Origin of the sequence: Geodermatophilus sp. CPCC 205506, assembly GCF_051383635.1 — a bacterium.
In the GTDB taxonomy this organism is placed as follows: Bacteria; Actinomycetota; Actinomycetes; order Mycobacteriales; family Geodermatophilaceae; genus Geodermatophilus.
In genome coordinates, this window is sequence record NZ_JALPKP010000035.1 from 1 (window position 1) to 57,394 (window position 57,394).

Sequence of the window (57,394 nt, forward strand, 5' to 3'; positions counted from 1 at the left end):
CGCAGCCACCACCGGCTCAAGACCCACGCCCGCGGCTGGCGGTTCGTCATGGACGCCGACGGCACCCTGCACGTCACCACACCGTCGGGAGTGACCCGGACGACCCGACCACCCGGATTGCACACACCGGCACCCGAGCCTGAGGCGCCGGCCGACCATCCGCCGCACTCACCAGTGCCGGCAGACGATCCGCCACCGTTCTGAGGAATGCGTGGGACCTGACGACAGGTCCACATGTCGACTGGCCGATCACTACCGCGCCGCGCCGTCCCCTTTTCGATCAACTGGCGTCTTCACCGGCGGCCTCGATCAGGTCACCAGACCCCTTCGAGGGCGGAGGGCCGCTCAGCGGCGCGTGGCCTGCGACCGCAGCTCGTGCGCGGACTCCAGCGTCGGGGCGGCGGCGAGCACCTGGGCGAAGGCGCGTTCCTCGCGCAGCCGGGCGCGGATCCGGCGGCGCTCGGCGAGGCGGGTGCGCAGACGGGACATGGCGGGTTCCTTCCGGAGGTCAGGCGCCGGCCGGTGCCGGCACCCGGGGGAGCGGGCTCACGACGGCGTAGACGCCGTCCTCGGGCGTGAGGGAGGAGTCGGGGAGCAGCCGCCGGACGAGACCGACGACGCGGTCGTTGTCGGCTTGGACCGACGCGGTGAGAGTGCGCACGCCGCGCCGTCCGGCCAGCTCGACGAGCTCCCGGAGCAGCTGACGGCCCACGCCGAAGCCCTGCCAGCCGTCCTCCACGAGGACGGCTACCTCGGCGGTGGACGGGTCGCCGGGCGGACGGTCGTAGCGCGCCACGCCGACCACCTCGCCGCCGACGACGGCGACCAGCGCCTCGCGGGCGTCGTGGTCGACGTCGACCAGGTGGGGAAGCGCACCGGCCGGCGGCGCGTGCAGGGGCGCGTGGAACCGGCGGTAGACGGTGTCCCGGGAGAGCCGGGTCCGCAGCCGGCAGAAGAGTGGCCCGTCGTCGGCCCGGACGGGCCTGGTGGCGACTCCGATGTCCATCCCGACCTCCTGGGTTCGTCAAACGAACTCTCCTCCGGCCGAGTGAGTTCGTCAAGTGAACTCAGCGGGTTATGCTGACCGCGTGAGCGAAGCCCTGTGGGACCGGTCGCGGTGCTCGGTCGCCGGCACGCTGGCCGTCGTCGGGGAGAAGTGGAGCCTGCTGGTCCTGCGGGAGGCGTTCCTGGGCGTCCGCCGGTTCGCCGACTTCCAGCGGGTGCTCGGCGCACCCAAGGCGGTGCTGACCGACCGGCTGAACACGCTCGTCGACCAGGGCATCCTGCGGCGGGTGCCCTACCAGGCGGCCGGGGAGCGGCAGCGGCACGAGTACCGCCTGACGCAGAAGGGGATCGACCTCTATCCGACCCTGGTGGCCCTCATGCAGTGGGGGGACCGCTACCTGGCCGACGACGGCGACGTGCCGCTGGAGCTCAGGCACCGCGACTGCGGCGAGCCGGTCCACCTGGCCCTGGTCTGCGAGGCCGGGCACGAGCTCGGCGGCGCCCGCGACGTCCGCCCGGTCCCGCGCGTCCCCGCCGGCTGATCACCGGCTGAACGGCGGTTCCCGCCGACAGACCACCGGTCCGCCGACAGACCACCGGTTCCCGCCGGCGGAAGCCCGCGTGCCCGGCGTCCCTGCCGGCGGACAGACTGGCCGGCATGCCGGTGCCCGGGGCCTCGAGCCGCCTGTCCGCCCTCTCGCTGCCGAACACGACCGTCGACTCGGTCGTCGACGACCCGGGTGATGACACCACCCCGGCCTCCTGCCGGGTGCAGCTGACCGTCACCCACCCACCGGCCGGCGACCGGGTCACCGTCTGGGTGTACCTGCCGGCCGACGGGTGGAACGGCCGGTTCCAGGGCCGCGGCGGCGGGGGCTTCCTGGGCGGCTCGCCGGAGTTCCTCCTGGAGCCACTGCGCGCCGGCTACGCCTGCGCCGCGACCGACGCCGGGCACCCCGGGGGCGCCGCGACCTTCGCGCTCGACGCCCGCGGCCGGCTGGACTGGCAGGCGATCCGGGACTTCGGGCACGTCGGCATCCACGACATGACCGTCGCGGCCAAGGCCGTGGTGACCGCGTACTACGGCGAGCCGCCGGTCCGCTCCTACTTCCACGGCTGCTCGACCGGCGGCCGGCAGGGCCTGATGGCGGCCCAGCGCTACCCGGAGGACTACGACGGCGTCCTGTCCGGAGCGCCGGCGATCAACTGGCCGAGGATGCAGGTCGGCCAGATCTGGGGCCAGCTGGTGATGCTGGAGCGCGGCAACCCCGTCTCGGCGGCCAAGTTCGAGGCGGCGCTGGCCGCGATCGTCGACGCCTCCGACACCGTGGGCGACGGCGTCCGCGACCGCGTGATCGGCGACCCGCTGGCAGTGCGGCCCGACCCGGGGGCGCTGGTCGGGCTGCCGACGCCGGACGGCGAGCTGACCGAGGCCGACGTGGAGGTCATCCGCCTGATCGGGGAGGGCCCGCGCCGGCGCGACGGCAGCTTCCTCTGGTACGGCCTGGCACCCGGGGCGCCGTTCGCCGGCCTGCACGACACCGCGGTGGTCGACGGCGAGCTCGTCGGGCAGCCGTTCGCCTTCGACGTGTGGTGGATCGGCCTGTTCCTCGAGCAGGACCCGGACTGGGACTGGCGGACGCTGACCCACGAGGCGTTCGAGGCGTACTTCGACCGGTCGGTGGAGATGTACTCCGCCGTCCTGGCCGCCGACGACCCCGACCTGTCGGCCTTCGCCGACCGCGGCGGGAAGGCCCTGCTGTGGCACGGGGCGGCCGACTTCGGCATCCCGTTCCAGGGCACCGTCGACTACTACGAGCGGGTGCGGGCCCGGCTGGGCGCCGAGCGCACCGACGCGTTCCTGCGGCTGTTCCTCGCCCCCGGGGTCGGGCACTGCGGCGGCGGGGTGGGTCCGCAGCCGACCGGGCAGTTCGAGGCGCTCGTCGCGTGGGTGGAGGAGGGGGCGGCACCGGAGGAGATCCCCGCCGTCCGGACGGGAGAGGACGGGGCCGTCCTGCAGACCCGGCCGGTCTACGCCTATCCCGGCGTGGCCCGCTGGACCGGCGAGGGCGACCCGGACGACGCCGCGAGCTTCACCCGCGCCGAGGGCACCCGGCTGGTCCTGCCCCCCGGCCGCTGAGGCCCGCTCTCAGTCGACACCGAGGGCCCGCAGCCCGGCGGTCACGACCGCCGCGGCGAGGACGGCCACCAGCACGTGCGCCCGGCGCCACAGCAGCAGGCCGGCGGCCGCGACGCCGGCGGTGTCGGCACCGACGTGCAGCTCGGGGCCGTCGGCCAGCGCCGCGGTGACGACCAGCGCGGCCAGCAGCGCCGGGGAGAGCAGCACGACGACCCGCACCGCCGCCGGTGGGAGCTCCCGGTCGCCGGTCGCGGCCGGACCCACCCCGCGGGTGAGCGCGGTGGCGACCGTGCACAGGCCCACCAGGAGCCACCAGGTCCCCGCGCTCACCGGGGCGCCCGCAGGCCGACGAGCGCCGCCGCGGCCGCCACCAGCACCGGCAGGCCCGGCGGGGCCACCGGCACCAGGGCCAGCGCCACGGCGGCCCCGGCCAGCGCGACGCCCAGCCTCAGCCGGTCGCGCAGCTCGGCGGCGAGGATGGCCAGGAAGAACGCCGGGAAGACCGCGTCCAGGCCGAGAGCCCGGGTGTCGAGGGCCGGCGCGAACACGCCGACCACCGTGCCCAGCACCCAGAGCACGTACTGGATCCCGGAGTGCCCGAAGAGGTACTCCCGGTCGAAGCGGCCGTCGCCCCGGGCGGCCATCGCCCACGACGCGTCGACGGTGGCCTGCCCCTCGACGGCCCGCCGCAGCCGGCTGCCGCGCAGCGACGGGCCCAGCGCGAACCCCATGGGCACGAACCGGGAGCTGACCAGCGCCGAGGCGCCGACGGCGGCGCCGATCCCGCCGCCCGCGGTGACGATGCCGAGCGCGGCGAGCTGGCCGGACGCGGAGTACACGACGGCCGACATCACGACCGCGGCCACCGCCGGCATCCCGGCGTCGGTGGCGACCACGCCGAACGACACGGCGAGCACGAACACCGCCCCGCCGAAGGGAGCGCCGTCCCGCACGCCGTCCCGCCAGCCCCTGCTCCGCCCCGCCGCGTCGTCCACACGCCCTCCCGCGATCCGGCCGCCCGCCCGCCGAGCCTTGCCCGGACGACGGCGGTGGGTCGACCCTGCCAGGAGGCACCGACGACAGGGGGTCCGGGATGGCGGACGAGACGGTGACCTGCTGCATCGCCGGCGGCGGGCCGGCCGGGATGGTGCTCGGCCTGCTCCTGGCCCGTCAGGGGATCGACGTCCTGGTGCTGGAGAAGCACGGGGACTTCCTCCGCGACTTCCGCGGGGACACGGTGCACGCCTCGACGCTGCGCCTGCTCGACGAGCTCGGGCTGGCCGAGGCGTTCCTGCGGCTGCCGCACCAGGCGGTGACCCGGCTCGGGGTCACCACCGACGACGGCACCTTCGTCCTCGCCGACTTCGGCCGGCTGCCCGGCCGCTTCCCGTTCCTGGCCCTCGTGCCGCAGTGGGACCTGCTGGACTTCCTCGCCGACCGGGCCCGTGAGCAGCCGACCTTCCGGCTCCGCATGGACGCCGAGGTGGTCGGCCTGCTCAGCGAGGACGGTGCGGTGCGTGGCGTGCGGTACCGGCCCCCGGACGGCGGGGAGTCGCAGGTGCGGGCGACGCTGACCGTCGCCGCCGACGGCCGGCACTCCCGCGTGCGCGCGGCGGCGGGACTGCGGCTGCGCGAGTTCGGCGCGCCCATGGACGTGCTGTGGTTCCGGCTGCCGAAGTCGGCCGGCGACGGCGGGCCGGCCTTCGGCGGGGCCGGCCGGGTCACCCGCGGCCGCCTGCTCGTCCTGCTCGACCGCGGCGACTACTGGCAGTCGGCGTACCTCGTGCCCAAGGGCGGCTCCGCGGACCTGCGGGCGGCGGGTCTGGACGCCTTCCGGGCCGACCTTGCCGCACTGCTGCCGGCCATGCCCGCGGCGATCGGGGCGCTGCGCAGCTGGGACGACGTCCGGGTGCTCACCGTCCGGGTGGACCGGCTGCGCCGCTGGCACCGGCCGGGGCTGCTGCTGATCGGGGACGCCGCGCACGCCATGTCGCCGATCGGCGGGGTGGGCGTCAACCTCGCCGTCCAGGACGCTGCCGCGGCCGCGCGCCTGCTCGCCGGCCCGCTCGCGCGCGGTGCGGTGCGCTCCCGCGACCTCGCCCGCGTCCGCCTCCGCCGGCTGCTGCCCACCGTCGTCACCCAGGCCGTGCAGCGGCAGATCCAGACCCGCTTCCTCAGCCGGGTCCTGGCCGGCGACCGGCCGGTCGGCACGCCCGGCGTGCTGCGGCTGCTGGCCCGCTTCCCCGTGCTGCAGGGCCTGCCCGCCCGGTTGATCGGGATCGGCGTCCTGCCCGAGCACGCCCCGCCCCCCATCCCCTCGAGGAGGACACCATGCGGCGCACGGTCGACGGGCTGCTGATCTGGTTCGCGTTCTTCGGGCTGGCCGTCGGGGCCTGGCAGGCGCTCGCGCCCGCGTCGTTCTTCCACGACTTCCCCGGCTTCGGCCGGCACTGGGTCGACGTGGACGGCCCCTACAACGAGCACCTGCTGCTCGACGTCGGGCACGGCAACCTGGCCCTCGGGGTGGTGGCCCTCGTCGCCCTGCTGACCCGCGGGGTGTGGCTGGCCCGGGCGACCGGCCTCGCCGCCGTCGTGGCGAACCTGCCCCACCACCTGTACCACCAGCGGCACGTGCACGTGCTGGAGACGACCAGCGACGAGGTGCTGCAGACGGTGACCCTCAGCCTCGTCTCGGTGGCCGCCGTCCTGCTGGCGGTGCTGGCCTTCCGGCTCCCGGTGCACCCGGCCGGGACCACGGGCGGGGCTCCGGAGGCGCCGGCGCGCCAGGCGGCGGGTCGCCGGGTCCCCTAGCGTCCCCGGCGTGGGCACACGGGTGGTCGTGGTGGGCGGGGACGCCGCGGGCGCGAGCGCGGCGTCGCAGGCGCGCAAGCGGCAGCCGGACCTCGACGTCGTCATGTTCGAGCGGGGCCGGGCGACCTCGTACTCGGCGTGCGGCATCCCGTACTGGATCAGCGACGCGGTCGACAACGAGGCGGCGCTGATCGCCCGGACGCCGGAGCAGCACCGCGCCGCGGGCATCGACGTCCGGATGCGCACCGAGGTCGTCGGCATCGACCTCGACCGCCGGGTCGTGCACTGGCACGACCTCGAGGGCGGCAGCACCGGCATCGAGCCGTTCGACGAGCTGGTCTACGCGACCGGCAGCGTGCCGATGCGCCCGCCGGTGCCCGGGATCGACGCCGCCGGGGTCCACGGCGTCCAGGTGCTGGACGACGGCGAGGCGCTGCGGGCCGAGCTCGACAGCGGGCGGGTGCAGCGGGTGGTGGTGGTCGGCGGCGGCTACATCGGGCTGGAGATCGCGGAGGCCTGCCGGGTGCGTGGGCTGACGGTCACCGTCGTCGACCGCTCGGCGACCCCGGTGGGCACGTTCGACCCCGACATCGGGCAGTACATCGCCGACGCGGTGCGCCGGGAGGGCATCGAACTGGTGCTGTCGGACCCGGTGGCCGCCATCGACGTCGGGCCGGACGGGCGGGCCCGCGCCGTGGTGACCGCCGCCGGCCGGGAGCTGCCCGCGGACCTCGTCGTCCTCGGCCTCGGCGTGCGTCCCGACGTCCGCCTCGCCCAGGAGGCGGGCATCCCGCTGGGGATCTCCGGCGGGGTCGCCGTCGACGCGCGGATGCACACCCACGCCGAGGGCGTGTGGGCCGCCGGGGACTGCGTCGAGTCGCGGCACCGGCTCTCGGGCCAGCGGGTGGTCGTCGCGCTGGGCACGCACGCCAACAAGCAGGGGCGGGTGGTCGGCATCAACATCGGCGGCGGCTACGCGACCTTCCCCGGCGTCATCGGCACGGCCATCACCAAGATCTGCGAGGTGGAGGCCGCCCGCACCGGCCTCTCGACCGCCGAGGCCGAGGCCGCCGGGTACTCCTTCGTCACCGCGGCGGTCGACTCGACGACGAAGGCCGGCTACTTCCCCGGCGCCGAGCCCATCCGGATCAAGATGATCGCCGAGCGCCGCAACGGACGGCTGCTCGGCGCCCAGATCGTCGGCCGGCACCAGTCCGCGAAGCGGATCGACGCCCTGGCGATCTGCATCTGGAACGAGATGGGCGTCGACGAGATCCTCTCCCTCGACCTCTCCTACGCCCCGCCGTTCTCCCCGGTGTGGGACCCGGTGCTGATCGCCGCCCGCAAGGCCTTCGAGGCCGTGGAGGCCGACGTCCGCGAGCTGTGACGCCGGCCTCCACCCGCCCTGCCGGTCAGATCGGGTCGACGGCGTCGGCCTGCAGGCCGCGCTGACCCTGGCTGGCCTCGTACTCCACCCGCTGCCCCTCGTCGAGCGTGCGGAAGCCGCCCCGGTCGGGGATCGCGGAGAAGTGCACGAAGACGTCGGGGCCGCCGTCGTCGGGCTCGATGAACCCGAAGCCCTTGTCGGCGCTGAACCACTTCACCGTCCCGGTGGCGCGGTCGCCGCCACCGGAGCGGCGCGGCGCGGAGCGGTCGCCGCCCCGGTCGCCGCGCTCGGGCCGGTCGCCGCGCGGCCGCGACTCGCGGCCCTGGGGCGCCCCGCCCCGGCCGCGCTCCAGCGGCTGCACGAAGTCCGCCTGCAGGCCGCGCTGACCCTGGCTGGCCTCGTACTCGACCGGCTGGCCCTCCTCCAGGCTGCGGTAGCCGCCCTGGTCGGCGATCGCGGAGAAGTGCACGAAGACGTCGTCGCCGCCGTCGTCCGGCGCGATGAAGCCGAAGCCCTTCTCGGCGTTGAACCAGGAGACGGTGCCGGTGGCGCGCTGACCGCCGCCGGACCCCGACCGGCCGCCGTTGCGGCCTCCGCGGGACTCCTCCCGACCCCGGCCGTAGCCGGCGTCGTCGCGACCCCGGCCGTAGCCGGCGTCCTCCCGACCGCGGCCGTAGCCGGACTCCTCGCGCCGCGGCCGGCCGCCGCCGCCTCCGCCGGTCGGTCGCACCGTGTCGGCCTGCAGGCCGCGCTGACCCTGGCTGGCCTCGTACTCCACCCGCTGCCCCTCGTCCAGGCTGCGGAAGCCGCCCTGGTCGGGGATCGCGGAGAAGTGGACGAAGACGTCAGACCCTCCGTCGTCGGGCTCGATGAACCCGAACCCCTTCTCCGCGTCGAACCACTTGACCGTGCCCTGCGGCATCGTGTTGCTCCTGCACTCCTCGGCGTCGGCGGGTCCGTCCCGCCGGCCGTCGCCGCCGGTCCGGACCGGCGGCGCACCGCCTCCAGAGTGCCCTACGGGGACGACGGCGGTGCGCGCGCCGGTCACACCTCCACGAGCACCTCCGTCCCCGAGCCGCCGCGGCGGCACCCCCGCGCCGGTCAGGACTGGCCGGCGCCGGCCGGCTGCTGGCCGGCCTTCTCCTGCGCGTACCGGTCGGACGCCGCCTGGATCGCGGCGCCGTTCTTGGCGTCCAACTCGCTGTGCTTGCTGCGCGCCCACGCCTCGGCGGCGAGCAGCCGCTTCTGGGACGGCTGGAACGCCGGCATGACGTGGCGGGCGAAGAGCTCGAAGCTGCGCTGGGTGGCCTGCCAGTTCGCCCAGTCGTGCTGGAGCAGGATGTAGCAGCCGAACCCGCCGTCGGACTGGTCGACCAGCCGCTGGATCTGCTGGATCGCGTCGTCGGGCGTGCCCACGACGCCCCAGCCGCTGTCGTCGAGCCAGGCCAGCCGCTCGTCGAAGGTGTCGCCCGGGATGCGGACGGGCGGGAGCGCCAGTGTCTTCTGGGTGTACTCGACGAACGCGTCGAAGCCGTAGCGGATGTCCTCGACCGCCTGATCCCGCGTCTCGGCGAGGTGCATGGGGCCCATCAGCCGCCAGCGGGACCGGTCGGTGGGCCGGCCGGCGGCGGCCGCCTCGGCCTCGAGCACGTTCCAGTGGTGGGCGAGGACGTCGAAGCCCTCCTTGGTGGTCGCGCCGACCGAGAGCATGCCCAGCCCGTACTTGCCGGCCAGGGTGGGCCCGGTGGGGGAGGCGGTGGCGGCGACGGCGACCTCGAAGCACGGGTCCTGGTACGGGGCGAGCTGGCAGCGGGCGTCGACGAGCGTGTAGCGGTCGGTCGTCACCGACACCGGCTCGTCGGACAGCAGCAGGCGCAGCAGCACGTCGAGGTCCTCGTGCAGCGCCGGGCGCAGCTGGGCCGGCTCCAGGCCGATCATCGCGGCGTCCGTGGGGAGCGAGCCCGGACCGACGCCGAGCATGAGGCGGCCGCGCAGCAGGTGGTCGACGAGGATCGCGCGGTCGGCCACCCAGAGGGGGTTGTGGTACGGGATGGAGACCACGCCGGTTCCGAGCCGGATGGTGTGCGTGAGCGCTCCGACGTGGGCGATGAAGGTCAGCGGGTCGGCGATGATCTCCGTGGCGGCCGAGTGGTGCTCGCCGATCCACGCCTCGTCGTACCCCAGCCGGTCCAGCAACTGGATCGTCTCGACGTCGCGCTGCAGCGAGGTCGTCGGGTTCTGGGTGGGCGGGCTGTTGAACGGCGGCATGAAGATGCCGAAGCGCATCTTGTTCACGGGGCGGGCTCCTTCTGGTTCGACGGTGGACCAGGGCGCAGCCGGGCCGGCTGCGGGTCGGGGGCTGCGCGGTGGGCGAGCGGGAGCGCCGCGAGCTGCTGGAACAGCGGCGCCGGCTGCGACCCCGGCGAGTATGTCCCACGTCACACCGGGTCGGAGTGTGCGGTTCGCGGACACCCGGCGGAGTCGCGGCCGGTCAGCCCAGCGGCGGCAGGGGAGCGGAGCCGTCGACGATGGCGCGGGCCCGGGCCAGGATGGCCGGCTCGCGCCGGGTGTCGGTGAGCACGTAGAACCGCTGCGACCGGATGGCGTCGACGACCAGCCCGGCCACCTCTGCGGGCGGCCGGCCGGCGTCCACCAGCCCGGCCATGTGCTCGACCGACGCCTGCTCGGCCGGGCCGGACCCGGCCGACGGGCCCGCGGTGGCCGGCCGGTTGCGATCGGAGGTGGCGATGTTGGTGCGCACGGCGCTCGGGCACAGCACCGTCACTCCGACCGGGGCCCCGGCCTCCCGCAGCTGGGAGTGCAGGGCCTCCGACAGCGCGACGACGGTGTGCTTGGACGGGCCGTAGATGCCCAGGGTGCCCGCGAACAGCCCGAAGATCGACGCGGTGTTCACGACGTGCCCGGCGTCCTGCTCGAGCAGCACCGGAACGAACGCGCGGATGCCGTGCAGGACGCCCCACACGTTGACGCCCATCACCCACTCGAGGTCGCCGCGCGACGCCGTCCACACCGGCCCGTGCGGCCCGCCGACGCCGGCGTTGTTGCACAGCACGTGCACCGCGCCGTAGGTGGTGAGCGCGGCGTCCCGCAGCGCCTCGACCGACGCCTCGTCGGCGACGTCGGTGACCACGGGCAGGACGTCGGCCCCGTGCTGCCGGAGCGCGTCGGCCGCCGCGGCGAGCGCGGGCTCCTCGACGTCGGCCATGACCACGCGCATGCCCTCGGCGGCGAACCGCTCGCTCAGCGCCAGCCCGATGCCGCTGGCGGCGCCAGTCACGACGGCGACCCGGCCCGGGGCGACGACGTCGGTCACGACGGGTCCGCGGTCAGCTGGGCGTGCAGGCCGTGCAGGTCGGCGACCGCCCAGTGCTCGGTGATCCGGCCCTCGACGACGGTGACGATGTCGATGACCGGCCAGCTGACCCGGCGTCCGGTCGCGGGGACGCCCAGGTACTCGCCGCGGTGGGTGCCGGAGAAGGTCTGCCGGGTGACCACCTTGTCGCCGTCGGCGAGCATGTCGTCGACGGTCACCGCCAGGTCGGGGAAGGCGGTGCGCCGCGCCCGGAACAGCGCCGGCCCACCCTCCGGTCCGCGCGGCGCCCCGGGCGGCGCGGAGTGGTTGACGAAGTCCGGCGACCGCAGCTGCGCGGCGACCGCCTCGTCCCCGCTGTTCTTGAACTCCTCGACGAACCGCCGGACGACGGCCTTGTTCTCCTCGGTGGTCACGCGCGCTCCTCGTGCGGTCGGGCGGGGGGGGGGGGCGACCAGCCCCTCCCGGGCCGGCGGTGGCCCCGGCGAGGCCGCTTCCAGCCCCCGGGAAGGCCGGCGGAGGAGGCAACGCCGTGTGACGGTTGACACACCGGCCGTCCGGCAGTTGGGATCGGGGCCACAGCGGACAGTTGTCCGCGTTCCCGCCACCCCGAGACGAGGCCTCCATGACTGCTGCCGCGACGACACCCCGCCCCGCGGAAGGGCCGGCCGTCGCGGTCGACGTCCTCGTGGTCGGCTCCGGGCCGGCCGGCGCCTCCGCGGCGCTGTTCCTGGCCACGTACGGCACCGACACCCTGCTGGTCACCAAGTACGGCCGGCTCTCCGACACCCCGCGGGCGCACATCACCAACCAGCGCACGATGGAGACGCTGCGCGACGCGGGCATCGAGGACCGGCTGATGCGTGAGGCGACGCCCTGGCAGTACATGGGCAACACGACCTTCTGCACCAGCCTGGCCGGCGAGGAGCTGGGCCGGATCCCGTCGTGGGGCACCGACACCGTCCGGCACGCCGACTACGAGCTCGCCAGCCCGTGCGCGATGGTCGACGCCCCGCAGACGATCACCGAGCCGATCCTCGTCCAGGCCGCGCAGGAGCGCGGCGCGCGGATCCGCTTCGACACCGAGTACGTCTCCTCCGTGCAGGACGCCGACGGCGTGACGACGACGCTCCGGGACCGGCTGAGCGGCGCCGAGTACACCGTCCGTTCGCGGTACCTCGTCGGGGCCGACGGTGCGCGCAGCAAGGTCGCGGCCGACCTGGACCTGCCCTTCGAGGGCCCCGGGGCCGTCGCCGGCGCGCTGAGCATCGTGTTCGAGGCCGACCTCTCCCACCTGGTCGCGCACCGGCCGTCGGTCCTCTACTGGATGCTGCAGCCGGGGGCCGAGCGGGAGGGCGTCGGTCTGGGCGTGCTGCGCATGATCAAGCCCTGGCACGAGTGGATGCTCATGTGGGGCTACGAGGTCGCCGCGGGGCCGCCCGACCTCAGCGACGAGATGGTGCGGGAGCTCGCGGTCGCGCTCGTCGGTACCGACGACTTCGAGATGCACGTGACGTCCCGGTCGCCGTGGACGGTGAACCACCACTTCGCGACGACGATCGCCCGTGGCCGGGTCTTCTGCGCCGGCGACGCGGTCCACCGGCACCCGCCGACCAACGGGCTGGGCTCCAACACCTCCATCCAGGACTCCTACAACCTGGCGTGGAAGCTCGCGCACGTCGTCGCCGGGACGGCGGACCCGTCGCTGCTCGACAGCTACGACGCCGAGCGCGCGCCGATCGCGCGGCAGATCGTCGAGCGGGCCAACCAGAGCATCGCCGACACCGGGAAGATCCTCACCGCCCTCGACCTGGAGCACACCCAGGCCGACCACCTCGAGGAACAGCTGGCCCTGTGGAAGTCGCCCGGTCCGGCGGGGGAGAAGATCCGGACGGCGTTGCGCGAGGCGATCGCCTACAAGGCCTACGAGTTCGACGCCCACGGGGTCGAGCACAACCAGCGGTACGCCTCGTCGGCGGTCGTCCCCGACGGGACGCCGATGCCCGAGTACCGCCGGGACCCGGTGCTGTACGCCCAGGCCACCACCTGGCCCGGCGCCAAGATCCCGCACACCTGGGTCACCGTCGGCGGCCGACGGACGTCGACCCTCGACCTGGTGGGGCGCGGCCGGTTCGGCGTGGTCACCGGGATCGGTGGCGAGGCCTGGCTGGAGGCCGCCGCGGAGCTGGGCGCCGAGCTCGGGCTGACCTTCACCCCGGTCTCCATCGGCCCCGGCCGGCCGGTCGAGGACCCGTACGGCACCTGGGCCGACCTCCGCGAGATCGAGGACGCCGGCGTCCTCCTGGTGCGCCCGGACCTCTACGTCGCGGCCCGGCACCTCGGCGCACCGGCCTCGGCCGCCGAGGCCCGGGACTGGCTGGGCGGGGCGCTGCGCCGCGTCCTGGGACGCGGCTGACCCGGCCGCCCGGTACGGCCTCGCGTCAGCGGCCGTACCGGGCGGCGAACTCCCCGGGGCGCATCCCGGTCACCCGCACGAAGTCGCGGGTGAGGTGCGGCTGGTCGGCGTACCTGAGCAGCGCGGCGACCTCGCCCACCGTCGTGTCGCCGTCCCGCAGCCGCCCGGCCGCCTCCTGCAGCCGGCGCCGCTGGATCAGCCACTTCGGGGTCAGGCCGAGCCGCCGGTGCACCAGCCGCTGCAGCGCCCGCTCCGAGAGCCCGAACTCCGCGCACACCTGGGCCACCCGGACGACGTCCTGGTCGGACTCCACGAACGCCACCACCCGGTTGACCAGCTCGCCCTCGGCGTCGACGGGCAGCAGTGGGCGCAGGGCGTCGGCGAAGGCGGACACCGCGGCCCGGTGGGCGCCGGGGGAGTGCGGGTCGCCGGCCATCGCCGGGCGCACCCGCTCGACCAGGCGGTCGCCGTCGGACCCCAGCACGTCGGCCAGCTCCGCGTGCCGGTCGGTGTAGGCGGCCATGGAACCGCGCGCGACCAGGGAGCCGGCCGCCGGGGCGCACAGGACGCCGACCGCCCACCCGTCCCCGGTCAGGACGGTCGTGGACAGCCCGGAGGCGACCCCGTAGAAGCGGGCGTAGCCGGAGGCCACGACGAGCAGGGCCACCGGGTACTGCAGCACCTTCTGCGGAGCCTCCCGGCCGGGCGGCACCGACCACACCGGGATCCAGAACCGCTGCACCAGCCCCTCGAAGCCGGGGTCGGGGTCGTACCGGTGGATGACGTGCGAGGCGTCGTCCGGGTCCCTGAGGTGGGCCCGCTCGATCCGGTCGCTGTCGGCTTTCATCAAGACCCATCCTGACCCGGCTGCCTACGGTGCGGGCATGACCACCACCGCCGCCCTGTACGAGTCCGTGAACCGACCGCTGAGCGCCGTCCTCGACGCCGTACCGCAGGACGCGTGGGGGGAGGACTCGCCGTGCGCCGGCTGGACGGCGCGCGACGTCGTCCGCCACCTGGTCACCACCCAGCGCGAGTTCCTCGCCCGGCACGGCGTCGACCTGGGGGAGGAGCCGGACGTCGACAGAGACCCGGCCGCCGCCTGGCGGGAGCACGCCCGGCGGGTGCTCGCGGCGGTGTCCGACGAGGCCGTCGCCGGGCGCGGGTTCGACGGGTTCTTCGGCCCGACGACGGTGGGTGCGGCGCTCGAGCAGTTCTACGTGTGGGACATGGTGGTGCACCGCTGGGACGTGGCGCGGGCGACCGGCGGGGACACCGGCCTCTCCGAGGCCGAGCTCGACCGGGTGGAGCGCGGGGCCGACGCCTTCGGCGAGGCCCTCTACTCGGAGGGCGTCTGCCGGCCGGCGGTCGAGGCACCCGCCGGGGCGGACCGGGCGGTGCGCACGCTCGCCCGGCTCGGGCGGGGCTGAGGGGCTGCTCAGCGCAGGTGCGTGGCCAGCCGCACGGTGACGCCGCAGGCGTCCTGGGTGATGTCGACGTGGTCGCACAGCTGGCGGGCCAGCCAGAGGCCCATGCCCCCGCGGGAGAGGTCCTCGCCGTGTGCGGGGCCGTAGCCGGCGAAGGGGTCGTCGAAGCCGGGCCCGCGGTCGCGGATGCGGCAGACCACGGTGCCCTCCGACGCCCACAGGCTCAGGTCCACCGGCGGGCCGCCGTGCCGCGCCGCGTTGGAGAGCATCTCGTCGGTCGCCAGGAGGAAGTCGTCGACCAGGTCGCGGTGGCCGCGCACCGTGGCCAGCTCGGCGGCGACGGCGTGCCGCAGCGCGATGAAGTCGGCGACGTCGCGCACGTCCAGCCGCGGGGGCGTCTCCTCCAGCGGCTCCGGCAGCACGGGGAGCTCCCGCAGGTACCGCGCGGGCTCGACGAAGTCCGGGTTGGGTGCGTAGCCCGTGGCGGTCGCGAGCACCGGGTGGGTGGCCAGGGCGGCGGCCAGCACCGGGTCGGGCAGCTGCTGGGTGTCGAAGACGCAGGTCCCCGAGATCGGCCAGGGGGACAACGCCTCGTTGAGGACCGCCTCGTAGCGCTGCCACTCCAACCGGTCCCGCTCGGTGCGCCCGAAGTCGATCTCGCCCACGACGCGGATCCGGGCCGCCCCCTCGGCCACGAAGCGGTCGGCGAGCCGGCGGAACGCGGTGATCGCCGTCGCGGTGCGCCGGTCGTAGGTGTCGGCCCGCGGGACCAGGTGCACGCCGGGGGCCGCGTCCACCGCCTCGAGGAGGGCGTCGGCGGTACGGGTCCCGGTGGCGAGGACGACCGGCTCACCGGCGGCCAGGCCGGCCCGGACGAACGGCGCGGCGGCCGTGACCAGCTCGTCCAGCGAGTCGTAGAGGAGGGCGGCGTGCGTGTAGGCGTCGGCCGGGCCGTCCCCCGTGCGCGCCGCGGTGTCCACTGCCGCCCCTCTCCGAGCCTCGACCGTCCGGTATCCGCCCACGGTAGCCAGGGTCGCGGCTGCCCCGCCCGGTGACACCGGGCGACGCCGGACACCCCCGGGGCGATTGCCGGGGGACGGCGGCCCCCTCATGCTGCGGGGAGCGGCTCGGGAGCGGAGATCGGGATGGACCCCTCGCTGGTGCTCGCCGACGCGGCGGAGAACCTGTACCCGGCGCGGATGCAGATGGCGGTGTCGCTCGGCTGGCACATCGTCTTCGCCTGCTTCGGCATCGCCTTCCCGCTGCTCACCGTGGTCACCGAGTGGCGTGGGCACCGGCGGGGCGACGCGGACCTCCTCGGCCTGGCGCGCACCTGGGCCCGGGCGATGGGCGTGCTGTTCGCCGCCGGCGCGGTGTCGGGGACGCTGCTGTCGTTCGAGATGGGCATCCTCTGGCCGGTCCTCATGGACCGCTTCGGCGAGGTCTACGGCTTCCCGTTCGTGCTGGAGGGTTTCGCCTTCTTCATCGAGGCGATCTTCGTGGGCGTCTACCTGTTCGGCTGGGACCGGCTCTCGCCGCGGGCGCACGTGCTGAGCGCGGTGCCGATGATCGTCTCCGGCATGGCCGGCGCCTTCTTCGTCGTGGCCGCGAACGCGTGGATGAACAACCCCACCGGGTTCCGGCTGGACGAGGAGGGGCAGGTGGTCGACGCCCGGCCGTGGGCGGCGATGTTCGGGCCGTCGACCTGGCCGCAGGTCACGCACATGCTGCTGGCCGCCTACATGGTCACCGGCTTCACCGTCGCCTCGGTCTACGCCGTCGGGATGCTGCGCGGCCGCCGCGAGCGCCGGCACCGCATGGGTCTGCTGATCCCGCTCGCCGTCGCCGCGGTCCTCACGCCGGTCCAGATCGGGGTCGGGGACTGGATCGCCAACGTCGTCGCCGACAACCAGCCGGCCAAGCTGGCGGCGATGGAGGCCCAGTTCGAGACGAGGGCCGGCGCCCCGCTCTCGGTCGGCGGTCTCTACGTCGACGGCGAGCTGCGCTGGGCACTGGAGATCCCGAACGGGCTGTCGCTGCTGGTGCACCACGACCCCGACGGCGTCGTCCTCGGGCTGGAGGAGTTCCCGGCGGACGAGCGGCCGCCGGTGAACGTGGTGCACCTGGCCTTCGACGTCATGGTGTCCCTCGGCTTCGCGCTGCTGCTCGTGGCGGCCTGGTCCGGCTGGAGCTGGCGGCGGCGCCGGCGCCTGCCGGAGACCCCGTGGTTCCTGCGGGCGGTCGCGGTGTCCGGAGCGGCCGCCGTCGTGGCCATGGAGGCCGGCTGGATCGTCACCGAGGTGGGCCGCCAGCCCTGGATCGTGTACGGCGTGCTGCGCACCGCCGACGCGGTCAGCCCGGCGCCCGGCCTGTTCGCGGGGTTCTACGCCGTGGTGGCGGTCTACCTGGTGCTCACCGTGCTGACCGCCGTCGTGCTCCGGCGGCTGGCGCACCGCGCCGACACCCCCGCGCCGCAGGAGGCCGACGCCCGGCCACCGGATCCGCACAGCGGTGAGGTGGCCCTGCGATGACGATCGCGGAGGCGGTGCTCAGCACCATGTTCGTCGGCCTGGTCGCCTACGGCCTCTTCGGCGGGGCGGACTTCGGCGCCGGCATCTGGGACCTGCTGGCCGGGGGCACCCGGCGCGGCGCCCCTCAGCGGGACCTCATCGAGCGGTCCATAGCGCCGATCTGGGAGGCCAACCACGTCTGGCTGGTCTTCGTGCTCGTCGTCCTGTGGACGGCGTTCTCCGGGGCGTTCGCCGCCGTGGTGAGCACCCTCTACATCCCGCTGACCCTGGCCGCGTTCGGGATGATCGCCCGCGGGTCGGCGTTCGCCTTCCGCAAGAGCGTCACCACGCTCGGCCTGCGCCGGGCCCTGGGCGCCGGGTTCGCGTTCTCCTCCCTGGTGACCCCGTACTTCCTGGGCGCCGTGGTCGGTGGGGTGGCCTCGGGGCGGGTGCCGGCCGGCATCGCGGCCGGGGACGTGGTGACCAGCTGGGTGAACCCGACCTCGGTGCTGGGCGGCGTCCTCGCGGTGCTGGTCTGTGCCTACCTGGCCGCGGTGTTCCTCTGCGCGGACGCCCGTCGCGAGGGGGCCGACGACCTGGCCGCCGCGTTCCGGCTGCGCGCGCTGGGGACGGCGGCGCTGACCGGCCTGACCGGCATCGCCGGGATGTTCGTGCTCCGGGCGGACGCGCCCGTGCTGTTCGAGGGCCTCACCGGCCGGGCGCTCCCCGTCGTCGTCGTGTCGGTGCTGGCCGGGCTGGCCGCGCTCGGGCTGCTGGCGACGCGGCGCTACGTGCCCGCGCGGGCCGCCTCGGCCCTGGCCGTCACGGCGATCCTCGTCGGCTGGGCGGTCGCCCAGTACCCGTACGTGCTGCTGCCGGAGCTGACGATCGAGGAGGCCGCGCGCGGCCGGGCGACGCTCGTGGCGGTGCTCGTCGCGCTGCTCGGAGGGGCGCTGGTCCTGCTGCCGGCGCTGGCCTACCTCTACGTGCTGTTCCAGCGGCCCGCCCGCCAGGATTAGCCGGCGCCCGGACGGGACAGGAAGGGCCGGGCTGTCCGGACCGGCTGCGAGGTCGCAACCCGCCGGTCCCGCCCCCGTGGCGGGCCGACCTGGTGCACCAGCCGCTCGACCGCGGCGGCCCGGCCCCGGCGATGAGTTCGGCGCCGCCCGGCCGTCTGCCCGGTGTGACCCGCCCCGGAGCCTCCGCCGTCGCCCGCCGTCGTCCCCGCGTCGCCCACCTCGACGACGTCCGGGACGAGCGGCTGTCCCTCGCCGACCTGCTCGACACCCTCTCCGCCGAGGAGTGGGCCACGCCGTCGCTGTGCGCGGGGTGGACGGTGCACGACGTCGTCGCGCACCTCACCCTGTCGCCGCAGCAGCGGATCTGGCCGACGCTGGTGCGCGTGGCCCGGACCCGGGGCGACTTCGACCGGGCGGAGGCGGAGTGGGCGCGCGAGCGCGCCGCCCGTTACCGGCCCGCCGAGCTCGTCGGGCAGCTGCGCGCGACCGCCGGGGTGGACTCCCGGCTGCGGCTGAGCGGTCCGCTGGACCCGCTGGTCGACATCCTGGTGCACGGCCAGGACGTCGCCCGGCCGCTGTGCCGGCCCCGCGAGGTGCCGGCCCGGCGGGCGCTGCCCGCGCTGCGGCACGTGTGGTCCAGCGCCTTCTACCGCCGGCCCGACCGGCGCTTCCGCGGCCTCCGGCTGGTCGCCACGGACGCGGACTGGTCGGCGGGGGAGGGCTCTCGGGAGGTCCGCGGTCCGGTCGGGGACCTGTTGCTGCTGGCCACCAACCGCCCGGCCGCGCTGCCGGGGCTCACCGGCCCGGGCGTGGCGGAGGCCGCCGCCCGGCTGGCGTGAGTCTCAGCGCGCCGGCGTCGCGGCGGCCGCGGGCGCGAGCACCCGGCCGACGACCACCACGCCGACCCCGGCGAGGACGACGGTCAGCAGGGCCACCCGCAGGCTGCTGGCGTCGGCCAGCACGCCGACCAGCGGCGGGGAGAGCAGGAAGCCGATCCGCAGCAGCCAGTTGATCACCGTCAGCCCCAGGCCGGCGGGCAGCCCGGGGAGCTCGTCGGCGGCGGCGTACACGGCCGGCACCAGCGTCGCCACCCCCAGGCCGGCCAGGGCGAACCCGACCAGCGCGGTCGGGAGGGACGGGAACGCCAGCGCCCCGCCCATCCCGGCGGCGATGAGCGCCCCACCCAGCCGCGCCACCCGGCGCTGCCCGAACCGGTCGACGACGCGGTCGCCGGTGAGCCGCCCGACGGTCATCGCCACGGAGAGGGCCACGAACCCGAGACCGGCCGCGGCCGCGCCGGCCCCCAGCTCGCCGCGCAGGTAGAGCGCGCTCCAGGACGAGCCCGCGTCCTCGACGAAGGCGCCGCACGCCGCCAGCACGCCCAGCGCCGCGAGGGCCGGGAGGGCGTCGCGGCGGCGGAGGCGCCGGCCGTCCACGTGGGTGGCCGGCGGCGTCCGGTCGTCGTCGTCCGGGCCCGGCAGCAGCGCCCGGTACCCGAGCAGCGCCAGGGCGGCCGACACCACCGCCGACCCGGCGAGGTGCACGCCCAGGGGGATGCCCAGCCCGGCCGCGGCCGAGCCGAGCAGGCCGCCCGCGACCGCGCCGATGCTCCAGACGCCGTGGAAGGCGTTGAGGATCGACCGGTCGTAGCGGCGCTGCACCCGCAGACCGTGGGCGTTCTGCGCCACGTCGACGACGGCGTCCAGCGCGCCGGCGACGAGCAGCACGGCGGCCAGCGCCGGCCAGGAGGGAGCGACGGCGGTCCCGGCGACGGCGGCGGCGAGCAGCACCAGCCCGCCGGACGCCACCCGGCCGGAGCCGAGCCGGCGGATCAGCCACGCCGAGGAGAGCGCGGCCAGCAGGGCGCCGAGCGGCAGCGCCGCCAGCGCCGCGCCCAGGGAGCCGTTGGAGAGCCCGAGCCGCTCCTTGACCTCGGGCAACCGCGGCACGAGGTTGGCGTAGAGGACGGCGTTGAGGAAGAAGCACAGGCCGACGGCCAGGCGCGCCCGGCGCAGCGCCGGATCGGCCGACTCCGGGCGGCGCACGCCGAGCCCGCTCACCGCCCGAGGTGCGCGCGGATCGCCGCGACGACCATGCGGTGGTCGTCGAGCTGGGGCAGCCCGGAGACGACGACGGCGCCGACCGGGCCCACCGACCGGACGAGGACGGGGAAGGCGCCGCCGTGCGCGGCGTACCGCGAGGGGTCGAGGCCGAACTCCTCCTCGAACGTGGTGCCGCGTTCGATCGAGGCCTGCCGCACGTAGAGGCTGCTGTGGCCGAAGCGGTGCACCACCCGCGTCTTGCGCTCGATCCACTCGTCGTTGTCGGGGGTCGCGCCGGGAAGGGCCGCGGAGAACAGCCGGTGGCCGTTGCGGACGACCGCGACCGCGACCGGTGCGTCGACCCGGCGGGCGGCCGCGACGAGGGCCGAGCCGAGGTCCCAGGCGTCGTCGTTGGTGAAGCTGGTGAACCGCAGGTCCTGCTCCTCGGCGGCGAGCTCGGCGAGCGGGGGGAAGACGTCGGCCATGCGCCCTTCCTACCCGGGCGGTCCGACCGACTGTCGGCGCGCCCAACGGGTAGGGCTGGGAGCACGGAGCGGGCAGGGGTGGGCCATGGGCATGACCGAACGGCTGGACCGGTACCAGCGGCGCCACCCGGGCGCCGGCTTCCCCATCGCGGTGCTCTACAAGTTCCTCGACGACGACGGCCACTTCCTCGCCGCCCTCATCACCTACTACGGCTTCCTCGCGCTGTTCCCGGTGCTGCTCCTGCTGGCCACCGTCCTCGGCCTGGTGCTGGCCGGGAACCCGGAGCTCCAGGCACAGCTGCTGGACTCCGCGCTGGCCGAGTTCCCCGTCATCGGCGAGCAGCTGGGCACGCCCGAGCGGCTCGGCGGCGGCTTCACCGGCGTGGTGGTCGGCGGTCTCGTCGCGCTCTACGGCGCGCTGGGGCTGGGGCAGGCGATGCAGCACACCATGAACACCGTCTGGTCCGTGCCCCGGCACAGCCGCCCCGACCCGCTCACCTCCCGGGGACGCAGCCTGCTGCTGCTGTGCACCCTCGGCGTGCTGGTGCTGGCCAGCACGGTGCTCTCCGCGGTGGGCAGCGGCGCGGCCGCCTACGGCGGTGGCTTCAGCGGGCTCCTGCACGTGCTGATCACCGTCGTCTCGGTGCTGGTGAACGCCGCGGTCTTCGTGCTCGGCTTCCGGATCACCACCGCCCGCCGGCTCACCGCCCGGCAGGTGCTCCCGGGCGCGCTGGGCGCGGCCGTGCTGTGGCAGCTGCTCCAGTCCTTCGGCGGGGTCTACGTCGCCCGGGTGGTGGCCAACGCCAGCGCCGTCGACGCGGTGTTCGCCCTGGTGCTGGGTCTGATCGCCTTCATCTACCTGGCCTCGACCGCGCTCGTGCTCTGCGCCGAGGTGAACGTCGTCCGCGTCGACCGGCTGCACCCGCGGGCGCTGCTCACCCCGTTCGTCGACCACGACGACCTCACCGAGGGTGACGAGCGGGTCTACTCCGGGGCGGCCCGCGCCCAGCGGGCGGTGCGGCACCAGCGGGTCGACGTCTCGTTCGAGGGGAGGACGGGCGACGCGGACGAGCCGGCCGGCGAGGGGCCCGCGGACGAGGGTGCCGGCGCCGTCGACGAGTCCGGGCCGCGGCGGTGAGCCCGCCCTGGCTCAGACGAAGGTCACGCCGCCGTCGACGACGACCGTCTGCCCGGTGATGAAGCCGCTGTCGCGGGAGCACAGGAACGAGACGGCCGGGCAGAGGTCGCCCGGGACCATGCCGCGCGGCACCGCCCGTCCCTGCGCGGCGGTGGCCACGTAGGACGGGTCGTTGAGGGTGAACGTCGCCTCGGTCTCCACCAGCCCCGGCGCGATCGCGTTCACCGTGATCCCGTCGCGGCCCACCTCGCGGGCCACGCTGCGGGTCAGGGCGATGACCGCGCCCTTGGAGGCGGTGTAGTGCGCGAACCAGGGCACGCCCATGTGCACCGTCGCGGAGGCGATGTTGACGATCCGGCCGTGGCCCTGCGCCTTCATCGCGGGGTGGACCGCGCGCATGCCCAGCCACACCCCGCGGGCGTTGACGGCCAGGACCCGGTCCCACTCGGTGACGGAGATCTCGGTGAACGGGACCTTGGCACCCAGCCCCTGGTAGACCGCCGCGTTGTTGACCAGCGCGTCGACCCGGCCGTGCTGCTCGAGGACGGCGGCGACCAGGCGGGTCCAGGTGGCCTCGTCGCTCACGTCGGTCGGCACGGCGCTCACCGCCCGGCCCTCGGCGGTCAGCTCCTCGACCAGCGGCGCCGCGTCGACGACGTCGGCCACGACGACGGCCGCCCCCTGCCGCGCGAGGGAGCGGGACAGCTCGGCGCCGATGCCGCGGGCGCCGCCGGTGACCACGACCACCGTGCCCGGCTCGACGGTGTTCACCGGTGCCATTCCGCGCGCTGCCCCGCGGCCGCGCCGTCCCGCGCCAGGGCCGCCCGGACCGAGGGGACCACCTCGTCGCGGAACAGCCGCACCGAGTCGAGGACCGGCGCCAGCTCCAGCGACCCCCAGGCGAAGGCGCCGGCGAGGTGGTTGATCTCGCCGATCGACACCGCCTCGGTCACCTGGGCGGCGACCGTCTCCGGCGACCCGACGAACAGCTTGCGCTCGGCGACGAGCCGGTCGAAGTCCACCGGCCCGGTGAAGCGCTCGTCGCCGGCCTTGCGCCACAGGTGCGTGAAGCTCGCGTGGTGGTCGGCGAACGCCGGCCGTGCGAGCGCCAGCGCCTCGTCGTCCGTCGGGGCGACCAGCACGTGGCGCAGCATGCCGAACCGCGGCGTCCGGCCCGGCAGCGCGTACCGGACCCCGCCCCGGGCGGCCGACTCGCGGTACCGCGCGGCGAACACCCGGCTCTGCTCGCGGACGACCTCCAGCGGCGGCGAGGTGAAGGCGAACCCGAACAGGACGTTGTAGCCCTCGTCCCCGAGCCGCGGGATCGAGGCGGCGTTCGACGTCGGGTACCACAGCGGCGGGTGCGGCCGCTGGACGACCGGCACCTGCAGCTCCACCGGCTCCGCCGCCGACCCGCTCGACGACGGCCGGCGGAACACCCCGGTCTCCAGCGCCGCCACCACCGCGGGGAAGAACTCCTCGAACCGCTGCGCGGTGTCCTCCCTCGTCAGCCCGTACATGGCCGCCTCGATCGGCGAGGAGCCCTTGCCGACGCCGACGTCGAGCCGGCCGTGGCTGAGCTGGTCGAGCATGCAGATCTCCTGCACCAGCCGCAGCGGGTCGTAGAGCGGGACGATGAACGTCGTCGGCGCGAGCCGGATCCGCTCGGTGACCCGCGCCGCGGCCGCGAGGAACACCGCCGGCGAGGGGGAGAGCCCCAGCGGCGTGCCGTGGTGCTCGGCCAGGTGGTAGGTGCTGAAGCCGCCGCCGCGGTCGGCCTCGGCGAGCACCCGCAGCCGGTCGTCGTAGACCTCCGCCACCGACCGTCCCGGGCGGGCGTCCACCCAGTCGAAGAGCCCGAACTCCAGGTCCACCCCGTCGCTCACGACCGCTCCTCCGCTCCTGGGGCGGCGTGCTGCGGGGTCGGTCGGTGCATGCGGTCCTCCTCGTCGGGGCCGGCGGGCGGCCCGCCCAGTCAGCCGCAGCCGCCGCCGTCCGGCAACCGCGCCGGGGGAGCTCGCCGCCCTGGCCGCCGGCACCGGCACGAACCGCGGATGTGACCTGGGTCTCCGTTTGACGGCGCCGGACGACGGCGGGAGGCTGCGGTCGTACCGAAGCCGGAGACCACGGTCACATCCAGGGACCGCCTCCGACCTGGCACGATTCGGCGGGACGCCCGTCGCTGGAGGAGGCTCCGTGACAGCCACACAACCCCGCCCGACGCGGGCAGGGGACAAGCTGGAGGGCCGGGTCGCGTTCGTGACCGGCGGCACCCGGGGGATCGGCGCGGCGATCTGCCGCAGCTTCGCGGGGCAGGGCGCGGCGATCGCGGCCGGCTACAGCGGCAACCAGCAGGCCGCCGAGCAGTTCTGCAAGGACATCGGCTCCAGCCACCCGGACAGCCGCACGACGGTCCACCGGGGCGACATCGGGTCGGCCGAGGACTGCCGGCGCACCATCGCCGAGGTGATCGAGCAGCACGGCCGGCTCGACATCCTGGTCAACAACGCCGGCATCACCGCCGACAAGACCGTCCTCAAGATGACCGACGACGACTGGCGCCGGGTCATCGACGTCAACCTGTCCGGGGCCTTCTACCTCTCGCAGGCGGCGCTGGAGCACATGCTCGACCGCGGCACCGGGCGGATCGTCATGGTCTCCTCGGTCATCGGCGAGACCGGCGGCATCGGTCAGGCCAACTACTCGTCGGCCAAGGCCGGCCTGTTCGGGCTGACGAAGACCCTCGCCCGCGAGGCCGCGATGCAGGTCCAGCGGAAGGGTCTCACCGACGGCATCGGCGTCACGATCAACGCCGTCACCCCGGGATACACGGCGACCGAGATGCTCGAGACCGTTCCCGAGAAGGTGCTCGACGGCCTGAAGGCCAGGATCCCGCTGGGCCGGCTCGGCCTGCCGGAGGAGGTGGCCCGGGTGGTGCACTTCCTGTCCGCGGACGCCTCCGGCTACATCACCGGCCAGGTCTGGGGCGTCAACGGGGGCCTGGACATGTAGCCGGGCCGGGCGCCGTCTCGCCGACGGCAGCCCCGCCGACCGAACCGACTCAGGAGGGGTGCCCCCAGGTGTTCAGCCGCATCGCCGTCGTCAACCGGGGCGAGCCCGCCATGCGGCTCGTCCGTGCCGTCCGGGAGCTCGATGCCGAGCACGGGACACGGACCCGGGTGATCGCCCTCTACACCGAGGCCGAGCGGCGGGCAGGTTTCGTGCGCGCCGCCGACGAGGGCGTCCTGCTGCGCGAGACCGGCGCCGGCAACCCCTACCTCGACCACCAGGAACTGGCCCGGGCGCTGCGCACCAGCGGCGCCGACGCGGCGTGGGTCGGCTGGGGCTTCGTCGCCGAGGACCCGGCGTTCGCCGAGCTGTGCGCCGAGCTCGGCGTCACCTTCATCGGTCCGCCCCCGGAGTCGATGCGGCTGCTCGGGGCCAAGATCGAGGCCAAGGTGCTGGCCGAGAAGACCGGCGTGCCGGTGGCTCCGTGGAGCGGCGGTGCGGTCGAGACGCTGGACGACGGCCGCCGGCACGCGAGCACCATCGGCTACCCGCTGATCGTCAAGGCGCGCAGCGGCGGCGGTGGCCGCGGGATCCGCGTGGTCCGGTCCGAGGCGGAGCTGGAGGAGGCGCTCACCCGCACCCAGGGCGAGGCGCAGCGCACCTTCGGCGACCCGGTCGTGTTCATGGAGCGGCTGGTCGAGGGCGGCCGGCACGTCGAGGTGCAGGTCATCGCCGACCAGCACGGCACGGTGTGGGCTCCGGGCGTGCGGGACTGCTCGGTGCAGCGCCGCAACCAGAAGGTGCTGGAGGAGTCGAGCTCGCCGGCGCTGCGACCGGAGCAGTCGGCCGCGCTGAAGTCGTCGGCGACGGCGCTGGTCAAGGCGGCCGGCTACGTCGGGGCCGGCACGGTGGAGTTCCTCTACCAGCCGGAGGAGGAGCTGTTCACCTTCCTCGAGGTGAACACCCGGCTGCAGGTCGAGCACCCGGTGACCGAGGAGGTCACCGGCCTGGACATCGTCAAGCTGCAGCTGCACGTCGCCGCCGGTGGCCGGCTCGAGGGCGAGCCGCCGCAGGAGAACGGCCACGCGATCGAGGTGCGGCTCAACGCCGAGGACGCCGAGGCCGGCTTCGCCCCCGCGCCCGGCCGGGTGGAGCTGATGCGGCTGCCCACCGGTCCGGGGATCCGGGTGGACACGGGCATCGGCGTCGGCGACGTCATCCCGCCGGCCTACGACTCGATGGTCGCCAAGGTGATCGCCTGGGGCCGGGACCGGCCCGAGGCGCTGGCCCGGCTGCGCTGCGCCCTGCGGGAGACCACCGTCGTCCTCAGCGGCGGCACCACGACCAAGTCCTTCCTGATCGACCTGCTCGACCGTCCCGAGGTCGTCTCCGGTACCGCCGACACCGGCTGGCTGGACCGGACCGGGACCACCGGCGCGACCGAGCCCGCCGAGACGGCGTGGGTCGCCCTGGCGCAGGTGGCCATCGACGTCTCCGACGCCGACGAGTCCTGGGAGCGGGCGGCCTTCCTGGCCTCGGCGCGCGGCGGTCGGCCGCGGGCACCGCACGAGGTCGGCCGCACCCTGGAGCTCGGCTACCGCGGCCAGGTCTACCGGCTGTCGGTCGCGCGGCTCGGCGGGGACCACTACCGCGTCGGGCTCGAGGGCCGGCACGTCGACGTCGAGGTGGACCGCCTCGGTCCGCTGGAGAGCCGGCTGCGGATCGGCGACCGGCGGTTCACCGTCGTGTCGGTGACCGCGCCCGGCTCGCACCTGGTCGAGGTGGACGGGGTCACCCACCGGGTCGGCCGGGACGCCGGCGGCACGGTGCGCGCCCCCGCGCCCGCGGTGGTCGTCGCCCTCCGTGTCCAGGCGGGGGAGGACGTCGAGGCCGGCCAGACGGTCGCCGTTCTCGAGAGCATGAAGATGGAGACCGCCGTGCACGCGCCCTTCGCCGGGCGGGTGCGCGAGGTGCTGGCCGCGGTCAACGCGCAGGTCGACGCCGGCGCCGGGCTGCTCAGCCTGGACCGCGCCACCGAGGACGTCGCCGAGGTCACCGGCGAGCGGGTGACCTTCCCCGAGGGGGACGCCGTCGCGCGCGGGGGCGAGCCGCGGGAGCGCGCGCTGGACCTGCTCGGTGCGCTCCAGGCGCTGATCACCGGCTACGACGTCAGCCGCGGGCACGCCCGCCAGCTGGTCGAGGAGTACGGCCGGGTGCGCGGCGAGCTGCCGGTGGACGACCCCGACCTGCTGCACCGCGAGCTGGAGGTGCTCACCACCTTCGCCGACCTCGCCGAGCTGTCCCGCAACCGGCCGGCCAGCGAGGAGGAGGAGGCCGACGCGCAGGTGCACAGCCCGCGCGAGTACTTCCACGCCTACCTGCACTCGCTGGACGTCGAGCGCGAGGGGCTGCCGGAGAGCTTCCGCGGCCGACTGGGCCGCGGCCTGCGGCACTACGGGGTCGAGGACCTGGAGCCCGGCCCGGCCCTCCAGGAGGCGGTGCACCGGATCTTCCTGGCCCAGCAGCGGATCAACGACCAGCTGCCCTCGGTCCTCGCGCTGCTGGACCGCTGGCTGACCGCGCAGGCGATGCCGCCGGACCCGCTGCGGTCGGAGGTGGGGGAGGTGCTCGACCGGCTGGTCGTCGCCACCCAGCTGCGCTACCCCGCCGTCGGCGACCTGGCCCGCGCCGTCCGGTTCCGCCACTTCGAGGAGCCGGTGGTCCGCCAGGCGCGCCAGGAGGTGCTCGACGAGGCCGACCGGCTGCTCGCCGACGTCGAGGCCGCCGGAGCGCCCGGCCAGGGGATGGACCGGATCGAGGCGCTGGTCGCCAGCCCGGAGCCGCTCATCAGCCTGCTGGCCCAGCGGTTCGGTCGCGCCACCACCGTCCCGGACCCGGTGCTCGAGGTGCTGACCCGCCGCTACTACCGCAGCCGCGACCTGCAGGGCGTGCGCACCTTCCTGGTCGACGGGCTGTCCTGCGTGGCCGCCGACTACGAGCTGGCCGGCGCCCATCTGCACCTGCTCGCGGTCATGCTGGAGCGGTCGGACCTGCCGGCCGCCCTGGAGCCCCTGACCGCGACCGTCGCCGGCGTCGCCGACCCGGCCAACCTGGTGGTGGATCTCTACCTCTCCTGGCCGGACCGCCCGGCCGACCCCGATGCGGTCTCCGAGGAGCTGCGCGGGCTGCTGGAGGGCGCCCCGCTGCTGTGCAGCGGGCGCCGGGTCACGGTGAGCGTCTGCACCCCCGACGGCGACATCGAGACGGTCACCTTCCGGCCCACCGGGGACGGCGGGCTGGCCGAGGAGCGGATCATCCGCGGGCTGCACCCGCTGACCGCCCAGCGGCTCAACATGTGGCGGCTCAAGAACTTCGACGGTGAGCGGCTGCCCTCGCCCGAGGACACCTTCCTGCTGCACGTGCGGGCCAAGGAGAACCCGGCCGACGAGCGGCTGATCGCGATGGCCGAGGTCCGGGACGTGACCCCCGTGCGCGACCCGTCCGGCGAGGTGGTCGGCTACCCGACCTTCGAGCGGCAGCTGACCGCCTGCCTGGAGGGGCTGCGCCGCGCCCAGGCCGAGCGCCCGTCACGCCGGCGGCTGGAGCACAACCGGATCTTCCTCTACGCCTGGCCCTCCATCGAGGTGCCGCTGGCGCAGCTGGCCGGCTTCGCCGCGTCCGCCGCGCCGCTGACCGTGGGCGCCGGTCTGGAGGAGGTCGTGCTGCTCGCGCGGCTGCAGGAGCAGGAGAGCGGGCCGCCGCGGGAGGTGGCGCTGCGCTTCTCGCACCAGCCGGGCACCGGCGTGCAGATGCGGGTCACCGACCGTCCCACCGAGCCGATGCGGCCGCTGGACGCCTACACCGAGAAGGTGCTCCGCTCCCGCGCCCGCGGCACCGTCTACCCGTACGAGCTGGCCTCGTTGCTGGCCGGGCCGCGCGGCACCTTCGTCGAGCACGACCTCGACGACACCGGCCGGCTGGTCCCGGTGGACCGCGCCCCGGGCAACAACAAGGCGGGCCTCGTCGCCGGTGTGGTGAGCACGCCGACCGAGCGCTACCCGGAGGGCGTCACCCGGGTGGTGCTCATGGGCGACCCCACGAAGCAGCTGGGCACCGTCTCCGAGCCCGAGTGCCACCGCGTCGTCGCCGCCCTCGACCTCGCCGAGGAGCGCGGCATCCCGGTCGAGTGGTTCGCGCTCTCCTCCGGTGCGCGCATCTCGATGGACAGCGGCACCGAGAACATGGACTGGGTCTCCCGCGCGCTGCGCCGGATCATCGAGTTCACCCAGGCCGGCGGCGAGATCAACGTCGTCGTCGCGGGCATCAACGTCGGGGCGCAGCCGTACTGGAACGCCGAGGCCACGATGCTCATGCACACCAAGGGCATCCTGGTGATGACGCCGGACAGCGCGATGGTGCTCACCGGCAAGCACTCCCTCGACTACTCCGGCGGTGTCTCGGCCGAGGACAACTTCGGCATCGGCGGCTACGACCGGGTCATGGGTCCCAATGGGCAGGCGCAGTACTGGGCGCCCAACCTCACCGCGGCCCACGACCTGCTTGTCCAGCACTACGAGCACACCTACCGGGCGCCCGGGGAGCGGTGGGCCCGGCCGGCGCCGACCAGCGATCCCCGCGACCGCGACGTGCGGGACTTCCCGCACGAGCACCCGGCGAGCGACTTCACCACCGTCGGGGACATCTTCTCGCCGGTGACCAATCCCGACCGGAAGAAGCCCTTCGACATCCGGACGGTCATGCGCGCCGTCGCCGACGCCGACCACCCGACGCTGGAGCGGTGGGCCGGCATGGCCGACGCCGACACCTCGGTCGTCTTCGACGCCCACCTGGCCGGTCACCCGGTGACCATCCTGGGCATCGAGTCGCACCCGATCCCGCGGCGCGGCGCTTACCCGGCGGACGGACCGGACCAGTGGACGGCGGGCACGCTGTTCCCCAAGTCGTCGAAGAAGACCGCGCGGGCCATCAACGCCACCAGCGGCAACCGGCCGCTGGTCGTGCTGGCCAACCTGTCCGGCTTCGACGGCTCCCCGGAGTCGCTGCGCAACGTGCAGCTGGAGTACGGCGCCGAGATCGGCCGGGCGATGGTCAACTTCGACGGCCCGATCGTCTTCTGCGTGGTGTCCCGCTACCACGGCGGCGCCTTCGTGGTCTTCTCCGGCGTCCTCAACGAGAGCATCGAGGTGCTGGCCGTCGAGGGCTCGTACGCCTCCGTCCTCGGCGGTGCGCCCGCCGCCGCGGTCGTCTTCACCCGTGACGTCGACCAGCGCACCGCCAAGGACCCCCGCGTGCAGGAGCTGGAGGCCGCGATCGCCGCCGCCGAGGGAGTCGAGGCGGCCCACCTCCGGGTCGAGCTGGCCGCGCTGCGCGCCACCGTCCGCTCGGAGAAGTTGGGCGAGGTCGCCGCGGAGTTCGAGGCGATCCACAACATCGAACGGGCCCGGCAGGTGGGGTCCGTGCACGCGATCATCCCCGCCGCCGAGCTGCGCCCCCGCCTGATCGACGCCGTGGTGCGGGGGATCGAGCGCGCCGGCGGGTGACCGTCTGCGCACTGTCGAGAGGACCTGAAGTGAACGCGTTCGTCCTGAACCGGCACGGCCGCATGGTGTTCCCGTCCAACATCGTCCCGGAGCTGGACTTCTCGACGGTGGAGACGCTGGAGCAGCTCGACGACGTCATCCGGCGCGACTTCGAGACCAAGGCGCCGAGCGGCACCGACATCCTGGAGAAGGTCCGGACCGGCGGCTACGCCACGCGCTACGCGCTCATGCGCGACCTCGCGCTCAACCTGTTCTGGGCCAACCGCTTCTCGATCACCATGTACGAGAAGCGGCCCATGCGGTGGGCCGACGTCCCGCGCAACCGGCCCGACGTGTTCCTGCCGGTCGTGGAGCCGTGGGAGGAGGGGGAGACGAAGGTCGCCGCCGTGCAGGAGGCCTACCCGACCCTGCCGGCGCAGTGGGACGCCGAGGTCGAGGACCGCATCTTCGGCGTCCTGTTCGACGTCTTCGCCAACCGCAAGCACCACGCGACGACGCTGCCGGCGATCAAGCCGACGGTCGCGGAGTTCCTGGACAAGCCGGGCAGTCTCACCTTCCGGCTGCCGAGCTACGACCCCGACTACCCGGTCTACGACTACCGCGACATCCTCGACTGCGACGAGGACGTGCCCGAGCTGGAGTCGCTGCACCGCTGGGCCATGGTGCTGCACAACCAGTACCCCTGGGACCGCGCCCAGCTGGAGCTGGCCGACGCCGGCCAGCTCTCCGACGACGACTACGTCGTCGTGTTCACCCCCCGGGACAAGTCGGTCCGCGACTTCCTCCGCCGGCTCGACGACGGTGCCCAGCCCCGCGGGGCCGCGCAGCCGCGGGAGTCGCGCCAGCCGATCCGCCCCTACCGCGAGATCGACGTCCGCCGGGACTTCCGCGTCATGCCGCGCCTGGAGGCGCTGTCCGCGGTGCACGGCGACCAGGTCTGCAGCAACGACGACCTGATCCGGAACACCGCCTACAACTGGTCGCCGATGAGCGCCGAGGAGATCCTGACCAAGACCGGGATCGAGCAGCGCCGGTACAGCTCCGTCAGCCTCGAGGAGCTGGCGCTGCAGGCCGCGGAGGCTGCGCTGGCGAAGGCCGGCCGCGAACCGGAGGAGATCGGCGCGGTGCTCGTGTGCACCTGCACCAGCTCCCGGCTGATCCCGTCGCTGGCCACCTACCTCTGCGGTCAGCTGGGGATGTACCAGGTCGCCGCGGCCTACGACATCATCGCCGCCTGCGCCGGCATGCCCTACGGGCTGGCGGAGGCGACCCGGCTGCTCCAGGAGGTGGAGCGGCCGGTGCTCGTGGTCTGCGTGGAGAAGTTCTCCGACAAGATCGGGAACGTCCGCACCTCGCGGATGATCTTCGGGGACGGCGCGTCGGGGATGGTCGTCGGCGTCGCGCCCGACGGCGAGGAGCCCGACCTGCTGGTCATGAAGACCTACGCCAGCGGCCCGGCCAGCCAGGTCAACTCGATCCTGTGGCCGAACCCCGAGTTCGACAACAACATCACCGTCTTCGGCCCGGAGGTGAAGGCGCTGGCCGGCCGCTACCTCGCGCAGATGATCGAGGAGCTCTCGGCGCTGCCCGACCCCGACGGGCGGGCCGGCTCGCTCATGGAGAGCGTCGACCTGATCGTCCCGCACCAGGCCAACAAGACGATGGTCATCCAGCTGGCCGAGCGGGCCGGGCTGACCGCCGACCAGCTCTACTTCAACATCGAGCAGGTCGGCAACACCTCGTCGGCGAGCATCCCGCTGGCCATCCACGACGCGGTGCGCGACGGCGTCCTCTCCGAGCCGCAGCGGATCTTCGCGCCCGGCTTCGGCGCCGGCGCCGTCGCCGGCTACTCGATCATGCGCCTGGACCCCGCGGTGGTGGCGGTGCAGACGCCGTCCGCGCCCGGGGCCGCGGCCGAGCAGCCGAGCGTGCCCGGCGCCCCCGAGGCGCCGGGGGACCGGCCGGCGGCCTCCGACGACGTGCAGACCGCCTTCGGCTGACCCGCCGCGGGCCGACGGGGAGGAGTGGCGATGGCGGGCCGGCCGGCCGAGGGAGACACCGCCGACAACGAACGCCTGCTGGAGGACCACCGGGACGGCGCGCCCGTCGTGCCGTACCGGGCCCTGTGGGGCGTGCTCCTGCTGGGCTGGGTGGTCAGCTACGCCGACCGGACGGTGACCGGCCCGGTCATCGCCTGGATGATCGAGACCGAGTCGGGGTTCATCGGCGACGCCAGCAACCCGGCGACCGTCGGCGGCCTGGTCGGCTCGATGTTCTTCCTCGGTTACATGCTCACCCAGTACCCGGGCGGTCGGCTCGGGGACCGGTACGGCCACCGCGAGATGATCATCGTCTCGCTGCTGGCCGCGGCGGTGCTCACCGTCGTCTCCGGCCTGATGACCGGGCTGGTGGCGTTCGTCGCCGCGCGCGTGCTCACCGGCCTGGGCGAGGGCGTCTTCTACTCCAACGACCGCACGCTGATCATCAACCACACCCCGGTGGCCAAGCGCACCCTCGGCCTCGGCGTGGTGATCACCGGGCTGTCGATCGGCCTGACGCTCGGCATCGTCCTCACGCCGGTCCTCATCGACTGGGGCACGGCCCTGGGCCTGGGGGACGGCGCGTGGCGGATGCCGTTCTTCGTCTTCGCCGCCGGCACGTTCGTCGTCGTCACGATCGCCTTCGCGTTCTTCCGGGCCCGGCTCGGCGGGGCGATGCGGCTGGGCGCACCGTTCGCGCAGCTGGCGCTGTTCTCCGCGCCCACGTTCGTCGTCATCGTCGCGCTGTTCCTGCTGGCCGACAGCCTCGAGTGGCCCGAGTGGGCGACGGCGACCATCGCCTCGGTCATCGCGCTGGTCTACATCGCGGTCATCGTGCGCAGCGTCCAGCGCTCCGGCCGCGGTGCGGCCCTGCTGAACCGCAACATGTGGCTGATCTACGTCGCCTACATCGCGATCCTGTGGAACCTGTGGTTCTTCAGCTTCTGGTCGGTGCAGATCGTCCGGGAGGCGGCGGAGAGCAGCCTGCTCGCCGCCGCGCTCACCGCGGCCTTCAACGCGGGGGCGGGCATCCTCGGCTTCCCGGTCGGTGGCTGGCTGGCCGACCGCGCCATCCGGTCGGGCCGGGGGCGCAAGCCGCTGGCGCTGGTGTGCACCGCCGTCTACTCGGTGCTCGTCCTGGCCTTCGGCTGGAGCATCTCCGGCGGGCGGGAGCCCTCGCTGGCCCTGCTGGGCCTGCTGCTGTTCTGCTCCGGCGTGTTCTTCAACGCGCTGCAGCCGATCGTGCAGGGGATGACCGGTGACCTGGTCCCCGCGACCGAGCGCGGCGCGGCCTTCGGGATGCTCAACCTCGTCTCCGAGATCGGCGCCGTCCTCAGCCCGGTGGTCAGCGGCATCCTCCGCGACGCCACGGGCAGCTGGGCCAGCGGCGTGTACCTCGCCGCCGGGATCATGATCGTCTCCTTCTTCCTCTACGCGATGGTGCGAGAGGCGCCGGCGCACCACGAGGACCCCATCCCCGCCTGAGCCGTTCCCTGGAGGACCCGATGTCGCACCCCGCCCAGCCCGGGGCGGCCACGCCCCACGCCGGCTTCCGGCACTTCCCGTCCAACGCCTGGTACGCCGCGGCGTGGGACCACGAGGTCGGCCGCAACCTGATGCCCAAGACCGTCGCCAACCGGCCGATCGTCTTCTACCGCACCGCCGGCGGCCGCGCCGTCGCCCTCGCCGACGCCTGCTGGCACCGCCTGGCGCCGCTGTCGATGGGCAAGCTGCGCGGCGACGACGAGGTCATGTGCGGTTACCACGGCATCTGCTACGACGCCGACGGCCGCGCCACCTTCATGCCGGCGCAGGAGACGATCAACCCCAGCGCCACCGTGCACTCCTACCCGGTGGTCGAGCGGCACCGCTACGTGTGGGTGTGGCCCGGCGACCCGGCGCTCGCCGACCCGGACCTCGTCCCCGACCTGCACATGAACGACCACCCCGAGTGGGCCGGCGACGGCAAGACGATCCACGTCAACTGCAGCTACCAGCTGATCATCGACAACCTCATGGACCTCACCCACGAGCAGTTCGTGCACGGGTCGAGCATCGGCCACGACGCGCTGTCGGAGTCCGACTTCGAGGTCACCCACGACGCCCGGACGGTGACGGTGACCAAGTGGATGCTCGGCATCGACGCGCCGCCGTTCTGGAAGCGCAACCTGCAGGACCGGTTCCCCGACTACGAGGGCCCGGTCGACCGCTGGCAGATCATCCACTACACCGCGCCGTCGACCGTGGCGATCGACGTCGGGGTGGCCAAAGCCGGAACCGGCGCCCCCGACGGCGACCGCAGCCAGGGCGTCACCGGCACGGTCATCAACACGATGACCCCGGAGACCGACAGCACCTGCTTCTACCTGTGGGCCTTCGCCCGCGACTGGTGCCTGGACAAGCAGGTCATCACCACCCGGCTGCGCGAGGGGGTGTCCGGCGTCTTCTTCGAGGACGAGGTGATGCTCGAGGCGCAGCAGCGCGGGATCGAGGCCAACCCCGGCTACGACTTCTACAACCTCAACATCGACGCCGGCAGCATGTGGACCCGTCGGATCGTGCAGCGGATGATCGACGCCGAGTCCGGCTCGGACGCGTCGCCGCCGAGCGAGACCTCCGGCGACGCCGCGGTGGCGATGGGCGCGGTGACCGGCGCGGCCAACGAGGCGCACCGCGAGGAGGGCACCGGGATGGCCGCCGAGGTGGCCGGCGGCATCGCCGGGCACCGCGAGCAGCCGACGGTGGGTCTCATGGGCCGCGGGCTGTAGGGCGGCGACGCCGATGGCCGCCACCAGCTCCAAGAAGTGGCGCCGGGCCCGGGTGCTCGACGTCTGCGAGGTCGCCCAGCACGTGCGCCAGGTGGTGCTCGAGCCCGAGTACATGGAGGCGCCGGCCCCGCCCGGCAGCCACATCGACATCGGCGTCTACGTCAACGGGCGCGCCGACGTCCGCTCGTACTCCGTCGTCGGGATGGGCGCCTACGGCACCGAGATCGTGCTCGGCGTGCAGCTGGCCCGGCAGAGCCGGGGCGGCTCGGCGTACGTGCACGCGCTGCGCCGCGGCCAGGACGTGTCGATCACCCAGCCGCTGCAGAACTTCCCGCTCAACTACGGCCGGCCCGGCTACGTGCTGGCGGCCGGCGGCATCGGCATCACCGCGCTGGTGGCCATGGGCAAGGCGCTCAAGGCGCGGGGCGCGGCCTACCGCTTCGTCTACGGCGCGCGCTCCCGCGGGCTGATGGCCTTCGTCGACGAGCTGGCCGCCGAGCACGGTGACCGGCTCGAGCTGCGCGTCGACGACGAGGGGACGGGGCTGGACGTCGCCGACCTGGTGGCCGGCGTCCCCGCGGGCGGCGAGCTCTACGTCTGCGGTCCGACGCCGATGCTGGACGCGATCAAGTCGGCCTGGGCCACGGCCGGACGGCGACCGGCGGACCTGCGGTTCGAGACGTTCGGCAGCAGCGGCCGGTTCGCCCCCGAGGCGTTCACCGTGCGCATCCCGCGGCTGGGCCTGGAGACCCTCGTCGCGCACGACGTCTCGATGCTCGAGGCCCTGGAGGCCTGCGGCGCGGACCTGATGTTCGACTGCCGCCGGGGGGAGTGCGGCCTCTGCCAGGTCAAGGTGATCGAGGTCGAGGGGGTCATCGACCACCGCGACGTCTTCCTCAGCCAGGAGCAGCACCAGGCCGGTGACCGGCTCCAGTGCTGCGTCTCGCGAGTGGTCAGCGCGCGCACCGGTGGGCTGGCCGGCGCCGACGGGAAGCCCGCCGCGGTCACCATCGACGTCCCCTGAGGCGGGAGTCAGATCCGGGCTTGACCTCGAGTCGGCTCGAAGTCCGATGCTGGGTTCGCACCGCGGCCGGCAGAAAACCGGTGGCGATCGATGACCCGGGGGCCCAGATTCGGTCAGAGGGTCGAGAGATGCTCAGACCGACTCCGAGGTAGAGGACGACGAGATGACGGCACAGCCACCCCTGGCCATCGAGGCGACCGGGCTGACCAAGTCCTTCGGCGGCACCCGCGCCGTCGACGGGGTCGACCTGGTCGTCCCGGCCGGCGCCATCTACGGCGTCCTGGGACCCAACGGGGCCGGCAAGACGACCACCATCCGCATGCTGGCCACGCTGCTCGAGCCCGACTCCGGCACCGCCCGCGTTCTCGGTCACGACATCGTGACCGAGGCCGACGCCGTCCGCGGATCGGTCAGCCTGACCGGCCAGCTCGCCTCGGTGGACGAGGAGCTGACCGGCCGGGAGAACCTGGTGCTCATCGGCCGGCTGCTCGGGCACTCCCGGGGCGCCGCCAAGGTCCGGGCCGACGAACTGCTCGAGGCGTTCGGCATCGCCGACGCCGCCGGGCGGCTGGTCAAGCACTACTCCGGCGGCATGCGGCGCCGGCTGGACATCGCGGCCAGCATCGTCGTCACCCCGCAGCTGATGTTCCTCGACGAGCCGACCACCGGCCTGGACCCGCGGTCGCGCAACCAGGTCTGGGAGATCGCCCGCGCGCTGGTGGCCGAGGGGACGACGATCCTGCTCTGCACCCAGTACCTGGAGGAGGCCGACCAGCTGGCCGACGGGATCGTGGTCATCGACCGCGGCCGGGTGATCGCCGAGGGCACCCCGGGCCAGCTCAAGGCGTCTGTCGGCACCGGCTCGCTGCACGTGCGGCTGCTCGACCCCGACCGGCGCGCCGAGGCCGCCCGCGTGCTGGAGCGCGAGGTGGGGCCGGTCGTCCTGGAGCCGGATCCCGCCGCCCTCTCGGCCGCCTGCGGGGATCCCGAACGCGCCGCGATCGGCGTCGGCGAGCTGGGCCGCGCCGGGGTCGGGATCGCCGACTTCTCCCTCGACCAGCCCAGCCTCGACGAGGTCTTCCTGGCGCTCACCGGCCACATCGCCGACGAGACGACCGGCGAGGGCACCGCCCGCACCCTGGAAGGACAGGCGTCGTGACCGTCACCGCCCCCGCCCCCGACTCGGCCGACACCGTCGCCGTCCGCCGGGCCATCGCCTCCACCGCCCGGCCGTCGCGGCCGGGGCCGCTGTCGACCGCCCTCACGTTCGGCTGGCGCGGCATGCTCAAGGTCAAGCACGTCCCCGAGCAGCTGCTCGACGTCACCGTCACCCCGGTGATGTTCCTGCTGATGTTCACGTACCTCTTCGGCGGCGCGATCGCCGGGTCGACCAGCGCGTACCTGGACTACACGCTGCCGGGGCTGCTGGTCATGTCCGTGCTGTTCACGACCGTCTACTCCGGCGTCTCGCTGAACACCGACCTCACCAAGGGCGTGGTCGACCGGTTCCGCTCGCTGCCGATCTGGCGGCCGGCGCCCCTGGTGGGCTCGCTGCTGGGCGACAGCGTCCGGTACGTCGTGGCCGGCACGGTGATCATCGTGGTCGGCGTCGTCCTGGGGTACCGCCCGGACGGCGGCGTCGCCGGGGCCGTCTCGGCCCTCGCGCTCGTCGTCGTGTTCTCCTTCGGCCTGTCGTGGGTGTTCTGCGTGCTCGGGCTGCTGCTGCGCTCCCCGAACGCGGTCATGAACGCCGGGTTCATGGGCATCTTCCCGCTGACGTTCCTGTCCAACGTCTTCGTCGACCCGTCCACGCTGCCCGGACCGCTGCAGGCCTTCGTCGAGGTCAACCCGATCTCGATCCTGGCCACGGCGTCCCGCTCGCTCATGGCCGGCACGCCCGACGGCACCGCGATCCTGGTGTCGCTGGCCGTGGCCGCCGCCCTGGCGGCGGTGTTCCTGCCGGTGACCACCCGGCTGTACCGCAGCCGCTGAGCACCCGGCGGCCGCCGGGCGGGGATAGGTTGCGGCCGTGGCGCCACCGGAGGAGTCGTCGCGGTCGGTGCGGCCGATCGAGAGGTCGATCCGCACCGACCTCGACGGTGCCATGACCTACGCCGGCTACCTCGACCTGGACCACCTGCTCGACGCGCAGCACCCGCGCAGCCGGCCGGTGCACCACGACGAGCTGCTCTTCATCGTCCAGCACCAGACCAGCGAGCTGTGGTTCAAGCTGGTGCTGCACGAGCTGCGCGCCACCTGCCGCTACCTGGCCGGCGACGAGCTCGCCCCCGCGCTGAAGTGCCTGGCCCGGGTCAAGCACGTGCTGCGGACGCTCATCGAGCAGTGGTCGGTCCTCGCCACGCTGACCCCGCGGGAGTACGTGCAGTTCCGCGGGGCGCTGGGCAGCGCGTCGGGTTTCCAGTCGCACCAGTACCGGGCGGTGGAGTTCGTGCTCGGCAACAAGAACGCCGGGATGCTGGCCGTGTTCGACGGCGAGCCGGCCGCCCGCGGGCTGCTGGTGGAGCTGCTGGAGGCCCCCACCCTCTACGACGAGTTCCTCCGCCACCTCGCCCGCCTGGGCCTCGACGTCCCCTCCGCGGTGCTGGACCGGGACGTGCGCGAGCCGTGGGCGTTCCAGCCCGGCCTGGTGCCGCTGTTCCGCCGGGTCTACGAGTCGGAGGAGACGCCGTGGGGCGTCTACGAGGCCTGCGAGAGCCTGGTCGACCTCGAGGACGCCGTGCAGCTGTGGCGCTTCCGGCACCTGCGCACGGTGCAGCGCACCATCGGGTTCAAGACCGGCACCGGCGGGTCGTCGGGCGTGGGCTTCCTGCGGCGGGCGCTGGACCTCACCTTCTTCCCGGAGCTCTACGCCGTCCGCACGGAGATCGGCACCTGAGGGCCCTTGTCCCCGGTGCGGGCGGGGACGAGCATGGCCCCGCCGTCGAGCGAGGAGGCCCACCATGACGCAGGACCCGAGGCAGCCGGCGGGGGACTACGGCTACGACCTGGCCCACGAGGAGGTCAGGGCGGGGACGGCGCCGTCGAGCCCGCGGCCGGCCCGCCCGCAGGCGGCCCGCCCGGGCCCGCGTCCGGAGCAACCGACGGGCGACTACGAGTCCGACGAGGCCCACGACTTCTGACCCGCTGCCCACGGGGGACGATGCGGGGGTGCCGCGCCTGCTCGTCGTCCACCACACGCCCTCGCCCGCCATGCAGGCGCTGCTCGAGGCCGTGCGGGAGGGCGCCGCGCTGGTCGAGGAGGCGCAGCTGACCGTGCGGCCGGCGCTGTCGGCCGGTGCCGCGGACCTGCTCGCCGCCGACGGCGTGCTGCTCGGGACGCCGGCGAACATCGGTTACATGTCGGGGGCGCTCAAGCACTTCTTCGACACCGTCTACTACCCGTGCCTGGACGCCACCCCGGGCCTCCCGTACGGCGTCTACGTGCACGGCAACGACGACACCGCCGGCGCGCTGGGCAGCATCGAGCGGATCACCGGGGCGCTGCGCTGGAAGCAGGTGGCCGCGCCGCTGCAGCTCGTCGGCGCGCCCGGCCCGGCGGAGCTGGAGGCCTGCCGCGAGCTGGCCGCGACCGTCGCGGTGCAACTGTGACCCGCCCGGGGTAGGGAGACGGCGGTCGCCGGCTGCCGCCGGCTCGGCGGGAGGGGACCGGGTGCCCGAACGGGGCTGGCTGGGCGCGCTGACCGGCAACGGAGCGGTGCGCCGGCCGGAGCTGCGCACCGACGAGGGGCGGTCGGCCTCGCGCCTGGAGCTGTTCTTCGACCTCGCGTTCGTGCTCGTCGTGGCCGAGCTCGCGATCGCGCTGCGCGCGGACGTGACGTGGGCCGGCGAGCTGGAGTTCGCCGGGCTGTTCACCACCGTCTGGTGGGCGTGGGTCAGCGCCACCCTCTACGCGAACCGCTTCGACCACGACGACGTCGTCTACCGGCTGTACAAGCTCGGCAGCATGGCCGCGGTCATCGGGATGGCCGCGACGGCGACCGAGGCGACGGGGGAGCGCTTCGCGCTGTTCGTCGGCTGCCAGCTGGTGCTGCGCCTGTTGCTGCTCCTCCAGTACCACCGGGCCCACCGCCACGTGCCCCAGGCCCGCCCCGTCACGCGGCTGTACATGGCCGGCGCGGTCGCGGGGGCCCTGCTCTGGACGCTGTCCCTGGTGGTGCCGCGGCCGATCGGCTTCGCGCTGTGGGCAGCGGCGGTGCTGGCCGAGGCGTTGGTCCCGCTGCTGGCCAGCCGGTCCTCGGCCGACGTCCCGCTGCACGTCGAGCACCTGCCGGAGCGGTTCGCGTTGTTCGTGATCCTGGTGCTGGGGGAGTCGGTGGCGGGCATCGCGCACGGCCTCGCCGACGCGGGGTGGTCGGCGCCGGCGTTGCCGGTCGCGGCGCTCGCCTTCGTGCTCGCCGCGGCGCTGTGGTGGAGCTACTTCGACCTGGCCGGCGCCCGCGCCAAACGGCTCCTGGAGGAGACCGGCGGCGAGCGCGGCGACCACGCCCACGACGCCTACGTCTTCGGCCAGCTGCCGCTCACCCTCGCGCTGGCCAGCGTCGGCGCCGGGGTCGAGCTGGCGGTCGTCCAGAGCTCGGAGGGCGAGGTGCCGGTCGGCACCCGGCTGCTGCTCGCCGGCGGCGTCGCGCTCTACCTGGTGTCGGTGAGCGTGACCGTCGGCGGCATGTCCGGCCGGGCGCGGCGCGGATGGTGGTGGCCGGTCGGCGCGGCCGCCGTCGCCGCGCTCGACGTCGCGCTCGAGCTGCCCGCCGTCGTGGTCGTCGGCGCGCTCGCCCTGCTGGTCGTCGCCGTGGTCGTGGTGGGGACGCTGGAGCGGGCGACCGGCCGGCTCGCCGTCCGGGAGGTGTGAGGCCGGGGGGTGGATCCCCGGGCGGGCGGGTAGCCGGTGGTGGTGGCCGAGCGGTGCGCGATCCGGTGCGAGACGCGGGAGGAGCTCGTCTCGCTCCTGTACGAGGCGGCGGAGCTCGAGCACGGTCTCTGCTGCAGTTATCTGTTCGCCGCTTTCAGCCTAAGAACCGGCGCGGACGCGGGTCTGCCGGAGGACCAGCGGGAGAGCGTGGCCCGCTGGCGGGGGCTGCTCGCGGGCGTGGCAAGGGAGGAGATGCTCCACCTGGCCCTGGTGTCCAACCTCCTGACCGCGCTGGGCGCGGCTCCCCACATGGGCCGGCCGCCCTTTCCGCAGCAGTCCCGGTACTACCCGGCGGGGATCACGATCGCGCTGCGCAGGTTCGACGAGGCGACCCTCACCCGGTTCGTCCACCTCGAACGCCCCGAGGGGGTCGGCATCGAGGACGACGTCGACGAGGACCCGGCCCTGGCGCCGTCGGCCCCCGGCGCCGGAGCTCCCCCCGGAGCGGTGCGGGCCGGAGACGGCGACGGTGAGCCGGTGCCCGGGGACGGCGGCCTGACGACGGTGGGGGAGCTGTACCAGGCGATCGAGGACGGCTTCGAGCACCTCGTCGACCTGCGGGGCGAGGTCGCCGTCTTCATCGGGGCTCCCGGCGCCCAGTCGGCCGCCGACGACCTGGGGTTCGAGGACCTCGTCCCGGTGACGGACCTCTCCTCGGCACGTCAGGCTCTGCGCCTCCTGGTCGAGCAGGGCGAAGGCGTGCGCGGGAACTGGGAGGACGCCCACTACGGCACCTTTCTGCGGATGCGGGAGGAGCTCCGTGAGGCCCAGCGGGCCGATCCGGCGTTCGACCCGGCGTGGCCGGTCGTGGCGGACCCCGTGGCCAAGGCCAGGCCGGACGTCGAGCACGGCGTCGTCGTCGACGACGAGCTGACCGTGGCCGTGATGGACCTGTTCAACAGCGCTTACGTCTTGATGACGAACCTGCTGGAGCGCTACCTGGCGCACACCGACGAGTCGCCGGAGGCGCTCCGGGCGCTGGCGGGGGCGGCGGTCGCGGTGATGACCTCGGTCGTCTCACCGCTCGGTTCGCTGGTCGCCACCCTGCCGGTCGGGGGCGAGCACGCGGGTGCGACGGCCGGCCCGAGCTTCGAGATCCACCGCGCGGTGGCGCTGGCCACGCACCGCCGGGCCGCCTGGCTCACCTTCCTGGAGCGGCTGGGCGAGCTCGCGGACGCCGCCGCCCGCATCGCCGACCGGGGGGCGCCGCAAGCGGTGCGGGGAGTCGCGGACGCCTTGCGCGAGATCAGGGCGGACCTCCAGCGGCACGGGTGACCGGCCGCTCCGTGGCCGGCCGGCTGACGACCTCGTCGCTCGGTGCGACTGGCGTCAGCGGGTGAGCCGGGGGCGACGCCCCTCGTCGGGAGGTCCTCGGTTCGGGCACGATCTCTCCCGCGCCGGCGCAGCGGACGACGGGAGGACCGGGTGGACGACGTCCTCGTGGTCGACGCGCTCGTGGCCGTCCTCGTCGTGGCGCTGCTGGCTCCGGTGGTGGTGGGCCTGCTGCCCCGGCTGCCGGTGCCGCAGGTCGTCCTCCTGCTGGCCGGCGGCATCCTCATCGGCCCCGACGTGCTGGGGCTCAGCTCGCCGGAGGACGTCCAGGTGCTCGCCGACGTCGGACTCGGCTTCGTGTTCCTGCTGGCCGGCTACGAGGTGGAGCTGCGGGTCTTCGCCGAGGACGCCGGCCGCCGCGCCGTCCTCGCCTGGACGGTGTCCCTGACGCTCGCCGTCGGCGTGGTCGCGCTGCTGGCCGCGGCGGGGCTGGTCCGCGCCTTCCTCCCCGTGGCGCTGGGCCTGACGACCACCGCGCTGGGCACGCTGCTGCCCGTGCTCCGCGAGAACGGGCTGCTCCAGGGCCGGCTCGGGCGGTACCTGCTCGCCGCCGGCGGGGTGGGGGAGCTCTTCCCGGTGCTGGCGATCGCGCTGTTCCTGGGCACCCAGAACCGGTTCGCGGCGCTGGCCTCGCTCGCGGCCGTGGCGGTGCTCGCGGTGCTGCTCGCGCTGGGCCGCCGGGCCGTGCGGGACGGCGGGCGGCTGGCCACCGTCGTCCTCCGCGGTCAGCACGAGACCGCCCAGATCACGCTGCGCGCCACGATCCTGCTGCTGATCACGCTGATCGCCGTCACCGACGAGTTCCACCTCGACGCGGTCCTGGGGGCCTTCCTGGCCGGGGTCGTGCTGCGCCAGTGGGTGGGCGGCGCCTCGCCGGTGCTGGAGCCCAAGCTGGACGCGGTCGGCTACGGGTTCTTTGTCCCGGTGTTCTTCGTGTACTCGGGGATGGCGCTGGACCTGCACTCGATCGCCGAGGCACCGCTGCGCGTGGCGCTCTTCTTCGGCCTGCTGCTCGCGGTGCGCGGCCTGCCCGCGCTGCTGGTCTACCGGCGGGTCCTGACCTGGCGGGAGCGCGGCCAGACTGCGCTCGTGACCGCCACCGCGCTGCCCGTCCTCGTGGCCCTCGCCGAGATCGGGCTCCGCAACGGCACCATGCTCACGGAGAACGCGGCGGCGCTCGTGGGCGCCGGCGTGCTGACGGTACTGGTCTGCCCCGCGCTGGCCGTCGCCCTGCGGCCGCCGGGGGGCGGGCCGGGGCCGGAGGCTCAGCCGGTGGTGCCGGCCGACCGGGTCAGCAGGCGGCGCTCGATCGGGCCGATGGCGAGGAGGAGGCCGGTGTAGTCGGCCGGCGGCCGGGGCTCACGGCCCGGCGTGCGGCGCGCCGACGACCGGACCGGCGGGGGCGCGGTGCGGTACGTCGGCGAACAGGTCCACGACGGCGTCCCAGCGGGTCCGCCGGCCCGGCGGGAAGCGGGTCTCCGACCGCCGTCTCCGAGGTGAACCGGCCGGGTACCGCCGGCGGGCCCAGAAGGAGTGCGGCCGGGCCAGGCGCACGGCGCCCACCGCCGCCACCACCGGGACGAACACCCCCACCACGCCCAGCACCGCCCGGCCCTTGAGGATCGCGACCAGCGCGAACCCGAGGTTGAGCGCCACGGTCACCGCCACCGGCAGGTCGCCCGGCAGCTGCTGGGCGTCGAACGGGTTGGCGCCGACCAGGAGGAGCACTCCCACCACGACGGCGATGAGGACGGCGTCGATGGAGCTGCGGCCCTGCTCCGACCAGTACACGTCCTCCAGGTGCAGCCACAGCGCGAACTCGTCGAGGGTGAGCGCGGCACCCACGCCGAACAGGACCGCCAGGACGTGCTGCCACGCGCCGCCGGGCCGGTAGGTCAGCTCCACCAGCCCGGTGCCGAGCAGCAGGAAGATGCCGTACACCTCGTGGTGCACGTGGACGCCGCCGATGCTCGCGTCGCGGAAGGGCCCCCGGCCGGTCCGGATGGCCCGCGTGACGAACCGGGTGCCGAGGAAGGTCAGCAGGAACGCGCCCAGCATCCACGCGACGACGATCCGGCGCCCGGCCAGCACCGGGACGAGCTCCAGTTCGATGCCCACTGCGCCACCCCGTGCCCCAGGACTGCGGCCGGCCCGATCGTCGCGCCGGTGTCAAGGCGGATCGGTCTCCCCGGAGGCCGCGCGGGGTAGGGGCCGCCCATGGACGACGGACCGCGCGAGGGCTCCCTCCGGCTGCCCGACGGCCGGGTGATGGCCTACGCCGAGTACGGCGACCCGGGCGGCCGGGTGGTGCTCGGCTGCCACGGCTCCCCGAGCTCCCGGCTGGAGCGGCACGTCGAGGACGTGGCGGAGTACCGGCGGTGGGGGATCCGGTTCGTCGTCCCCGACCGGCCCGGCTTCGGCCGCTCCGACAAGCAGCCAGGCCGCCGGGTGACCGACTGGCCCGGCGACGTCGCGCAGCTGCTCGACGCGCTGGGCGTCGACCGGCTCAGCGTGCTGAGCCTCTCCGGCGGCGCGGCCTACGCGCTGGCCTGCGCGCACGCCCTCGGCAACCGGGTGCGCGGGGTCGGCGTGCTGGGCGGCGCGCCACCGCCCGACGTCCCCTGGCCCTGGCCCGAGTGGGTGCCCCGCCGGATGCGGTCTGCGGTGCACCGGCCCTCCCCGGCCACGGCGCTGCTCACGCCGGTGTTCGCGCCGGCCGCCCTGCGGCCCGGGCTGATCCCGCGATACCTCCGGACGCGGCTGAACCCGTCCGACCGGCGGGTCCTCGGCCGGCCCGGCGTCCACCGGCTCCTCGCCGCCACCTTCACCGAGGGGCTGCGCAACGGACCCGGCGTGCTGGCCGACGACCGCGCCCTGCTGTTCCGGCCGTGGGGGTTCCCGCTGTCCGAGGTGCGCCAGCACGTCCACGTCTGGCACGGCACCCAGGACTGGCAGGTCCCAGTGGCCCTGGGGCGGGTGCTCTCCCACATGCTGCCGACCTGTACTCCGCACTGGCTCGGCGGGGAGGGGCACTTCTTCGTGTTCGACCACGCCGCCGAGGTGTACGGGGCGCTGCGACCCTGATCCCCCCGGGGCGGGTCGTTGCCGGACGACCGCCGACCGGCGACGACCCCGCCGTCGGGTCACCCCTCCGGCGTCCGGACGTACTCGCGGGCCACCTCGACGCCGAGGACCTCCACGCCTCCGCCGTCCGGCCGGGGACCCAGCTCGCGCTCGAGGAGCGGCCGCAGCGTCTCGGTGAAGAAGCGCTGCGAGTGCGTCCGCGACTCCCACAGCGTGACGACGCGCAGCCGGCCGTCGTCGGCGGTGCCGACGTAGCGGGCCTCCAGCCCGTCGGGGGTCCGGTCGAGTTGGCCGACGACGCGGTCGAACTGCTCGATCGAGTCGAAGGACGGTGTGGCCACCGCGATGTAGGACATGGCTTCCTCCTCGGTCAGGCGGCCGGTCGACCGCTGGGAGGAGCCTGGACCGGCAGACACCCCGGGACATCCGCCGGATCACTCAGCGGCGTACTCATGAGGGCAGCCCCGCACGCCACGCCGCGATCTGGCTGCGGGTGCGGAAGCCCAGCTTCCCGAGGACGTGCTGCACGTGGTTCTGCGCCGTGCGCTCCGAGATCCCCAGCCGTGCGCCGATCTGCCGGTTGGTCAGGCCACTGGCGACCAGGTTCGCCACCTCGGTCTCGCGCGCACTGAGGATCGGGGGTGCGCTGCGCCCGAGGTGGGCGACCAGGGCCGTCGTCCGTGCCACGTACGCGGACATGCCCAGGGTGTGCGCGAGGCGGTCGGAGTCCACTGCGGCCGTCCGGGCCCGGTCGAGGTCGCCGGGGCGGTCCCGGCGCAGGAGTGTCGTGGCGAGGTGGTGCCCCGCCTCGGCGGCGAAGCCGAGCGCGCCCGCCCGCGCGGCTCGGTCGGCGGCGACGGTGAGGTCCTCGACGGCGTCGTCCAGCCGGTCGAGCGCCGCCGCACCGATGCCGAGAGCGAGTTCGACCGGGCCGAGCGAGCAGACGCCCTCGGCCACCGCGTGCGTGCCGCGGGACGGCTGCAGGCGGGCGAGCAACGCCGGCAGGTCGTCGGTCCGGCCCAGGTCGGCAGCCACGAGCGTCGCGCAGGCCTCGCCGTGCACGGCGTAGAAGGCGGGGAGGGTCCACGTCGCGAGCGGTCCGGCCTGCGCGTAGGACCGTCCGGCCTCCTCGGGCTGCCCGGAGGAGCAGAACAGCAGGGCCCTCATCAGCGGGCCCAGCGTGCGGAACCGGGGCAACGGGTCGAAGCGGCTCCGCGGCACCTCCTCCGCCTCCGGGAGGACGACGTGGCGGCTCAGGACGCAGCAGAGCGCGAACCACGTGCCCCGTGCCGGACCCGGTTCGACCGGGTGCATCCGGTCCCGCGCCCTCCGTCCGGCCGCGAGCGCCTCGGCGAATCGGCCCCGCGCCTGGGCGGTGCAGGCCGTCACCCGGTCGAGGTGCCAGGAGCTGACCGGCCCACCCACCCGGTCGACCGCCAAGCCGAGCGCGGACAGCTCGTCGGACGCCTCGACCAGGCGACCTGCCTCGAGCAGCCCCTCGATCCGCCAGATCTCGCCCCACATGGCCGTCCGCGGCGTGGCGGTCCGGTGCCCGATGTCGACCAGCTCGGCGGCGAGCCGCATCCGCTCCTCCCGCCCCGACGGGCCCGGACACGCCTCCTTCCGGGCGCGCAACGCGTCCACCAGCGCGTGCGGGTCGTCGGTCGCCCGGGCCGTGGCGAGGGCCGCGGCGCTCAGCGACGCGACGCGTTCCTGATCGCCGTCGTAGAACGCCAGGTGGCTGCGCTGGGCGAGCAGCCGGGAGCGCAGCGCGGTGGCGTCGGCACCGTCGAGCGCCGCCAGTGCCTCGTCGCACAGCTGGGTGGCGAGTGCGTGGACGGCCGGGTCGGGCACCGCCTCGAGGACGAGCGCGACGCTGCCCAGGAGTTCGGGATCCGCCGCCGCGCGGGCCGCCTCGGCGCCGGCGACGACGTCCTCGACACAGGGCCGGACGTCACCGGCCAGGAGGTTCGCCCGTCCGGACGCGACGAGCAGCCGGCAGCGATCGGCCTCGGCCGGCGGCGGGGCGTCCATGTGCAGCGCGGCCCGGTAGAGCCGCACCGCCTCCTCGTACGCGAGTTGCCGTACGGCCTCGTCCGCGGCCCGGACGGTCCACTCACGGGCGGTGGCTCCCTCCCCGTGGGGCACGAGCTCGGCCCAGTGCCGGGCGAGGGCGGGGAGGTGCTGCGCCAGGTCGCCGGCGTACTGCCGCTCGATCGCCTCGGCAGCGGCGCGGTGGAGGCGGGCGCGCTCGGCGGTGGTGAGCGAGGCCTCGACGGCGTCCCGGATGAGCGCGTGGACGAAGCGGTACGGCCCCGCCTCGGCCCGCTCGACGAATCCGTGCGCCACCGCCTCGTCGACCGACCGCGACAAGGAAGCCGGGACCGTCTCCAGCACGACGGCGACCAGGGGGAGCGGGAAGTCCCGTCCGATCACCGCGGCGGCCTGGACGAGCCGGCGGCAGCCGGCCGACACGGCCGCCAGCCGGGCCGCCACGAGGTCGAGGACCGTCCGCGGCGGGCGGTCCGGGCGCCAGGACCCGTCGGCCACCGCGCGCGCCACCTCCCGGACGAAGAGGGGGTTTCCGTCCGTGAGGTCCAGCACGGCGGCGGGGTCGGGCGGTGGACCGGGCGTTCCCGTCCGCGACAGCACCTCCCGCACACCGGCCAGGTCGTAGCCGCGGAGGGGAACCCACACCGAGGCGGGTGACCGCAGCAGGTCGGGGAGTACACGGGCGAGGGGACCCGAGGGGCCCAGGTCGCGCATCGTCGCGTACACCAGCAGCCGTGCGTCGCCGACCCGGTCGGCCAGGTGCCGGAGCAGCAGGAGGGAGGGCCGGTCGGACCAGTGCACGTCGTCGAGGACGACCACGAGCCCACGGACCTCGGCGGCCGCCCGCAGGCTCGCGGTCACGGCGTCGAAGAGCCGGAAGCGGTCCTCGGGCGACTGCGCGTCACCGGCCAGCACCGCGTCGGCGTCGAGGCCGAGCGAGGCGAGAACCTGGCGCCACGGCCAGTACGCCGGCGCCCCGTCGTCCTCGACGCACCGCCCCCACGCGGCGGCGATCCCGGAACCGACCGCCAGGCGGGTGAGTTCCTGGGCGAGCCGGGTCTTGCCGACCCCGGGCTCGCCGACGCAGAGGACGAGCCGCCCGTGCCCGTCCCGGGCGGCGGCGAGCCAGGACCGCAGCGAGTCGAGCTCGCGCCGCCGTCCCACGATGGCGTCGTCCGCAGGGAGCCTCGGGTGCCGGGTACCCGCCTCCACGGCGTCCAGCATCCCGCCGCGCCGCCGTGCCGGGAAGAAGCGCTGCTCGGCCGCGTGTTTGAGCCGCAGCCGTGCGGGGAAGCTGCGCGACTGACCGGCCCCGGCGTGGCCGTGGAACCCCCGCGCCGGGGCCGTGACGTGTCCGCGGCCGGTTCGTGTGGCGGGCGCCGGACCCCCGGGTGTCCGATGGGGGTCCGCGCCGTCGATGCCGTGCAGGAGTTGCCATGCCGCGCCGCGCCCCCACCCTGTTCGCCCTCGCCGCGCTGGCCACCGGCGTCGTCACGACCGCCGGCCCGGCCGCCGCCGCGCCCACCACGGAGAAGGTGCCGCTGGCGATCGGCACCGGGGGCGCGGTCGCGACGGTCGACCTCGACGCCACCCGCGTCGGCCTCGAGGTGCTCGCCGACGGCGGCAACGCCGCGGACGCGGCGGTCGCCGCCGCGGCCGCGCTCGGGGTCACCGAGCCGTACTCCGCCGGTGTGGGCGGCGGTGGGTTCTTCCTCTACTACGACGCCGCGACGGGCACCGTGAGCTCGATCGACGGCCGCGAGACCGCCCCGCAGGCGATGGGGCCGGATGCCTTCCTCGCCGCCGACGGCACCCCGCTGCCGCTGCAGGAGGCGGTGCAGAGCGGGCTGTCGGTCGGGACGCCGGGCACCCCGCTGACCTGGGTGCGGGCGCTCGAGCAGTTCGGCACGAGGTCGCTGGCAGACGTCCTGCCGGGCGCGATCCGGCTGGCCGACGAGGGCTTCGTCGTCGACGAGACGTTCCGGCAGCAGACCGCGGACAACGAGGAGAAGTTCCGCCGGTTCGCCGCCACGGCGCAGCTGTTCCTCCCGGACGGCGCCCTGCCCGAGGTCGGCTCGGTGTTCCGCAACCCCGACCTCGCACGGACCTACGAGCTGATGGCCGCCGAGGGCGTCGCGCCGTTCTACACCGGCGAGCTCGCCGCGGAGGTCGTGGCCACGGTCCAGGACCCGCTCGAGGCCCCCGGCGCCGCCGCCGTCCGTCCCGGGCTGCTCGCCGCCGAGGACCTCGCCGGCTACGACGCCCCGCTGCGCGAGCCCACGCTGGTCGGGTACCGCGGGCTCGACGTCTACGGCATGGCGCCGCCGTCCAGCGGTGGCTCGGCCGTGGGCGAGGCGCTGAACGTGCTCGAGACGTTCCCGCTGGGCTCGCTGGCCGACGTCGAGGCGCTGCACCTGTACCTGGAGGCCGCGGCCGTCGCCTTCGCCGACCGCAACGCCTTCGTCGGCGACCCCGCGACCGTCGAGGTGCCGCTGGCCGAGCTGCTGTCCGAGGGCTTCGCGGCCGAGCGGGCGTGCGCGATCGACCCGGCCCGGGCGGCGCCGCGGCCGGTGCCGGCCGGTGCGCCCGACGGCGCGTACGGCCCATGCCCCGCACCTGCGGCGGCGGCCGGCGGCGGCGGAGCGGAGGGCACCTCGACGACGCACCTCACCGTCGCCGACGCGGCGGGCAACGTCGCGAGCTACACGCTGACCATCGAGCAGACCGGCGGCAGCGGCATCACCGTGCCCGGCCGCGGGTTCCTGCTCAACAACGAGCTCACCGACTTCACCTTCGCCCAGGCCGACCCGGCCCGGCCCGAGCCGAACCTGCCCGGCCCCGGCAAGCGACCGCGCAGCAGCATGGCGCCGACCATCGTGCTCGACGGCGGCGACCCGGTGCTAGCACTCGGCTCACCGGGCGGCGCCACCATCATCACGACGGTCCTGCAGACGCTCGTCGAGCGCCTGGACCGCAACGCCGACCTCGCCGACGCGATCGCCGCCCCCCGGGCCAGCTCGCGCAACGGCGCCACGACCGACGCCGAACCGGCCTTCCTCGCGGCGTACGGCGCCGACCTCACCACGCTGGGGCACGCCTTCGCGCCGGTCGCGGAGATCGGTGCAGCCACCGGCATCGAGTTCCTGCCCGGTGGCTTGCTCCTCGCCGCGGCCGAGCCCGAGCGGCGCGGCGGCGGCAGCGCCGGAGTCGTCGACGACGTCCTCGCCGACTGACAACCGGCCGGCGGTACCGGGCCGGCGGCACCGCCGGCCGGACCGGCGGTGCCGCGGACCCTCAGCGTCCGCCGGTGAGGACGCCGGCCGTGGTCACCGCCAGCGGCAGGGACGTGGCGGTTCCCGCGGGGATCGGCACGTCCTCGGGGAGGGCGAAGGGCACCTCCTGCGGGCAGACCGTCCCCTCGGCCGGCAGCGTCACCGTGACCAGGTAGCTGTCTGTCGCGCTGTCGATGCAGGAGGAGTTGCCGCCGTAGGCGGTGTGCCCGTCGCCGTCCATGGTGATCAGCCGGGCGTTGCCGAGCTGCTCCGTCAGCGCCACGGCTTCCGAGTACGGCGTGGCCGGGTCGTGGGTGGTACCGACGACGAGCACGGGTGGGGCCGACGGGTCGGCGACGAAGGGGCCGCCGAAGGCGTCCTCGTCGTGGGCGGGCCAGAGGGCGTACGGGATCTGGCTGTAGGCGCCCAGGAGGTTCCAGAAGTGGGGGAAGGCGACGAAGTCCTCGGCGCCTCGTTGCAGGTACGTCTCGATGTCGGTCGGCCACCGCTGTTCGCTGGCCGAGATCGTGAAGTAGCGGTCGCCCATCGGGTCGGCCGGATCGGTGAGGATGGCGATCAGGGCACGGATGGCGGATCCGTCGCCGTCCTCGGCCTGCGCGAGGGCGAGGGCGAGGATCCCCCACGCCTGCTTGGCGTACAGCAGGGTGAGGGTGACCCCGCGGATGTCGTCAGCGGTCACCGGCGCCGGGTCCTCGGGGAAGCCGGGAGCGGGGATCGGCGTCGCGTTGGCGGTGGCCAGCAGCGCGTCGTAGGCGGCGTGCGGATCGGCCCCGCCGAAACCGGAGCAGGCCACCTGGTCGGCCGCGCAGGCGTCGAGGAAGCGGTCCAGGGCGTCCTCGAAGCCGGCCGCGAGGATGGTGGCGTCGGTCTCGGGGTCGTTGATCCACTTGTCGGGGTCGATGGCGCCGTCCAGGACCATCGCCCGGTACCGATCCGGGAAGAGGCTGGCGTAGGTGGCGCCCAGGAACGTGCCGTACGAGAAGCCGAGGTAGCTCAGCTGCTCCTCGCCGAGGGCGGCGCGCAGGGCGTCCATGTCCCGGGCGACGTTCGCCGTCGACAGGTGCTCGAGGATCTCGCCGTTGTTGGCCAGGCAGGCGTCCACGTACGCCTGCGCCTCCGCGACGAGGGCGTCGACGTCGATCTCCGCGGGGCTCGGCGCCGGCCAGGTGGACGGCGGGGCCGGCTCCGGCGGGACCGGGTCGGGTGGTGTCGGGACGTCCGCCGCCGGAGCGGCGCAGGCCACGGCCGGGCTGCTCTGGCCCACTCCGCGCGGGTCGAACCCGACGATGTCGAAGCGCTGGCTGAGCAACTGGAAGGGTCCGGGACCCAGCATCTGGAAGAACTCGGCGGCCGGGCCGCCCGGGCCGCCGAAGTTGACGAACAGCGTGCCGATCCGGTTGGCCTGGTCGGTGGCCGGCACCCGGGCGACGAAGATGTCGACCTGCGCTCCGCCGGGGTCGTCGTAGTCCATGGGGAGCGGCGCCCGCGCGCACTCGACGCCGGCCGCGGTGCCCTCGGGCGTGGTCCCGCACGGAGCCCAGGCCAACGTGGGGACCGGCGCCTGCTCGACCGCCGTCGCCGGCTCCGGCTGGGCGCTCGCGGCTGCGGGCGTTGCGCCGATCAGCACGGCGACCACGCTGCTGACGACGGCGGTGCGACGGCTCGTCATGGGACACCGGCCTCCTGGCACGACGCGGGCGACGCCGCCCGCCGGGTGTGTCGCGGGAAGTCAACCGGGGTGACAGCACGCTCGTCACCGTTTCCGGGTTGAGGAGTCTGCCAGTTCCGGAACGCGGGCTGCGCGCCGTCACCGTGCGAGTCGTCGCCCTGACCCCCCGCACGGTGACCAGCTCAGGCGGCGCTCGGTCGCCAGCCCAGCGCCGGGCCCAGCCGGGTGGCGATGTCGGTGAGGATCTGCTCGTAGTCCTCGTCGGCGAAGCTGAACGGCAGCGCGAAGACCACCTCGTCGACCGCGCGGAACCCGGCGTGTGCGTACAGCGCCTCGGCGACCTCCTCCGACGTGCCGAGCAGGTCGCGGGCGAACAGCAGCCGGGCCGGCCCCTGCGGGGTCGCCGTTCGCGGGGTGCGCGCCTCGACGTAGGTGGCGTACTTCTGCCGCTGCGCGGCGGTGGCGGTGTCGGTGGGGATGACGACCAGCCCCTGGGAGACCCGGCCCGCCGGGTGGGTGGCCCGGAACTCCGCGACGAGCGAGGCCTGGATCTCGGCGAAGTCCTCGGACTCCTCGGCCTTGACCACGCTGCTGGTCAGGAAGTTCATGCCGTGTTCCCCCGCCCACCGCGCCGAGCCCAGGCTGCCGCCGCCGTACCACGTGCGGCCGCGCAGGCCGGGGGAGTGCGGCTGCACCCGGTCCGACCACTCCTCCACCACGCCCTCGCGGCCGGCGAACGTGCTGGCCGGCTCGCCGCCGAGCAGCCGCAGCAGCCGGGACACCCGCGCGTAGGAGAAGTCCTCGACGTCGGCCGTGTCGGGGTATAGGGCGCCCTTGACGTCGTCCCAGTGCATCGGGAGGCCGACGCTCACCCCGGGGTTGAGCCGGCCGCCGGAGAGGACGTCGACGGTGGCGAGGTCCTCGGCCAGCCGCAGCGGGTTCTCCCAGCCGAGCGGGATCACCGCGGTGCCCAGCTCGATCCGCCGGGTGCGCTGGGTGGCGGCGGCCAGGAGGGCGACGGGGGAGGAGATGCCGTACTGCAGGTGCCGGTTGCGCACCCAGGCGCTGTCGAAGCCCAGCTGCTCGCCGAGCTCGATGACCCGGAGCGTCGTCTCGTGCCCGGGGCGGGGGTCGGTGCCGTCGAAGAGGCCGATGGTGAGGAAGCCGAGCTGCTGCAGGGGAACAGAGGGGTCGGGCATGCGGAGATCATCGCCGACACGGCGAGGGGCCGGGACGGTGCTGCCGTCCCGGCCCCTCGGAGTTCCCGCGGCTACGTCAGAGCGGGCGCCCGGTCCTCGTCGGCGTCGCGCGGCGACTGCCCGTCGAGCGCCTCGGCCGGCGCTCCCGCGGGGGTGTGCTCCCGCCGCAGCTCGGGGTCCTCGACGGCCTCCCCGCGGGCGACCATGCCCGCGACGTCGGACAGCGGGATCTCCTTGAGCAGCAGTGCGAGCACCAGCGCGACCGCGAAGGCCGGCAGCAGGTAGCCGAACACCGGGGCGAGCGCGTCGGCGTAGGAGTCCACGATCGCCGTCCGCAGCGGGTCGCCGGCCGCCTGCACCGCCTGCGGCACGAGGCTGTCGGGCGAGGTGATGCCGGCGGCGACCGCCTGCTCGCCGTTGGCCTGCAGCGCGCCGGTGAGGTTGTCGGCGAGCCGGCTGGTGAAGATCGTCCCGAAGACGGCCACGCCGAGGGTCGCGCCGACCTCGCGGAAGTAGTTGTTGGTCGCGGTCGCCGCACCGAGGTCGGACGCCGGCACGGCGTTCTGGGCCACCAGGACGACGATCTGCATGATCAGGCCCAGGCCGAGGCCGATGGCGAAGAGCATCGCGCCGACCGTCCACAGCGACGTGTCGCCCGAGAGGCTGGTCATCCAGACCATCGCCGCCGCGACGACGAGCACGCCGGCGATCGGGAAGACCTTGTAGCGACCGGTCTTCGTCGTGGCGATGCCCGAGCCGATGACGGTGATGAACAGGCCGGCCATCATCGGCAGCATCAGCAGGCCGGAGTTGGCCGCCGAGGTGCCCGACGCCATCTGCAGGAACGTGGGCATGAACGCGATGGCCGAGAACATGCCCAGCCCGACCGCCGCGCCCAGCGCCGTGGTGACGACGAAGACGCGGTTGCGGAAGAGGCTCATCGGGATGATCGGCTGGGCCGCGCGCAGCTCGACCCGCACGAACAGCACGGCCGACACGACGAAGGCCGCCATGAGGGTCAGCGTCCAGCCGTCGGTCCAGCCGCGGTCGCCACCGAAGTCGGTGAAGAAGATCAGCGACGTGGTCGCGGCCGAGAGCAGCGCGATGCCGGCGTAGTCGATCGGCTCGGTGTTCCTCTTCCGCGGCAGGCGGAGGGCGAACCAGCCGATCAGCAGGGCCGCGACGCCCACCGGGACGTTGATCCAGAAGCACCACTGCCAGCCCAGGCTGGCATGGTCGGTGAGGTAGCCGCCCACGAGCGGGCCGGCCACGGCGGCCAGGCCGAAGACCGCGCCCAGCGGGCCCATGTACTTGCCGCGCTCCTTGGCCGGCACGACGTCGGCGATGATCGCCTGGGAGAGGATCATCAGCCCGCCGCCGCCCAGGCCCTGGACCCCGCGCCAGATGACGAACCAGGTGAAGTCCGGCGACAGGGCCGCCCCCACGCTGGCCGCGGTGAACAGCCCGACCGCCACCAGGAAGAGGGTCCGGCGGCCCCACAGGTCGCCGAACTTGCCATAGATCGGCATGACCAGGGTGCTGGCCAGCAGATAGGCCGTGGTCACCCAGGCCATGTGCGCGACGCCGCCCAGGTCTCCGACGATCGTCGGCATGGCCGTCGAGATGATCGTCTGGTCCAGGCTCGACACGAGCATGCCCGCGATGAGCGCGGAGAAGATCAGGTTGATCCGCCGCCGGGTGAGGACGATGGGTGCCGCGTCGGCGGCGGTCGGGGTGGTCACCGTGCTCCTGTGGGTCGGGACGCCGAGGTGGTCGGCGTCGGGGGGAGGGTCTCGAGGAACGCCGTCCGCGTGGCCTCGAGGTAGTGCTGCAGGGGGGTGCCGTCGTCGGCCTCGAACCAGGCGCGGCACGCCGTCCGCACGAGGGCCTGGGCCGCCGCCGCGAGGGCGGCGCACCCGGCGTCGGGGCGGGGCAGCCCGCGCCGCTCGGCGAGCAGGCCGGCGATCTCCTGCTCGCGGGACGCCTCGCGGGCCAGGTGTGCGGCCAGCAGGCGCGGTTCCCGCTCGGCGAGGGCGATGACCACCTGCAGGCCGGCGCGCCCCACCTCGTCGAACAGCGGCGTCGGGTCCAGGAGGTCGAGGAGGTCGGCGAGCAGGTCACCGCAGGGGCCACCCGCGACGAACGCCGCCCGCGCCCCGGGCGTGCCCACCGGCGGCTCCTGGCCGATGACGGCCAGCTCCTTGGACTCGAAGTAGTTGAAGAAGGTGCGCAGGGAGACCCCGGCCTGGTCGCAGATCTGCTCGACGGTCACGCCGTCGAGCCCGGCGGCCAGGACCAGCTCCCGCGCCGCGGCGGTCAGCCGGCGCCGGGTGTCGGCCTTCTTGCGCTCGCGCAGGCCGGCTTCTGTTTGCACGTCGTGCATCTTTGCGCGGCGTGCAGACGGACGGCGTCTACCGCGGTCGTGTCGTCGGTCACCCGGCGCGCGTGCGCTCGCGGGCGGTGCGGGTACCCGCAGTGCGACGGAGCACGCCCGGACGGAGGAGCAGCGATGACGACGACGCGGGACGACGAGTACCCCGCCGGCGGGCAGCCGGACGACGGCCCCCGCCTCCCGACGACGCCGGCCGAGGCGGTGCCGCCGGACCCGCCGGTCGGGCGCGGGGTGCCCACCCGCGTCGACACCGACGTCCCGGAGGAGGAGACCCCGCGGTCCGGGGGGCCGGTCGACACGTACGACGATCCGGTCCAGCACGACCCGCACAACCAGGATGACCCTAGACTTATATAAGCGATCACTGTAGCCTTGGACCGTGCACGCGTTCGACGTCCTCGGAGACCCGGTCCGACGCCGGATCCTGGAGCTGCTGGCCGACGGCGAGCAGCCCGCCGGGGCGATCGGGGCCGTCGTCCAGGGGGAGTTCGGCATCACGCAACCAGGGGTGTCCCAGCACCTGCGCGTCCTCCGCGAGAACGGGTTCGCGCGGGTCCGCGCCGAGGGTGCTCGCCGGCTCTACGCCGTCGAGCCCGCCGCGCTGCAGGACGTCGACCGCTGGCTGGACCGGTTCCGCGGCGCCTGGGACCAGCACCTCGACGCGCTGGCGACCGAGCTGGCCCGCGGCGAACGCGCACGACGCCGGAGGGCGATCCCGCCCCCGGACAGCGGCCGGGCGGCCGGGACGGAGGACGACAGGTGAGGGACATCCTGCTCGAGGTGGCCGCGGCGGCGCGGTCGGTGAGCCGGCGCGCCGCCGAGGGGGGCGAGGAGGTCGCCGTCACGGTGCGGCGCACCTACCCGGCGTCCGTCGAGGACGTGTGGAACGCCCTCACCGACCCCGAGCGGCTGGGCCGGTGGTTCGCCCCGGTCAGTGGCGACCTGCGGGCCGGCGGCACGTTCCAGGTGGAGGGCAACGCCGGCGGCGAGATCCGGCGCTGCGAGCCGCCGAGCCGGCTCACCGTGACCTGGGGCGGCGAGGTCAGCGTCGTCGACGTCCGGCTGACCGGCGACGCAGGAGGAACGACGTTCTCCCTGGAGCACACCGTGCCGCTGGAGATCGCCGGCAGCGGGGCGGGCGGGCTGTACGTGGGCCCCGGCTGGGACGCCGCCGTCCTCGGCCTGGCCGGCTTCCTGGCCGGCGAGGTCGTCGACGACCCCGTGGCCTGGGAGAACGCGCCGGAGATGCAGCACTACCACGAGCGCAGCATCGACGCCTGGGTCGAGGTCGTCGCGGCGAGCGGCACCGCCACCGCCGAGGAGGTCGCCGT

51 protein-coding genes and 1 pseudogene (1 of these 52 cut by a window edge) are annotated in these 57,394 nt (G+C 74.6%); 31 read left to right on the forward strand and 21 right to left on the reverse strand.

The window, feature by feature from the left end:
* Positions 1–204, forward strand: a pseudogene (locus tag MY520_RS18890) (HNH endonuclease); the annotation flags it as partial.
* Between the two features lie 141 nt (positions 205–345).
* On the opposite strand, the gene MY520_RS18895 reads toward MY520_RS18890, so the two are convergent.
* Positions 346–489 carry a hypothetical protein gene (locus MY520_RS18895; protein WP_436694105.1) on the reverse strand — a complete coding sequence of 48 codons (144 nt, stop codon included), beginning with the start codon at positions 487–489 and terminating at the stop codon, positions 346–348.
* A gap of 19 nt (positions 490–508) precedes the next feature.
* On the reverse strand, positions 509–1,006 hold the full coding sequence (locus tag MY520_RS18900; RefSeq protein WP_436694106.1) for an N-acetyltransferase family protein: 498 nt from the start codon (positions 1,004–1,006) through the stop codon (positions 509–511).
* Positions 1,007–1,088: 82 nt separating this feature from the next.
* Between MY520_RS18900 and MY520_RS18905 the strand changes: the two genes are divergently transcribed.
* Both MY520_RS18905 and MY520_RS18910 read left to right on the forward strand, forming a co-directional pair.
* A complete protein-coding gene (locus tag MY520_RS18905) occupies positions 1,089–1,547 on the forward strand; it encodes a winged helix-turn-helix transcriptional regulator (protein WP_436694107.1) in 459 nt (152 codons plus the stop codon).
* Positions 1,548–1,663: 116 nt separating this feature from the next.
* Positions 1,664–3,145 carry a tannase/feruloyl esterase family alpha/beta hydrolase gene (locus tag MY520_RS18910; RefSeq protein ID WP_436694108.1) on the forward strand — a complete coding sequence of 494 codons (1,482 nt, stop codon included), beginning with the start codon at positions 1,664–1,666 and terminating at the stop codon, positions 3,143–3,145.
* 9 nt (positions 3,146–3,154) lie between these two features.
* Here the strand turns inward: MY520_RS18910 and MY520_RS18915 are convergent, their stop codons facing one another.
* Complete coding sequence (locus MY520_RS18915; protein ID WP_436694109.1) at positions 3,155–3,475, reverse strand: AzlD domain-containing protein; 321 nt, start codon at positions 3,473–3,475, stop codon at positions 3,155–3,157.
* Positions 3,472–4,140, reverse strand: coding sequence for an AzlC family ABC transporter permease (locus MY520_RS18920; RefSeq protein ID WP_436694110.1), 669 nt, complete (start codon positions 4,138–4,140; stop codon positions 3,472–3,474). Before MY520_RS18920 ends, MY520_RS18915 begins: the two co-directional genes overlap by 4 nt.
* Before the next feature lie 98 nt (positions 4,141–4,238).
* Between MY520_RS18920 and MY520_RS18925 the strand changes: the two genes are divergently transcribed.
* Genes MY520_RS18925 through MY520_RS18935 form a run of 3 tightly spaced genes read left to right on the forward strand, consistent with a single transcriptional unit; the run spans position 4,239 to position 7,343 of the window.
* Positions 4,239–5,504, forward strand: a complete 1,266-nt coding sequence (locus MY520_RS18925; RefSeq protein ID WP_436694111.1) for an FAD-dependent oxidoreductase — start codon at positions 4,239–4,241, stop codon at positions 5,502–5,504.
* Complete coding sequence (locus MY520_RS18930; RefSeq protein WP_436694112.1) at positions 5,477–5,956, forward strand: hypothetical protein; 480 nt, start codon at positions 5,477–5,479, stop codon at positions 5,954–5,956. The genes MY520_RS18925 and MY520_RS18930 overlap by 28 nt, the downstream gene beginning before the upstream one ends.
* 10 nt (positions 5,957–5,966) lie before the next feature.
* Entirely contained in the window at positions 5,967–7,343 is a 1,377-nt protein-coding gene (locus MY520_RS18935) for an FAD-dependent oxidoreductase (RefSeq protein ID WP_436694113.1), read from the forward strand.
* 25 nt (positions 7,344–7,368) lie between these two features.
* Here MY520_RS18935 and MY520_RS18940 read toward each other — a convergent pair whose 3' ends face one another.
* The 4 genes from MY520_RS18940 to MY520_RS18955 form a co-directional block, all read right to left on the reverse strand.
* The gene (locus tag MY520_RS18940; RefSeq protein WP_436694114.1) at positions 7,369–8,265 is read right to left on the reverse strand and encodes a cold-shock protein; all 897 of its coding nucleotides are present in this window, start codon (positions 8,263–8,265) and stop codon (positions 7,369–7,371) included.
* A 179-nt stretch (positions 8,266–8,444) separates the two neighbouring features.
* Positions 8,445–9,629 carry an LLM class flavin-dependent oxidoreductase gene (locus MY520_RS18945; RefSeq protein WP_436694167.1) on the reverse strand — a complete coding sequence of 395 codons (1,185 nt, stop codon included), beginning with the start codon at positions 9,627–9,629 and terminating at the stop codon, positions 8,445–8,447.
* A 205-nt stretch (positions 9,630–9,834) separates the two neighbouring features.
* Positions 9,835–10,677 carry an SDR family NAD(P)-dependent oxidoreductase gene (locus MY520_RS18950; protein ID WP_436694115.1) on the reverse strand — a complete coding sequence of 281 codons (843 nt, stop codon included), beginning with the start codon at positions 10,675–10,677 and terminating at the stop codon, positions 9,835–9,837.
* A complete protein-coding gene (locus tag MY520_RS18955) occupies positions 10,674–11,090 on the reverse strand; it encodes an ester cyclase (RefSeq protein ID WP_436694116.1) in 417 nt (138 codons plus the stop codon). The genes MY520_RS18950 and MY520_RS18955 overlap by 4 nt, the downstream gene beginning before the upstream one ends.
* 209 nt (positions 11,091–11,299) lie before the next feature.
* On the opposite strand from MY520_RS18955, the gene MY520_RS18960 reads away from it, so the two are divergent.
* Positions 11,300–13,090, forward strand: coding sequence for an FAD-dependent oxidoreductase (locus MY520_RS18960; protein ID WP_436694117.1), 1,791 nt, complete (start codon positions 11,300–11,302; stop codon positions 13,088–13,090).
* Between the two features lie 25 nt (positions 13,091–13,115).
* Here MY520_RS18960 and MY520_RS18965 read toward each other — a convergent pair whose 3' ends face one another.
* On the reverse strand, positions 13,116–13,937 hold the full coding sequence (locus tag MY520_RS18965) for a helix-turn-helix domain-containing protein (RefSeq protein WP_436694118.1): 822 nt from the start codon (positions 13,935–13,937) through the stop codon (positions 13,116–13,118).
* A 37-nt stretch (positions 13,938–13,974) separates the two neighbouring features.
* Here MY520_RS18965 and MY520_RS18970 point away from each other — a divergent pair, with 37 nt between their 5' ends.
* A complete protein-coding gene (locus MY520_RS18970) occupies positions 13,975–14,520 on the forward strand; it encodes a TIGR03086 family metal-binding protein (RefSeq protein ID WP_436694119.1) in 546 nt (181 codons plus the stop codon).
* Between the two features lie 8 nt (positions 14,521–14,528).
* Here the strand turns inward: MY520_RS18970 and MY520_RS18975 are convergent, their stop codons facing one another.
* A complete protein-coding gene (locus tag MY520_RS18975; protein WP_436694120.1) occupies positions 14,529–15,497 on the reverse strand; it encodes an anti-sigma factor RsbA family regulatory protein in 969 nt (322 codons plus the stop codon).
* Positions 15,498–15,662: 165 nt separating this feature from the next.
* Between MY520_RS18975 and MY520_RS18980 the strand changes: the two genes are divergently transcribed.
* From MY520_RS18980 to MY520_RS18990, 3 genes are all read left to right on the forward strand, one after another.
* On the forward strand, positions 15,663–17,048 hold the full coding sequence (locus tag MY520_RS18980; protein WP_436694121.1) for a cytochrome ubiquinol oxidase subunit I: 1,386 nt from the start codon (positions 15,663–15,665) through the stop codon (positions 17,046–17,048).
* The gene (locus MY520_RS18985) at positions 17,045–18,046 is read left to right on the forward strand and encodes a cytochrome d ubiquinol oxidase subunit II (protein ID WP_436694122.1); all 1,002 of its coding nucleotides are present in this window, start codon (positions 17,045–17,047) and stop codon (positions 18,044–18,046) included. Before MY520_RS18980 ends, MY520_RS18985 begins: the two co-directional genes overlap by 4 nt.
* 164 nt (positions 18,047–18,210) lie before the next feature.
* Positions 18,211–18,885: a maleylpyruvate isomerase family mycothiol-dependent enzyme gene (locus MY520_RS18990; protein WP_436694123.1), complete on the forward strand. Its 675-nt coding sequence runs from the start codon at positions 18,211–18,213 to the stop codon at positions 18,883–18,885.
* Between the two features lie 3 nt (positions 18,886–18,888).
* On the opposite strand, the gene MY520_RS18995 is transcribed toward MY520_RS18990, so the two are convergent.
* Complete coding sequence (locus MY520_RS18995) at positions 18,889–20,106, reverse strand: MFS transporter (protein WP_436694124.1); 1,218 nt, start codon at positions 20,104–20,106, stop codon at positions 18,889–18,891.
* Positions 20,103–20,573 carry a heme-degrading domain-containing protein gene (locus MY520_RS19000; protein WP_436694125.1) on the reverse strand — a complete coding sequence of 157 codons (471 nt, stop codon included), beginning with the start codon at positions 20,571–20,573 and terminating at the stop codon, positions 20,103–20,105. The genes MY520_RS18995 and MY520_RS19000 overlap by 4 nt, the downstream gene beginning before the upstream one ends.
* A 91-nt stretch (positions 20,574–20,664) precedes the next feature.
* On the opposite strand from MY520_RS19000, the gene MY520_RS19005 reads away from it, so the two are divergent.
* Complete coding sequence (locus tag MY520_RS19005; RefSeq protein ID WP_436694126.1) at positions 20,665–21,711, forward strand: YihY/virulence factor BrkB family protein; 1,047 nt, start codon at positions 20,665–20,667, stop codon at positions 21,709–21,711.
* Between the two features lie 12 nt (positions 21,712–21,723).
* On the opposite strand, the gene MY520_RS19010 is transcribed toward MY520_RS19005, so the two are convergent.
* The gene (locus MY520_RS19010) at positions 21,724–22,482 is read right to left on the reverse strand and encodes an SDR family NAD(P)-dependent oxidoreductase (protein WP_436694127.1); all 759 of its coding nucleotides are present in this window, start codon (positions 22,480–22,482) and stop codon (positions 21,724–21,726) included.
* A complete protein-coding gene (locus tag MY520_RS19015; RefSeq protein ID WP_436694128.1) occupies positions 22,479–23,597 on the reverse strand; it encodes an LLM class flavin-dependent oxidoreductase in 1,119 nt (372 codons plus the stop codon). Before MY520_RS19015 ends, MY520_RS19010 begins: the two co-directional genes overlap by 4 nt.
* Positions 23,598–23,907: 310 nt before the next feature.
* Between MY520_RS19015 and MY520_RS19020 the strand changes: the two genes are divergently transcribed.
* The 14 genes from MY520_RS19020 to MY520_RS19085 all read left to right on the forward strand — a co-directional run bounded on the left by MY520_RS19020 (position 23,908) and on the right by MY520_RS19085 (position 43,715).
* Entirely contained in the window at positions 23,908–24,723 is an 816-nt protein-coding gene (locus MY520_RS19020; RefSeq protein ID WP_436694129.1) for a 3-oxoacyl-ACP reductase family protein, read from the forward strand.
* Between the two features lie 68 nt (positions 24,724–24,791).
* Positions 24,792–30,281 carry a carboxyl transferase domain-containing protein gene (locus MY520_RS19025; RefSeq protein ID WP_436694130.1) on the forward strand — a complete coding sequence of 1,830 codons (5,490 nt, stop codon included), beginning with the start codon at positions 24,792–24,794 and terminating at the stop codon, positions 30,279–30,281.
* A 29-nt stretch (positions 30,282–30,310) separates the two neighbouring features.
* Positions 30,311–32,281 carry a 3-oxoacyl-ACP synthase III family protein gene (locus MY520_RS19030; RefSeq protein WP_436694131.1) on the forward strand — a complete coding sequence of 657 codons (1,971 nt, stop codon included), beginning with the start codon at positions 30,311–30,313 and terminating at the stop codon, positions 32,279–32,281.
* Positions 32,282–32,311: 30 nt separating this feature from the next.
* Positions 32,312–33,805 carry an MFS transporter gene (locus MY520_RS19035; RefSeq protein WP_436694132.1) on the forward strand — a complete coding sequence of 498 codons (1,494 nt, stop codon included), beginning with the start codon at positions 32,312–32,314 and terminating at the stop codon, positions 33,803–33,805.
* 20 nt (positions 33,806–33,825) lie between these two features.
* Positions 33,826–35,088 (forward strand): aromatic ring-hydroxylating dioxygenase subunit alpha, encoded by a 1,263-nt coding sequence (locus tag MY520_RS19040; protein ID WP_436694133.1) that lies wholly within the window; start codon positions 33,826–33,828, stop codon positions 35,086–35,088.
* Between the two features lie 13 nt (positions 35,089–35,101).
* A complete protein-coding gene (locus MY520_RS19045) occupies positions 35,102–36,112 on the forward strand; it encodes a PDR/VanB family oxidoreductase (protein ID WP_436694134.1) in 1,011 nt (336 codons plus the stop codon).
* 163 nt (positions 36,113–36,275) lie between these two features.
* Positions 36,276–37,271, forward strand: coding sequence for an ATP-binding cassette domain-containing protein (locus MY520_RS19050; protein WP_436694135.1), 996 nt, complete (start codon positions 36,276–36,278; stop codon positions 37,269–37,271).
* Entirely contained in the window at positions 37,268–38,104 is an 837-nt protein-coding gene (locus MY520_RS19055; protein WP_436694136.1) for an ABC transporter permease, read from the forward strand. Before MY520_RS19050 ends, MY520_RS19055 begins: the two co-directional genes overlap by 4 nt.
* A 37-nt stretch (positions 38,105–38,141) precedes the next feature.
* Positions 38,142–39,008, forward strand: coding sequence for a tryptophan 2,3-dioxygenase (locus MY520_RS19060; RefSeq protein ID WP_436694137.1), 867 nt, complete (start codon positions 38,142–38,144; stop codon positions 39,006–39,008).
* A 64-nt stretch (positions 39,009–39,072) separates the two neighbouring features.
* Positions 39,073–39,252 (forward strand): hypothetical protein, encoded by a 180-nt coding sequence (locus tag MY520_RS19065; RefSeq protein ID WP_436694138.1) that lies wholly within the window; start codon positions 39,073–39,075, stop codon positions 39,250–39,252.
* Positions 39,253–39,280: 28 nt separating this feature from the next.
* Complete coding sequence (locus tag MY520_RS19070; protein WP_436694139.1) at positions 39,281–39,721, forward strand: flavodoxin; 441 nt, start codon at positions 39,281–39,283, stop codon at positions 39,719–39,721.
* Between the two features lie 61 nt (positions 39,722–39,782).
* Positions 39,783–40,982 carry a low temperature requirement protein A gene (locus tag MY520_RS19075; RefSeq protein ID WP_436694140.1) on the forward strand — a complete coding sequence of 400 codons (1,200 nt, stop codon included), beginning with the start codon at positions 39,783–39,785 and terminating at the stop codon, positions 40,980–40,982.
* A gap of 42 nt (positions 40,983–41,024) precedes the next feature.
* Positions 41,025–42,317, forward strand: coding sequence for a ferritin-like domain-containing protein (locus MY520_RS19080; protein WP_436694141.1), 1,293 nt, complete (start codon positions 41,025–41,027; stop codon positions 42,315–42,317).
* 150 nt (positions 42,318–42,467) lie between these two features.
* A complete protein-coding gene (locus MY520_RS19085; protein ID WP_436694142.1) occupies positions 42,468–43,715 on the forward strand; it encodes a cation:proton antiporter in 1,248 nt (415 codons plus the stop codon).
* An 18-nt stretch (positions 43,716–43,733) separates the two neighbouring features.
* On the opposite strand, the gene MY520_RS19090 is transcribed toward MY520_RS19085, so the two are convergent.
* Positions 43,734–44,492 (reverse strand): hypothetical protein, encoded by a 759-nt coding sequence (locus MY520_RS19090; protein ID WP_436694143.1) that lies wholly within the window; start codon positions 44,490–44,492, stop codon positions 43,734–43,736.
* Between the two features lie 99 nt (positions 44,493–44,591).
* On the opposite strand from MY520_RS19090, the gene MY520_RS19095 reads away from it, so the two are divergent.
* A complete protein-coding gene (locus MY520_RS19095) occupies positions 44,592–45,458 on the forward strand; it encodes an alpha/beta fold hydrolase (RefSeq protein WP_436694144.1) in 867 nt (288 codons plus the stop codon).
* A 59-nt stretch (positions 45,459–45,517) separates the two neighbouring features.
* On the opposite strand, the gene MY520_RS19100 is transcribed toward MY520_RS19095, so the two are convergent.
* Both MY520_RS19100 and MY520_RS19105 read right to left on the reverse strand, forming a co-directional pair.
* On the reverse strand, positions 45,518–45,814 hold the full coding sequence (locus MY520_RS19100) for a hypothetical protein (protein ID WP_436694145.1): 297 nt from the start codon (positions 45,812–45,814) through the stop codon (positions 45,518–45,520).
* A gap of 94 nt (positions 45,815–45,908) precedes the next feature.
* A complete protein-coding gene (locus MY520_RS19105) occupies positions 45,909–48,722 on the reverse strand; it encodes an ATP-binding protein (RefSeq protein WP_436694146.1) in 2,814 nt (937 codons plus the stop codon).
* A gap of 224 nt (positions 48,723–48,946) precedes the next feature.
* Between MY520_RS19105 and ggt the strand changes: the two genes are divergently transcribed.
* The gene (gene ggt, locus MY520_RS19110; protein ID WP_436694147.1) at positions 48,947–50,743 is read left to right on the forward strand and encodes a gamma-glutamyltransferase; all 1,797 of its coding nucleotides are present in this window, start codon (positions 48,947–48,949) and stop codon (positions 50,741–50,743) included.
* Between the two features lie 61 nt (positions 50,744–50,804).
* Here the strand turns inward: ggt and MY520_RS19115 are convergent, their stop codons facing one another.
* The 4 genes from MY520_RS19115 to MY520_RS19130 all read right to left on the reverse strand — a co-directional run bounded on the left by MY520_RS19115 (position 50,805) and on the right by MY520_RS19130 (position 56,045).
* A complete protein-coding gene (locus MY520_RS19115) occupies positions 50,805–52,472 on the reverse strand; it encodes an alpha/beta hydrolase (RefSeq protein WP_436694148.1) in 1,668 nt (555 codons plus the stop codon).
* A gap of 182 nt (positions 52,473–52,654) precedes the next feature.
* On the reverse strand, positions 52,655–53,671 hold the full coding sequence (locus MY520_RS19120) for an LLM class flavin-dependent oxidoreductase (RefSeq protein WP_436694149.1): 1,017 nt from the start codon (positions 53,669–53,671) through the stop codon (positions 52,655–52,657).
* Between the two features lie 71 nt (positions 53,672–53,742).
* Positions 53,743–55,413, reverse strand: coding sequence for an MDR family MFS transporter (locus MY520_RS19125; protein ID WP_436694150.1), 1,671 nt, complete (start codon positions 55,411–55,413; stop codon positions 53,743–53,745).
* Positions 55,410–56,045 (reverse strand): TetR/AcrR family transcriptional regulator, encoded by a 636-nt coding sequence (locus tag MY520_RS19130; protein WP_436694151.1) that lies wholly within the window; start codon positions 56,043–56,045, stop codon positions 55,410–55,412. Before MY520_RS19130 ends, MY520_RS19125 begins: the two co-directional genes overlap by 4 nt.
* A gap of 135 nt (positions 56,046–56,180) precedes the next feature.
* On the opposite strand from MY520_RS19130, the gene MY520_RS19135 reads away from it, so the two are divergent.
* The 3 genes in view from MY520_RS19135 to MY520_RS19145 are tightly spaced (at most 22 nt apart) and all read left to right on the forward strand, a layout consistent with a single transcriptional unit that may run on beyond the window.
* Positions 56,181–56,420 (forward strand): hypothetical protein, encoded by a 240-nt coding sequence (locus tag MY520_RS19135; protein ID WP_436694152.1) that lies wholly within the window; start codon positions 56,181–56,183, stop codon positions 56,418–56,420.
* 22 nt (positions 56,421–56,442) lie between these two features.
* A complete protein-coding gene (locus MY520_RS19140; RefSeq protein ID WP_436694153.1) occupies positions 56,443–56,826 on the forward strand; it encodes an ArsR/SmtB family transcription factor in 384 nt (127 codons plus the stop codon).
* Positions 56,823–57,394: the 5' portion of an SRPBCC family protein gene (locus tag MY520_RS19145; protein ID WP_436694154.1), read on the forward strand. Its footprint extends 73 nt past the window's final position; 572 of the gene's 645 nt are visible here — the first part of the coding sequence; the start codon lies at positions 56,823–56,825; its stop codon lies off the right edge, out of view. The genes MY520_RS19140 and MY520_RS19145 overlap by 4 nt, the downstream gene beginning before the upstream one ends.

Excerpts from the sequence above, each read along its gene's own strand:
- MY520_RS19115 (WP_436694148.1), bottom strand. The coding sequence starts at position 52,472 with ATGACGAGCCGTCGCACCGCCGTCGTCAGCAGCGTGGTCGCCGTGCTG.
- MY520_RS18960 (WP_436694117.1), top strand. The coding sequence starts at position 11,300 with ATGACTGCTGCCGCGACGACACCCCGCCCCGCGGAAGGGCCGGCCGTC.
- MY520_RS18930 (WP_436694112.1), top strand. The coding sequence starts at position 5,477 with ATGCGGCGCACGGTCGACGGGCTGCTGATCTGGTTCGCGTTCTTCGGG.
- MY520_RS18910 (WP_436694108.1), top strand. The coding sequence starts at position 1,664 with ATGCCGGTGCCCGGGGCCTCGAGCCGCCTGTCCGCCCTCTCGCTGCCG.
- MY520_RS18965 (WP_436694118.1), bottom strand. The coding sequence starts at position 13,937 with ATGAAAGCCGACAGCGACCGGATCGAGCGGGCCCACCTCAGGGACCCG.
- MY520_RS18895 (WP_436694105.1), bottom strand. The coding sequence starts at position 489 with ATGTCCCGTCTGCGCACCCGCCTCGCCGAGCGCCGCCGGATCCGCGCC.
- MY520_RS18970 (WP_436694119.1), top strand. The coding sequence starts at position 13,975 with ATGACCACCACCGCCGCCCTGTACGAGTCCGTGAACCGACCGCTGAGC.
- MY520_RS19005 (WP_436694126.1), top strand. The coding sequence starts at position 20,665 with ATGACCGAACGGCTGGACCGGTACCAGCGGCGCCACCCGGGCGCCGGC.
- MY520_RS18945 (WP_436694167.1), bottom strand. The coding sequence starts at position 9,629 with ATGCGCTTCGGCATCTTCATGCCGCCGTTCAACAGCCCGCCCACCCAG.
- MY520_RS19050 (WP_436694135.1), top strand. The coding sequence starts at position 36,276 with ATGACGGCACAGCCACCCCTGGCCATCGAGGCGACCGGGCTGACCAAG.
- MY520_RS19065 (WP_436694138.1), top strand. The coding sequence starts at position 39,073 with ATGACGCAGGACCCGAGGCAGCCGGCGGGGGACTACGGCTACGACCTG.
- MY520_RS19135 (WP_436694152.1), top strand. The coding sequence starts at position 56,181 with ATGACGACGACGCGGGACGACGAGTACCCCGCCGGCGGGCAGCCGGAC.
- MY520_RS19120 (WP_436694149.1), bottom strand. The coding sequence starts at position 53,671 with ATGCCCGACCCCTCTGTTCCCCTGCAGCAGCTCGGCTTCCTCACCATC.
- MY520_RS18980 (WP_436694121.1), top strand. The coding sequence starts at position 15,663 with ATGGACCCCTCGCTGGTGCTCGCCGACGCGGCGGAGAACCTGTACCCG.
- MY520_RS19095 (WP_436694144.1), top strand. The coding sequence starts at position 44,592 with ATGGACGACGGACCGCGCGAGGGCTCCCTCCGGCTGCCCGACGGCCGG.
- MY520_RS18985 (WP_436694122.1), top strand. The coding sequence starts at position 17,045 with ATGACGATCGCGGAGGCGGTGCTCAGCACCATGTTCGTCGGCCTGGTC.
- MY520_RS18900 (WP_436694106.1), bottom strand. The coding sequence starts at position 1,006 with ATGGACATCGGAGTCGCCACCAGGCCCGTCCGGGCCGACGACGGGCCA.
- MY520_RS19040 (WP_436694133.1), top strand. The coding sequence starts at position 33,826 with ATGTCGCACCCCGCCCAGCCCGGGGCGGCCACGCCCCACGCCGGCTTC.
- ggt (WP_436694147.1), top strand. The coding sequence starts at position 48,947 with ATGCCGCGCCGCGCCCCCACCCTGTTCGCCCTCGCCGCGCTGGCCACC.
- MY520_RS18925 (WP_436694111.1), top strand. The coding sequence starts at position 4,239 with ATGGCGGACGAGACGGTGACCTGCTGCATCGCCGGCGGCGGGCCGGCC.
- MY520_RS19000 (WP_436694125.1), bottom strand. The coding sequence starts at position 20,573 with ATGGCCGACGTCTTCCCCCCGCTCGCCGAGCTCGCCGCCGAGGAGCAG.
- MY520_RS19100 (WP_436694145.1), bottom strand. The coding sequence starts at position 45,814 with ATGTCCTACATCGCGGTGGCCACACCGTCCTTCGACTCGATCGAGCAG.
- MY520_RS19045 (WP_436694134.1), top strand. The coding sequence starts at position 35,102 with ATGGCCGCCACCAGCTCCAAGAAGTGGCGCCGGGCCCGGGTGCTCGAC.
- MY520_RS18940 (WP_436694114.1), bottom strand. The coding sequence starts at position 8,265 with ATGCCGCAGGGCACGGTCAAGTGGTTCGACGCGGAGAAGGGGTTCGGG.
- MY520_RS19035 (WP_436694132.1), top strand. The coding sequence starts at position 32,312 with ATGGCGGGCCGGCCGGCCGAGGGAGACACCGCCGACAACGAACGCCTG.